The sequence below is a fragment of the Aeoliella mucimassa genome (genome assembly GCF_007748035.1).
GTDB lineage: Bacteria > Planctomycetota > Planctomycetia > Pirellulales > Lacipirellulaceae > Aeoliella > Aeoliella mucimassa.
Genome location: NZ_CP036278.1, coordinates 6,285,727 through 6,343,397, shown reverse-complemented (window position 1 = coordinate 6,343,397; position 57,671 = coordinate 6,285,727). Strand labels below are relative to the sequence as shown.

General features: G+C 58.2%; 30 protein-coding genes (1 of these 30 running past the window's edge). 12 read left to right on the top strand and 18 right to left on the bottom strand.

Annotated features, from left to right (window positions below):
- Positions 1-324, bottom strand: the 5' portion of a protein-coding gene (locus Pan181_RS24835) for a cupin domain-containing protein (protein WP_197528691.1). Its footprint begins 108 nt before the window's first position; the window shows 324 of its 432 coding nt (coding positions 1-324); the start codon lies at positions 322-324; the stop codon falls past the left edge of the window.
- A 94-nt stretch (positions 325-418) separates the two neighbouring features.
- Between Pan181_RS24835 and Pan181_RS24830 the strand changes: the two genes are divergently transcribed.
- Positions 419-784 (top strand): winged helix-turn-helix transcriptional regulator, encoded by a 366-nt coding sequence (locus tag Pan181_RS24830; protein ID WP_145251533.1) that lies wholly within the window; start codon positions 419-421, stop codon positions 782-784.
- A 70-nt stretch (positions 785-854) separates the two neighbouring features.
- Here the strand turns inward: Pan181_RS24830 and Pan181_RS24825 are convergent, their stop codons facing one another.
- Positions 855-4,058 carry a hypothetical protein gene (locus Pan181_RS24825; RefSeq protein ID WP_231943697.1) on the bottom strand — a complete coding sequence of 1,068 codons (3,204 nt, stop codon included), beginning with the start codon at positions 4,056-4,058 and terminating at the stop codon, positions 855-857.
- Between the two features lie 1,529 nt (positions 4,059-5,587).
- Between Pan181_RS24825 and Pan181_RS24820 the strand changes: the two genes are divergently transcribed.
- The gene (locus Pan181_RS24820) at positions 5,588-8,173 is read left to right on the top strand and encodes a PSD1 and planctomycete cytochrome C domain-containing protein (RefSeq protein WP_145251529.1); all 2,586 of its coding nucleotides are present in this window, start codon (positions 5,588-5,590) and stop codon (positions 8,171-8,173) included.
- Positions 8,174-8,228: 55 nt separating this feature from the next.
- The gene (locus Pan181_RS24815; protein ID WP_145251527.1) at positions 8,229-9,647 is read left to right on the top strand and encodes a DUF1501 domain-containing protein; all 1,419 of its coding nucleotides are present in this window, start codon (positions 8,229-8,231) and stop codon (positions 9,645-9,647) included.
- Between the two features lie 111 nt (positions 9,648-9,758).
- On the opposite strand, the gene Pan181_RS24810 is transcribed toward Pan181_RS24815, so the two are convergent.
- Positions 9,759-11,519 (bottom strand): SulP family inorganic anion transporter, encoded by a 1,761-nt coding sequence (locus Pan181_RS24810; RefSeq protein ID WP_145251525.1) that lies wholly within the window; start codon positions 11,517-11,519, stop codon positions 9,759-9,761.
- Positions 11,520-11,868: 349 nt separating this feature from the next.
- Positions 11,869-12,666 (bottom strand): hypothetical protein, encoded by a 798-nt coding sequence (locus tag Pan181_RS26405; protein WP_197528689.1) that lies wholly within the window; start codon positions 12,664-12,666, stop codon positions 11,869-11,871.
- 252 nt (positions 12,667-12,918) lie between these two features.
- On the opposite strand from Pan181_RS26405, the gene Pan181_RS26400 reads away from it, so the two are divergent.
- Both Pan181_RS26400 and Pan181_RS24800 read left to right on the top strand, forming a co-directional pair.
- Positions 12,919-14,028, top strand: a complete 1,110-nt coding sequence (locus tag Pan181_RS26400) for a putative glycoside hydrolase (protein WP_197528688.1) — start codon at positions 12,919-12,921, stop codon at positions 14,026-14,028.
- A 40-nt stretch (positions 14,029-14,068) separates the two neighbouring features.
- The gene (locus tag Pan181_RS24800) at positions 14,069-14,389 is read left to right on the top strand and encodes a peptidyl-tRNA hydrolase (RefSeq protein ID WP_145251522.1); all 321 of its coding nucleotides are present in this window, start codon (positions 14,069-14,071) and stop codon (positions 14,387-14,389) included.
- A 14-nt stretch (positions 14,390-14,403) separates the two neighbouring features.
- Here Pan181_RS24800 and Pan181_RS24795 read toward each other — a convergent pair whose 3' ends face one another.
- The 14 genes from Pan181_RS24795 to Pan181_RS24730 all read right to left on the bottom strand — a co-directional run bounded on the left by Pan181_RS24795 (position 14,404) and on the right by Pan181_RS24730 (position 40,735).
- The gene (locus Pan181_RS24795) at positions 14,404-16,482 is read right to left on the bottom strand and encodes a hypothetical protein (protein ID WP_145251520.1); all 2,079 of its coding nucleotides are present in this window, start codon (positions 16,480-16,482) and stop codon (positions 14,404-14,406) included.
- A gap of 970 nt (positions 16,483-17,452) precedes the next feature.
- Positions 17,453-18,514, bottom strand: coding sequence for a TolB family protein (locus Pan181_RS24790; RefSeq protein ID WP_197528686.1), 1,062 nt, complete (start codon positions 18,512-18,514; stop codon positions 17,453-17,455).
- A 163-nt stretch (positions 18,515-18,677) separates the two neighbouring features.
- Positions 18,678-20,507: an alkaline phosphatase family protein gene (locus Pan181_RS24785; RefSeq protein ID WP_145251516.1), complete on the bottom strand. Its 1,830-nt coding sequence runs from the start codon at positions 20,505-20,507 to the stop codon at positions 18,678-18,680.
- 15 nt (positions 20,508-20,522) lie between these two features.
- Positions 20,523-21,218, bottom strand: coding sequence for a PEP-CTERM sorting domain-containing protein (locus tag Pan181_RS24780; protein WP_145251514.1), 696 nt, complete (start codon positions 21,216-21,218; stop codon positions 20,523-20,525).
- A gap of 201 nt (positions 21,219-21,419) precedes the next feature.
- Positions 21,420-23,009 (bottom strand): GDSL-type esterase/lipase family protein, encoded by a 1,590-nt coding sequence (locus Pan181_RS24775; RefSeq protein ID WP_197528685.1) that lies wholly within the window; start codon positions 23,007-23,009, stop codon positions 21,420-21,422.
- 189 nt (positions 23,010-23,198) lie between these two features.
- Positions 23,199-24,482 carry a PEP-CTERM sorting domain-containing protein gene (locus Pan181_RS24770; RefSeq protein WP_145251510.1) on the bottom strand — a complete coding sequence of 428 codons (1,284 nt, stop codon included), beginning with the start codon at positions 24,480-24,482 and terminating at the stop codon, positions 23,199-23,201.
- A 64-nt stretch (positions 24,483-24,546) separates the two neighbouring features.
- Positions 24,547-26,109, bottom strand: a complete 1,563-nt coding sequence (locus tag Pan181_RS24765) for a LamG-like jellyroll fold domain-containing protein (RefSeq protein WP_145251508.1) — start codon at positions 26,107-26,109, stop codon at positions 24,547-24,549.
- Positions 26,110-26,517: 408 nt separating this feature from the next.
- Complete coding sequence (locus Pan181_RS24760; RefSeq protein WP_145251507.1) at positions 26,518-27,402, bottom strand: hypothetical protein; 885 nt, start codon at positions 27,400-27,402, stop codon at positions 26,518-26,520.
- Between the two features lie 30 nt (positions 27,403-27,432).
- Positions 27,433-29,769 (bottom strand): GH92 family glycosyl hydrolase, encoded by a 2,337-nt coding sequence (locus Pan181_RS24755; RefSeq protein WP_145251505.1) that lies wholly within the window; start codon positions 29,767-29,769, stop codon positions 27,433-27,435.
- Between the two features lie 324 nt (positions 29,770-30,093).
- Positions 30,094-32,667 carry a glycoside hydrolase family 38 C-terminal domain-containing protein gene (locus Pan181_RS24750; RefSeq protein ID WP_145251503.1) on the bottom strand — a complete coding sequence of 858 codons (2,574 nt, stop codon included), beginning with the start codon at positions 32,665-32,667 and terminating at the stop codon, positions 30,094-30,096.
- Between the two features lie 99 nt (positions 32,668-32,766).
- Complete coding sequence (locus Pan181_RS24745) at positions 32,767-35,007, bottom strand: GH92 family glycosyl hydrolase (RefSeq protein WP_145251501.1); 2,241 nt, start codon at positions 35,005-35,007, stop codon at positions 32,767-32,769.
- Between the two features lie 17 nt (positions 35,008-35,024).
- Positions 35,025-36,935: a sialate O-acetylesterase gene (locus Pan181_RS24740; RefSeq protein WP_145251499.1), complete on the bottom strand. Its 1,911-nt coding sequence runs from the start codon at positions 36,933-36,935 to the stop codon at positions 35,025-35,027.
- Complete coding sequence (locus Pan181_RS24735) at positions 36,904-39,402, bottom strand: beta-mannosidase (RefSeq protein WP_145251497.1); 2,499 nt, start codon at positions 39,400-39,402, stop codon at positions 36,904-36,906. The genes Pan181_RS24740 and Pan181_RS24735 overlap by 32 nt, the downstream gene beginning before the upstream one ends.
- Before the next feature lie 292 nt (positions 39,403-39,694).
- Positions 39,695-40,735, bottom strand: coding sequence for a DUF1559 family PulG-like putative transporter (locus Pan181_RS24730; RefSeq protein ID WP_145252461.1), 1,041 nt, complete (start codon positions 40,733-40,735; stop codon positions 39,695-39,697).
- 536 nt (positions 40,736-41,271) lie between these two features.
- On the opposite strand from Pan181_RS24730, the gene Pan181_RS24725 reads away from it, so the two are divergent.
- The 7 genes from Pan181_RS24725 (at position 41,272) to Pan181_RS24695 (ending at position 56,311) form a co-directional block, all read left to right on the top strand.
- Positions 41,272-41,814, top strand: a complete 543-nt coding sequence (locus Pan181_RS24725; protein WP_197528684.1) for a sigma-70 family RNA polymerase sigma factor — start codon at positions 41,272-41,274, stop codon at positions 41,812-41,814.
- Positions 41,815-41,895: 81 nt separating this feature from the next.
- Positions 41,896-43,446, top strand: coding sequence for a hypothetical protein (locus tag Pan181_RS24720; RefSeq protein ID WP_145251493.1), 1,551 nt, complete (start codon positions 41,896-41,898; stop codon positions 43,444-43,446).
- 165 nt (positions 43,447-43,611) lie between these two features.
- A complete protein-coding gene (locus Pan181_RS24715) occupies positions 43,612-47,553 on the top strand; it encodes a DUF4185 domain-containing protein (protein ID WP_145251491.1) in 3,942 nt (1,313 codons plus the stop codon).
- A 752-nt stretch (positions 47,554-48,305) separates the two neighbouring features.
- Positions 48,306-54,011, top strand: coding sequence for a lamin tail domain-containing protein (locus Pan181_RS24710; protein ID WP_197528683.1), 5,706 nt, complete (start codon positions 48,306-48,308; stop codon positions 54,009-54,011).
- A gap of 140 nt (positions 54,012-54,151) precedes the next feature.
- Complete coding sequence (locus tag Pan181_RS24705) at positions 54,152-54,964, top strand: type VI secretion system tube protein Hcp (protein WP_145252459.1); 813 nt, start codon at positions 54,152-54,154, stop codon at positions 54,962-54,964.
- Positions 54,965-55,519, top strand: a complete 555-nt coding sequence (locus tag Pan181_RS24700) for a VOC family protein (protein WP_197528682.1) — start codon at positions 54,965-54,967, stop codon at positions 55,517-55,519.
- Between the two features lie 330 nt (positions 55,520-55,849).
- Positions 55,850-56,311 (top strand): SEL1-like repeat protein, encoded by a 462-nt coding sequence (locus tag Pan181_RS24695; protein WP_197528681.1) that lies wholly within the window; start codon positions 55,850-55,852, stop codon positions 56,309-56,311.
- The last annotated feature ends 1,360 nt before the right edge of the window (positions 56,312-57,671 follow it).

Genomic DNA, 57,671 nt, shown 5'->3' with positions numbered 1-57,671 from the left:
GTCGCCGGTATTGCGGAACGAGCGCGGCGTTTCGGGCGAGCAGCGGATGCAGAACCCTGGAGTCACCGGCAGCAGATCGTCGCCGGCCTGGAATTCCCCCTCGCCAGTCAGGAATAGGAACACCTCCTCGTTCTTGCGGTGCTTATGCAAAAACGGCATCGCCGCCCCGGCTGGCATCGAGTTCACCGAGATCTCCATGGCCGAGAGCGAAAGCTCGTTTTTCAGGAAACGCTTTGGCGCAGGGGGCAAATCGCGGAGCTGAAACCGAAATCGCATCCAATCGGTCATTGGCCCCACGGTCACATGTTCGTAGGATTGTCGCATACAAGGTACCTCCATCGGCTGGAAAGTCGCTTGCGAAATGCAAGTGATGTGATCCAGCTTATCTAGATAGCTTGCGATATGCAAGTGAAGTTTTATGTCGTCTTCCGCCCGTCGTTCCGATTGCCCGATTGCCTGCACGCTCGATCTACTCGGCGACAAGTGGACCTTGCTGGTGGTCCGTGATCTGGTGCTCGGCAAGCAGCGGTTCGACGAGTTCCTGAACTCGCCCGAAGGGATCGCGTCGAACATTCTCTCCAACCGCTTGAAGATGCTCACCGAGCTAGGCTATTTGACGCGTGAGCAAGACCCAAGCGACCGCCGTCAGGCGATCTATACGCTCACCGAGCAAGGGCAGGCGCTGCGCAAAATAGTCGCCAGCGTTGCTCGTTGGGGAGAGCAGCACTTTCCCAACACCACCCGCGATCCCGATGAAGTGATGGCCCGCAAGCGCAAGGGGTGACGATTGTCCCCCGCCATGGTGGAGAGCGAACGCTGAACTTGGTTGCAGGCGAAAGGACACCTTCGATCGATTACAACACGCCGGGCAGCAAGCCAGGCAACAACTCTTCGGTGGCGAGCACTGAATCATCGCGCTCGGCGAAAGCAAGCTCGCGAGCTTCGCTCAGCGAAGCGAGGCTTTGTTGCATCTGCCGCCGAGTCGAAGGAGCTAACAGCAGCGGCCAGGTGTCTTCGTCGGAGAACACTGTGGGGCGTTTTTCTATGCTCGACTGATTGTCCGAGGTGCTCTTTTCCCAGCGTGCATGAGCAAGATCCAATGGCCCCGGCAGAGCACTACCGACAGGTGCATCGACCGCGTCCAGCGTTGTGTCCACCACAAACGACTCTCCCACCGCAGTCTCCACAGCGGAGGTATCGGCCACCGAAGTCTCCGCTGCCGAGGTCTCGGGAACGCCAGCATCCATGATGGATGGTTCCATGTTCGACGTATCTGAGCCAGAGGTGTTAGTTGCCGTTGTGTCAGCAATGGACGTGGCGGCAACGGATGTGTCGGCCACTGAAGTATCTTCCGCAGACGTGTCGGCCACCGTCGTTCCCCCCACCACGGCGGCAACCGCTGCCGAGGCTTCGGGATCGGTGTCCGTCGATTCGCTGCTGGAGAGGGAAGTCAAGAATCTTGCCGTTTCCAGTTTGCCATAATTTGTCTTCCAGATCGCGTAGTCGCCGGAATCGATGACTCCGTTCAGGTTGCAATCCGACATGGAGCAAGGAGTGACCGTCATGCCAAACGTGTCGCGCCACGAGGTGTAGTCGCCCAGGTTGACGACCCCATCCAGGTTGAAGTCACCAGCGAGCCAAGGTGTGACCGAGTAGATGGCATCGTCCACCACAAACAGCTCACGCATTTCCTGCGAGAGGGCGTCGTCGGGTTCTACTTTTACCGAGAACCACTCCAAGGGCGAAACCACATCGCCAGTGGCATTGCGACTCAGCATTACCTGATTGGGATTGATATGAGGAAGGCTCGCGTTGCTCGCACTTTGTACCCCGTACGTATAGCGGGGCAGAAACAGCGTGGCCTCTACGCCTGAGTCGCTCGACGCGATCGCCAGTTGAGCGTGATCGAGTAGGTCCATGTAGATGGGGTCGAACTCCACGCTGCCGGCCAGTGTGCCATCAGAGTAAACATCGAGAGTCAGTACGCACTCCGACTTCGAGTAGCGTACAAAGTTCACCTCGATGTAGTTGAACTCGTCCTGGTACAGAGTTGCGATGGGGCGATACGTACCAGCCACTGCCGACTCGGTGTATAGCGAGAACGAAGCAACTTGCGGCAGCCCAAACACCATGCCGATGGTCCAAGCGTCGCTTGTAGTGAATCCGGTGACGGTGGCAATCTCGTCCGAACCAGTCGACTCGGGAGCCAGCGGGTAGGTCGGCGAGATGTCTTCGACCAGGCCTTCGCCCGCAACGAGCCAACGCGACGCGCCGGCTGCCATGAACTGCATGGTTTGTTCACTCTCGCCTGTGGACGACGAGTTGGGCACGCCCCACGTGTAGGCGGGATACCAATCGTCGTTGGCTACCCACCGAACGCCACGTTCGGAACCCGAGTTACTTGGGAAATAAGCCGACTGCAGGACGCCGCTGTTGTCGAGCGGATAAACCCAACTCGTAAACCAATGGTTCTCATCATTGTCGCTGACCAATCCCGCGATATCGAATCGTCCGAGCGAGGAGCGTACCGAAGTGTTCGTAACCGTGATCTCATACATCGGCGACGACGACATGACCGGCGGCAGCGTGTCGGGTTGGGGAGACAGTGCCTGACCATTGTCGGCATATACGTACAATCCATCCACGTAGTTCACCTGCCGCACCGTGTTGCCACTGCTGGGCTGCGACAAGGCTTCCCAGGTCGAATCCATCAGGTTGGTGCCCCCTGGATTGATGAGCAACGGCGAAAACACTTCGGCCCGCGACTCGAGCCTCATGGCCACGACTTCTCCCACAGCACCTTGGATCACGTAGTCGCCGTACAGGAACGACTTGGCAAGGTTGTAGTTCAGCAGAGTAGTCCAATTCACTCCATCGGAAGAGTAATAGGTGGCACCACCCCCTTCCAGTAATCCACCTCGCTCTGTTTCCCGGACCACGTAGCCCCGTCCGGGGAGATAATGGATCCAGATTGCTTCGCGCCCTGTGAACTGATTGCCTGATTTTCGCCCGGGGTAAGACGCCAGCAGGCCTTCGATAGTAACATTCTCGCCCTCTTGGGTGGGAGCGTTAATGCTCATGACGATCTCGGGCTGCACGTCTCCAGCGACCAGCACCTCTCCGTAAACCGGTCCTGGCGCGGTAGAAGCCCCCTGATTGCCAGCCACGTATTCTTTGTCGTCGCTGGCGCTCCACCCCCCGTGGAACTCGGTATCGGTGGTCCAGGTGGTTGTCGTATAGTTTTCGAGATCTTCCGCCACATGACGCGTCATGTTGTTTCGGTAGTCCACATCGCCCCAGAACGAAACCATGCCATCGGTGAACATGCCAGCGCTGTGGGCATGGAACCCGCCAGAGTCTGCCACTTCCCAGCGTTCGTATACGGTAACATTCGGTTCGACTACCCATAGTTCGCCGACCGCTTCGCGTCGGGCGCGAAACAACCCGATTTGTCCCCCGTGTGGATTGCCTTCTTTGTACAGATAGTCGGCCCAGGGGAACCAAGCACCTAGTTGATCGTCGGCCGACTTTTCGGGAAAAGCATTGGAAAACGACCAGTCATTCACTCGGTCGAGGCCATCCGTCACCCCTCCTTCAATGGCCGGTACATCGTATCCGCCACCTACTTGAGCCACCCGATGGTAGGTTTGCCCATAGTCTTGGGTGTAGATAAATGAAATGCCTTCTTCGATGTAACTGCCCGCTTCTTCGCGAAACCGGGTTGCGCAAAACACAACGAGACCTTCGTGGACGATGCAGACTAGTGGCTCGTACGAATAACCGGAGACGCTTCCTTTCAGAATATCCGACCCGAAACTCGTCCTACTCACGACCTGAAAGTCATCGCCTTTTACAAAGTAAATCTGTTTCGAGGTATGATCGATGAGTACCGCCAAAGGGGTTGTTCCATCGTGGTCCCATCCCGATCCAGTAAGCTGAGCACTGCCGAGATTCGAGAGCACGACCGTGTAGCCCTCTGATCCTACCACCAGGCGGTCGTCCCCATAGCGAGGCTCATTCGCCTCGACCAAAGTGGAGTCCGGGGTCACCGTTGCCACGTCCCGGGAAAACTCAAACGTGAGATCACCGGAATAGCCGTCGTCGAAGACGGCGGAGTGCCAGCCATCGAAAATGGACGAATTGCTGAGTAGACACTTAGCCTCAAGCTGCTGGAAGTGCAGCTTTCGTTGCCGATTTGGGGTCCCCACCTGATGCTCTCTGTTCTAGCGTAAAATTAGGGTAGTAATAAAGCGCTAGATCTATAGTAGGTACGGGTGTGAGGGTAGTGCAATAGAGCGAGTGCAGGAAATTCACGGGACGGCTGCTAATTGAATGGATTGGGTGGGGTGTGAGACTGCGAGTGGTTTGTGGTGAGTGTTGGGAGTGGTGCTAAACTACTGGATTTGTGGGAAGAGTGTGGTAGTCCGAAATTGGATGAAAACGTCTAGTATGAAGTTGTGGTTAAGACGGCGTTCTGTGTTGTGGTTTGCCGAGGTGATGCGCAGTGAAAAAGAACTAGAGTGTACCGCTGGTGGGGGGGGCTATCTTACGCGTGCAGAATCGTGGGCGCCAAAGATGGTGTTTTCTACGGAGCACTTAGAGATATGACTCTCTAGTGAATTGAAGACCGCGGACTCTTGTTTGTTCTCGGTCGACTTATATTAGTTGCACCGATGTTGAGGAGAGATTCTGAGCGGTTTTCGCTAGGAATTGGCCACCTGAAGTGTTCCAATGGACAGGTGTTAAAGGCTGTCGGCTTTTAGTGATTGGAGGTGATGGAGATGTAACGCTGGTTTTTACGTCCGACTTCTAGCGACGCGCAGGCGAATGGTTGCCGGCGTGGGCGTTCGCCGCTGCGCGGATGGCAATGCGGTGGTGGGGCTGCGTCGCTGGAAGCTTTATTGGCTCTAGGCTTTAGGCTGCAAGCGGTAGGCTAGATCTTTCAGTCGCTGGAAGCTCCCTCAAGATGACATTCCCCATTCCCCAATCCGAACTTCCCTGAGCCCTGATCCCCGAATCCTGAATCCTCCCCAAAATACTTTCCCACCCATGGGAATCTATTTTGGGCACTTTCCGCGGAGGTGTAGATGCAACTCATTGCTAACAAACAACTTGCGATTGATTCCCACCGAGAAAATAGATTCCCACTCGATGCGTTTTGGGAAATGGGAATCTATTCGGGCGCGAAAACCACTGGTTTTGTAGAGTGGGTGCAGATTCAATTTTCCCATCGGTGGGTAAATTGGGAATCTATTCCCTGCTATCCAGCCACCGTTCCACCCAAAGTGGGGGAGTAAGATACTAGGAAGGGGGGCCTATCGATCGAAAATTGCCTAGTTTGCCAGGGGTAACCCGCTTGAAGATCTGCCTGGCGAATTTTGCATTCCCGTTCACCAATCGTTAAGATGTTGCGACCATGGCGGCCGCTTGGGTGAGTTGCGCGAAGGTGTTCACGCGCAGCAGCCTGGGGTTCTGGGGATTCGTAGTAATGCCTCCTCAAAACCAATTGGCGAAACGTGCTCGTTGAGTTCGCCATGGGCCCCTGCCCTCCCCTTCCTGGCTTCCCTCCTGCCAAACATAAAGTGCGATGAATCGTCTACCGAAGCTTGCGGCTGCGGCGATGGCTTTTGTTCCGCTGCTGGCACGTCCAGCACTGGCGGACGAAGGCGTCGACTTTTTCGAACAACACATACGGCCGGTGCTGGTCGAGCGGTGCTACAGTTGCCATTCGCAGGCCGACGGAGCGACCGAAGGAGAGCTGGCGCTCGACAATCGGGCGAGTGTGCTGCAGGGTGGCCGCGGCGGGGCGATCCTCGTGCCCGGCAACCCCGAGGCGAGTCGCTTGCTGCAGGCGCTGGAGTATCACGACGAATCGCTGCAGATGCCGCCCGACGAGAAACTCTCGGACGAGGTGATTGCCGCGTTCCGGCAATGGATCGCCCTCGGCGCGCCCGACCCACGCGACGGAGCAGCCGCCCAGGTGGATACGATCGCCAGTCGGGCAGCAACGCACTGGGCGTTCCAGCCACCCACGCGGCCGACTCCGGTCAAGGACCCAACCGGCTGGAGTCGCACCGACATCGATCGACTGATCGTCGCCAAGCTGGGTGCGGCGGGGCTCAAACCCTCTCCGCAGGCGGGCAAGCGAACCTTGATCGAACGCTTGTACTTCGACCTGGTCGGTCTGGCGCCGACGCAGGAAGAGATTGAGCAGTTCGTCGCCGACGACGATCCACAAGCCTACGAGAAGTTGGTCGATCGCTTGCTCGACTCGCCCGCGTTTGGCGAGCGGTGGGCGCGGCATTGGCTCGACCTGGCGCGATTCGCCGATACGAAAGGCTACGTGTTTACCGAGGATCGTACCTTTCCGAATGCGTACAAGTATCGCGACTGGGTCATCGAATCGCTAAACAGCGACATGCCGATCGACCGGTTCATGATGTATCAACTCGCAGCGGATCGCATGATTGAGACGCCCGAAGACAAGCGGCACCTGGCCGCCGAGGGGTACGTGACCCTCGGCCGGCGGTTCGTGAACAGCCAGCCCGACATCGTGGCCGACCGCATCGACGTGGTATTCCGCGGCATGATGGGCTTGTCGGTCGCCTGCGCTCGGTGTCACGATCACAAGTACGATCCGGTGAGCGACGAAGACTACTACGCGTTGTATGGAATCCTGCAAAGCTCGCGCGAGGAACAAGACGACAAATACCCACTGCGACTCGTCGATAAAGAGACTCCTGAGAATGTTGGGGTGTTTATCCGCGGTGCTACGCACAATCGAGGGCCGATTGTCGAGCGGGGCTTCCCCACGTTCTTCACCAGTTTCGCGGCCGACGTAGAAGCGGGCAGCGGGCGACTCGAGCTCGCCGAGGCGATTGTGCATCCGCAGAATCCACTCACCTCGCGAGTGTTCGTGAATCGCGTGTGGGGCCACCTGCTCGGCGAGCAACTGGTCGGCACCCCGAGCGATTTCGGGCTGCGGTGCGACGCTCCCGTGCAGCGGGAACTGCTCGACCTGCTGGCGGTCGACTTCCAGCAGAACGGTTGGTCGCTCAAACAACTGGTGCGGCAGATCGTCGGCTCGAGCACTTACCAGCAAACCAGCCTTGCGAGCGACGAGTTGCTGGCTGCCGATGCGGAGAACGCCTTGTGGGGCCGGGCGAATCGTCGCCGGCTCGACTTCGAGTCGCTTCGCGATCGGTTGCTCGAGGTCGCCGGTCAGCTCGATACTCGCGTCGGTGGCGAGTCGGAAGAGATTGCTGCTGGCAACGGTGGTTCGCGGCGTACGCTCTACGCTCACATCGACCGCCAGAATTTACCCAACCTATTCCGCACGTTCGACTTCGCCAGCCCCGACGCCCACTCTCCCGAGCGGGCTCACACGCTGGTGCCGCAGCAGGCGTTGTTCCTGATGAATGGTCAGCTGGCCGAACGCGTCGCGATGCTGTTGAGTGCTGCGACCGCGGATGCTCCGTCGGAAGCGGATCGCATCGAGCAGTTGTACGAGCGCATCCTGGCTCGCAAACCAACATCCGGCGAGCTGGAACTCGCCCAGCAGTTCATCGCCCGCCAGATGCCCGAGACCTTGCCCCCCGATGAGTGGAGTTATGGGTTCGGTCGCATCGACGCGGGCTACGTGCAGTTCGAGCCGCTGCCGCACTTCCAGGAGAATCGCTGGCAGGCGCAGCAGGCGTTTCCCGCGCCGCAGAGCTTTGGCTACCTGTCGATCAGCCCGACCGGCGGGCATCCTGGGCAAAGTCCCGAGACGAGTTCCATCCGTCGCTGGACTGCTCCACGGGAGGGAACGCTGGTGATCGAAGGTCAACTGCACCGGCCCGAACAGCAAGGCGATGGGGTGGATGGGCTGATCGTCTCATCGCGTCAAGGCATCGTTGGTCGTTGGAGCGTCGCGCACGGAACGCAGAACACCCCGGTGCGGCTCGAGCAGGTGATGCCTGGCGAGCACGTCGACTTCGTCGTGGCTTGCCGCGAGAACGATGCGTTCGACAGCTATCAATGGCGAGCGACCGTGACCCTCGAAACCCCCGGCGACCGCCAGACCTGGAACACCGAGCAAGGTTTCCATGGTCCGGCCGCGGAGCCGCTCGACCTGTGGTCGCAGTTAGCTCAGGTGCTGTTGATGTCGAACGAGTTTTTGTACGTGGATTGATCGACCGTTTGCGGCTTTTAAAACTTTCGCTGCCTTCAATAAAAGTGTGACTTCTATGCCTCACCAACCGACAAGCCCTACCGTTTCGCGGCGCGAGTTCTTTGCCAGAGCCGGCATGGGCATGGGAGGGATCATGGCCAGCAGCCTGCTGGCTGGCACCGCCCAAGGCAGTACCGACCCGTTCGCCGCCCGGGCGCCGCACTTCCCGGGCAAGGCGAAGCACGTCATCCACTTGTTCATGAACGGTGGTCCGTCGCACGTCGATACGTTCGATCCCAAGCCGATTCTCGATCGCTACGCGGGTAAGCCGCTGCCGTATTCGAACCTTGGGACCGAGCGGCCGACCGGCGGAGCGCTCCCCTCCCCTTTCAAGTTCCAGAAACATGGCGAAAGCGGCATTGAAGTGAGCGAGCTGTTTCCGCACGTGGCCAAGTGCATCGACGACATCTGCGTCGTGCGGTCGATGCATGCCGACGTGCCGAACCACGAGCCGTCGCTGCTGCTCATGAACTGTGGCGACGGGCGACTCATCCGCCCGAGTGTCGGTTCGTGGGTCACCTATGGCCTGGGAAGCATGAACAAGAACCTGCCGGCGTTTGTCTCGCTGTGCCCGGGCTTTCCGATTCAGGAATCGCAAAACTGGCAATCGGGGTTCCTGCCGGGCGTGTATCAGGCGACCTACGTCAACACTCGGCATCAGCAGGTCGAGCAGTTGATCGACAACATCAAGAACAATCGCGTCGCCCGCCGCGACCAGCGGAGCCAACTCGATTTGCTCAGCGCGCTGAACGATCAGCACGCCCACCAACGCGGCAACGATCCTCAGCTCGAGCAGCAGATGCAATCGTTCGAGTTGGCGTATCGTATGCAAATCGAAGCGACCGATGCGTTCGACGTGTCGCGCGAGCCGCAGCACATTCTCGACATGTACGGCGACGGGCTGCAGGCGCGGCAGATGCTCGTCGCCCGGCGCCTCGTGGAACGCGGAGTGCGGTTCGTGCAGGTCTGGCACGGCGACGGTCAGCCATGGGATCACCACGACGACATCGCGGTGGGGCACGCCCGACTGGCCAAGGAGAGCGACCAGGCGATCGGCGCGCTGCTCACCGATCTCAAGCAGCGCGGGCTGCTCGACGAAACACTCATTCTCTGGGGCGGCGAGTTTGGCCGCACTCCGGTGGTCGAGCTACCGAAGGAAGGCTCGAACCAAGGCAAGATGAACGGCCGCGATCACAACCATCACGGGTTCACCGTGTGGATGGCTGGCGGCGGCATCCAAGGCGGGCAGGTCTACGGCTCGACCGACGAGTTTGGCTTCCGCGCCGAGCAAAACCCGTTGCACGTGCACGACCTGCACGCAACGATGCTCCACTGCCTGGGCTTCGACCACACGCGACTGACGTATCGCTACGCAGGACGCGACTTCCGCCTGACCGACGTGCATGGCAACGTGGTCCACGACCTGCTGGCGTAATACTGAAAGTTGGCATTTTCCATTGGGAAATGGCCACCCAGCACGTTCTAATAAACCAATCGCCGTAGCGACATGCCGAGCCAATTAGTCGCCACGCGAGAGCAAGTTGCCCTAACCCTCGACGGCTTGCCCTTGGAGTCGCTCGGTGGAAACGTGGAACTGCGGTTCGTCCGACAGCGACACGTGCACCAGGTCCTTCGCCTTGGCCAGCATCTCCCGGCACGCAGGGCTCAGGTGCGTAAGGTGCACGGTCTTGCCGAGCTGCTCGTACCGTGCGGCGATCGCGTGAATCGCCTCCATGCCCGAGTGGTCGTACACACGGGTGTAGTAGAAGTCGATGACGACTGTTTCGGGGTCGTTGCGCGGGTCGAACAGCTCTTTGAACTGCGCGACCGAGGCGAAAAACAGCGGCCCATGCAGCTGATAGATCTTGGCACCGAACTCGTTGAACTGCACATCGGCATCCACGTTCTTCGCGTGCTTAAAGGCAAACGCCAGCGACGAGACGATCACGCCGATGATCACGGCCGACGCCAGGTCGTGCACAATCGCGGTGTAGAGCGTCACGATCACCATCACCAGGAAGTCGGTGAGCGGTACCTTGCGATACAACTTGAGCGACGCCCACTCGAAGGTGCCGATCACGACCATGAACATCACGCCGACGAGCGCGGCCATGGGAATCATCTCAATCCACTGCGAGAAGAACAGGACAAACGTCAACAAACAGCAAGCGGCAAACGCCCCGGAGGTTCGCCCTCGCCCGCCCGACTCAACATTAATGAGCGACTGCCCGACCATCGCACAACCCCCCATGCCGCCGAACAGCCCGCACACGATGTTCGCGATGCCTTGGCCCAGGCATTCGCGGTTGCTGTTGCCTTGGGTTTCGGTCATTTCGTCGATCACGGTCAGCGTCATCAGCGACTCGATCAAACCGACTGCCGCCAGGACGACCGCGAAGGGAAAAATGATGCGAAGCGTTTCGAGTGTCATCGGCGGCAGGCTGAACGTTTGGAAAAACAGTGTCGGCAGCCCTGCGCGAATGCTGGTGGTGCTGGGGTCGATGTGCTCGATCGCCGCGGTGATCGCGGCGGTTTGCTCGGTGCTGAGCGATTCGGCATCGATGGCAGCGGCTCCGTGCGAGTCGGCCGCCGCTGGCTGCTCGTCAGCGAGTACCGCGTTGGCTGCCGATACCTTGGCATTGGTCGCCAGCATGTCGCCAACGGTCATCACCACGTGCTTTTGGTTCTCGGCCGCCATGTGGTCGGGAAGCATCTGGTTGGCGCTGATACCAATGGCCGACACCAGCAGGATGGCCGCCAGCGACGCCGGCACCGCCTTGGTGAGTTTCGGCAGCACCCAGATGATGATCATGGTAAGCAGCACCAGACCGAGCATGATCCACAGGGCCGGGCCTTGCATGTACTCGAGGTTGCCGACGTTGCTCACGGTTTTGAAGCTACCGAACTGGGCCATGCAAATGACGATGGCCAGGCCGTTGACGAAGCCGAGCATCACCGAGTGTGGCACCATGCGAATCAATACGCCGAGTCGAGCGACGCCGACTAGCAGTTGCAGCAGACCGCAGAGAATGACCGTGGGAAACAAGTACTCGATGCCATGGATCGCGACGAGTCCGACCACCACCACGGCCATCGCTCCGGTCGCGCCCGAGATCATCCCCGGGCGACCACCCAGCACTGCGCAGATGAGTCCGATAAAAAACGCGGAGTACAAACCAATGATCGGCGACACACCCGCGACAAACGCAAACGCAATGGCTTCGGGCATCAGGGCAATGGCGACCGTCAGGCCCGAGAGCAATTCATTCTTCAGGTTCTTCGGCTGCGAGCGAAATAAATCAAGCATAGAGAAACGGAGCTTCCGGGGGAGGGACAGCGACGGCAAACTTCCACTACCGAGAACGGTACCGGAAGCCAGGCGCGGGAGGGCACAAACAGAGACACACGAGAAATCAACGCCCTGTGCGTTAGGGCGGGGAAACCGACGATCGGGCAGGCTGCGATAGGTGTGTCATGGAGTGGTAGGGTTTATAGGGTTATCGCCTGGGAGTATGAAGGCTACCTTGCGATCCGACGATCGGCAAGGCCTGCGCACCATTCGACCGGGAAACACGGCAGAAAATCGGCCATCCCGCCCCCAGGCACCGCTGCTAGCGTGCGGGGTTTCTCACCACGAGCCTTCGATCGGGCAAGACCTACTCGAATTCTTCCTCGAAAAAGAACTCAGCGTCGATCGCGTCGGACGGGAGGTTCAGCGACGGTACTTCGGCATCGGTGAACTCGAGCGTCAGCTCGGCGTCCTCCTCCAGCGCAACGTTCTCAAGCTCAGAATTATAGTCCATCACGAAACCTTCGACCTCTTTGGTTTCGCCAGGTTCGAGCCCACCGGGGAACGAGAAGTACACCGCTCCCTCGGCCCAGGGGATCTCTCGCGACTCCGATTGATAGGTGCACTCCGCCGTGATCGTCTGGATGGCCACGTCCGAGTCGTTCTGGAACGTAGCGAACAGACGATTCGGCGACGCCCCGTCGTCGACCGCATCGATACGCGGGTTGGTAACCGTTATTTGCCGGAATACCGGTTGCAGCTTCGCCATGCGAGCCTTGTGCTGGGCCTGCGCTTGTTGCTCCATTCTCTCCACCGATTCTACCATGTTCTCCAAAAAGCGATTGCTAACCCAGCCAATCACCACGCACCCACCTACGCACATCAGCGAGAACGCAATCAGACAACCGACGAGGATGTTGGTGCCAGTGTTGGAAGACTTCGTCGCTTGCGGACGTGGATACGACGCTTGCGTCGGGTTCGCTCGCCCAGTCGTGGAAGCCTGGCCGGGCATCGGCAGCTCGGCGACCGTTTCGCCTGCTGCGGCCGCGCCGGCTTCGGGCAACGTGAACGGTTGCCGGCAGTGCGGGCAGTTGGCCTCTTTCCCCGCGTAGTCGTCAGGAGCCTCGATGGCATTTCCGCAGTTCGGACAATTAACACGAAACATGGCTCGCCCCACAACAGAAAGAAAACAGTCTCCACCAACCAATGCTTCCAGTGTACTTCAATCACCCGAACATGGGGAGCACTCCAGCAGAAAGGCTTTGGAATCGAACCGGGGCGGTTCCCTGCAAACGAATTCTTTGGTCGTACTACGGGTTTTCCTTCGCCCAAGCGTGCGATTGCAATCCCGCTGCGACCGGCAATACTGACAAGGGTACTGTTCGCTACTTTCTTACTTGCGACCCCAGGTGCTGCGATGCGATACCTTTTCCGCGGCTTGCTTTTCCCGCTGTGCTTGTTGCTCGTTACCGTTCTGCTGCCGGCGACCGCCAAGCCGAGCCATGCCGACGAGGGGTACCCTGAGTTCGACTGGAATCACGTACCGCTCTACGCCCACCTCGGCATCGGCAAAGGGCTCGAGCCGAAGCAATACGAGTTTCTGGCCGATCACTTTTCGCTGATTACGTTTACCGGCGGCAACTTGCGTAACGCCCCGGTCGAGCCGAACATCGCCGCGGCCGCCAAGGCAATCAAGCTGCGCAACCCAAAGGCCAAGGTGCTGTTCTATTGGGCGTCGGACATGCCGAAGCATCAATGGCAGTTGTCGAACGCCACGTTCCCCTCGGGTGGTTACCTGCACGCGAAAAAGGGAGGACGCGACACCCGGCAGTTCGATGTCCGTCGGCAAGACGTGCAAGACTGGTGGTCCGATATCGCCGGCAAAGCGGTACACGACTACGAGTGCGACGGCATCTTTGTCGATGGTCTCACCGCCGGATCGCCGCGGGGGCCGTGGAGTCGGTTGTTTGGTGCCGAGCAAGCCGCCGCGATGGACCAAGGCGTCTTTGCCATGCTCGACCAGGCACGCGATAAAATGGGGCCCGGCAAACTCATTCTTTTCAACCCACTGCACGGGTACGACCAAAAACACCCAGGCCTCGGCGAGCAGTACTTGCCGGTTACCGACGGGGCGATGGTCGACGACTTCGACCGCGGGGCCAACGTTCGTCAACAAAGCCCCGAGTACCTGGCCAACACGATCGAAACCATGCGCAAGGCGGCCAACGATGGCAACATCGTCGTCTTCAAAGCCTGGCCTGGCTTTACCTGGTGGAGCGATAAAGAGCTGATGCAGAAGCCTCACGCAGAGCAGTACCAGGTCGCCTGTGACAATATCACGTTTCCGCTCGCCTGTTTCCTGGTCGGCGCCGAGCAGCATTGCTACTTCTGCTATACCTGGGGTTGGCTCGGCGAGTACGGCACGTTCGACTGGTACCCGGAATTCGACCACCCGCTCGGTGCCCCCAGGGCCCGGCCACACGCCAAGGCTGGACCTTCCACCGCGAGTTCGAACACGCAGCGGTGAGGGTCGACGTCGAAACGAAACAAGCAACCATCGACTGGAAATGAGCAGTCAGCGCATAAAGATGTACATTCTCGTGAAGGATTCCGTTCCGCTAGGCCAGGCCATGGTCGCAGTGGCCCACGCCTCGCTGGCGGCCTACCTGCAGTTTCGCGACACCCCCGAAGTCGAGCAGTGGCTGTCGGGCCCGTTTCACAAAGTGGTCTGCAAGGTCACGGACCAAGAGTTCGAACACGCGAAAGCCGTCGCCGACCAAGTGGTGCTGACCGAATCGTCGCTCGACGACCAAGAAGTAGCCATCGCCTTCAAACCACGCGACGAATGGCCCAAGAGCTTTCGCTACCTGCGGTTGTATCGTGAGTGAATCGGCAGAGAAGCTTAAAACAGATCCATGGCATCCGTGTCCCCATCACCCGACTCACCTGGGACGTGGGTTGGCTTGTCGGTGATCCTTGGGTCCTCGATCGGTGGCAGCCCTTTGCGGTAGATCACCACTGGGTGTCGGCCGACGGGCGTGAACAACTCGAAGCCCAGCGAAGCATTGTCTTCCAGTTGCGCGACGAGTGATCGCAAAGCGGGTATTCGCGTTCGTTCGTCCTGAGATACCAATGGTGCTAGTTGCTGAATGGCTCTGATTCTGGCTTCGTTCTGGTTCACCGCTGCTTGTGCAGTGTTGATGGCTGCGTTCTTCCTTGCGCGGAGCGGAGGAGTGGTTCCTCCACCGGGGAGTTGGATATTCATGTTTCGGGCGGCCGCCAGGTTGCCATTGAGTTTCGGGCGGTCGCGAAGTCGGCGGTTCAACTCTCTAGTGGCCGACGATTTGTCTTTCGTCATGCGCTTTTCGGCTCGATCGAGCCGGCTGCTCGACAGCACTTGCAGTTCGTTGGGATAGGAGAGCAGCCGAAATCCAGGGGCGACATTCACCGAAATTACTTTGCCCTTCTGTTCCCAGTAGAGTCCCAGGCCTGCGTAGTCGGAGGAAGTAAACTGCAGGAGCAGTCGCTCTTCGTGACGCAGTCGCTCGGTCTCGCCATTCACGGAGTTCGTACGGGGGAAGCCGTTGAGTAAATGGAGGTTCAGATAGAGTTCGGAAGTGGGAGGGAGATTCGGAATCGAATCGATTGGTAACTGATGCTCATACGCTTCGACCCAGTTGCCAATGACGATTGGTTCAGGGTCTTCGGTCGGGGCTTGCAGTTGCACGAAGTGCGAGTCGCTATCGTAAGATAACTGTAGCAAGCATTGTTTGAGTTTTTCTAACAGCCGGGGATTATCTGCTTCTTCCACCAGCGCAAGGGTAAACTCTTCTTTTGTTAAGCAGAACTCGGCGACCGGGAGCGGTGCCGAGGAATTCTCCGCTTCAATAGCAAAACCCGTTTCCAGTGGTGGTGCCTGCTCGTAAACCAGCCACTTTGCATTCGAGCCGCTTGCTGATTCGGCGTGCAGCACGATGCCGCTCCCTCGTTGAAGATACTCAGGCACTAACAGCGCAACTTGGAACTCGTCATAACCTTCTACTGGCCTCGGCAATGTGCCAATGAGGTAGGGCTGGCTTGAGACTTCCTCCAGCGGCACCACTCTTGTGAAGCCCGCGAACGGACGAGTACCAAGAGGAGCTGGTGGACGTTGATTCGGCGAAGGTCGGAGGGATCGGGTGGGAGAGTTGTTCACGATTGGAGCCGAACTGCCAAACCCACCCGGTTGAATTGTGAATCCACCATTCATCGCATTTGCGTTGGAACCCATATTCGGGCGCGTCGAACTCGTAGGAATGGAGACTCCCCCGCTTGTGATCGGTCGCGGTTTGGTCTCCGCTATCGGAGCTGTTTCTTGAGGAAACAGCTGCTCCTGAGTTGGTTGGGGGGGCGTATCACGACTCGGTTCGGGGCTGGCGACCACTACCGGAGTGGCCGGCGCTCGATGAATAGCGTACCAAACCAGTGCGGCGAGTACCGAACTGCTGGCCAACAGGAGGCTGAGTTGGAAGAGAAGCGAATTACCTTTCTTGCGTCGGCGACGAACCGCAGGACTGCTGGCGCGTACGGCAATCTGCTCCAGCCCCGGCATCGGGGCCGGCATTGCAATTGCCGGCGCGGGGGCGGCAACCGGTACCAAGGCTGGCTGTGGCGGATTGGGAGTACCTTGTTGTTCGATCGTCGACTTCAGTCGCATCGACCGCTCTTTGGCAAGTTGCTCGTCGTAGATCGGTTTAAGCTTCGGATTCAGCAGGCAGACCCGAGCTTTCGAGAGTTCGTTGAGCAACAATTGCGAATGAGCTGCGTAGGGCCCTGTGACAAACGACTTAACGTGGCCCATTTGACGGTCTGCCGCAGCGGCAATGACGTCGGGGTCTTCCTCGAACAGTTCGACTCCCAGCAGTCGATAGTGATTCGGTGGTTGTTCGTGGGCAGGTATGCCAAGCCATTTGTAGTAGGCATCAAAGCCAGTAGTATCCAATTGTCTTCCCCCTCAGAGAAGCGAGTGCTTCACCAGCAAGTCGTGCTATCTAGCGTTGCACGAATGACCACTATTCTACTTGGGGGATGTTGTCACTGCATTCCTTGTTTAGTACTAGTAGTTTACTGCTGGACTAGACGTCGAGGTGTGGTACTTGGGCCCCAGTCAGATGACAGCTTTGCAGGTTGAATATGCGACCAGGGCAGGGATTTGCTGGGCGAAGAGTCCCTTTCAGGGAATGCTGAAGAGAGAGGGCGTATAGGCTGTCGATGCCGACTGGACGTCGGTTGTGCTTCTGTACTCTGCGGCTCTTCGCGAGAAATTAGGAGTCGCACTTGTTCCACATCGCCAGCCATCGCCTTCGGATGCGGGCTAAACGATTTTTCTGATCATTCCACTTTTCGCTGGGAATTGGCCACTTGTGGTGTTCTAATGGACAGGTATCAAAGGCTATCGGCTTTCAGCTATCGGCTGTTGGCTTTTTATGAAAGGAAGTGAATCAGATGTGAAGCTTGCTGTGAACTTGAACGACTGGCGACACGCAGGTGAATGGTCGTGTGTGTGGGCGTTCGCTGCTGCGCGTGTTGGTAATGCGGTGGTGGGGCTGCGTCGCTGGAAGCTCCTGGACCTACCCTACTGCCCTTTCTAACTTCCAACTCCCAACATCCAACTCCCAACTCAAAATACTTTCCCATGGGTGGGAATCTATTTTGGGCAACTATCGCGGAGGTGTTGATGCAACTCACTGCTAACAAACGACTTGCGGTTGATTCCCACCGCGAAAATAGATTCCCACTCGACGCGTTTTTGGGAATGGGAATCTATTCCAGTGCGAAAACCACTGGTTTTATAGCGTGGGCGAAGATTCAATTTTCCCATCGTTGGGTAAATTGGGAATCTATTTGCCCAGCAGTGGGAATCTATTGTCCAGCGCAGGTTTGCAGGCTTGGTCGAGCGTCGGCTGCGAGGGTTAGCCGGCGTAGTCGCTGGTGCTGGAGTCGGTTGCAAGAGTGCCGGCGCCGACTTGCACGCCGGTCCAGTCGGGGTTGCGTTCGAGTCCAAAGTAACCAGCTGGGTAGCACGACTTCATCCAGCTATCCGGAAGCAAGCTGGTGAGGAACGTGGCGTGCCGGGTGGCGTTGACTTCGGCCTTGAGGGGATCGCGGTCGAGCTGCACTGCTTCGGTCCGCAAGCGACTGGCCGCCTGCTCGACGGTCGCCTGATCGCCCGACTGGTACGCTTCGACCAACTGCGAGACATCGAGCACACGCAGGTGACAATCGCTGCGGTGATCGTCGGCAGTGTAGAGCAGATAGTTGCCACACGGCGACCAGGCCGGCGAGTAGTCGGCGCCCTGGTTCTCGGTGAGCTTCACGAGCAGTTCACCCTGGCTGGTCATCATCCACAGGTCTTTATCGCGATCCTTGTAAGGTTGGCTGGGATCGGGCGTTTCCTGGCGATTCGAAACAAACACGATGACCGACCCATCGGGACTCGGCTTTGGCGAATAGTCGCCGCCGCGGTCTTCGTTGAGCTGGGTCTTGGTATCGGAAAGGAGATCGTAGTGCCAAATATCGGCGTCGTCGCCGCGGTCGCTCGACCAGAGCAGCCCGTGGCCGTCGGGAGTCCACGACACGGTGTCGTCGGAGCCTTCGTGCACGGTTACTTGCTTGCGCTCGTTACCCTCGGCATCCATTACCCAGAGTTCGTTGTTACCGGTTTCGTTCGACACGTAGGCAATGGCTTTGCCGTCGGGGCTGAACGACGGCGAGTCGGCCCAGCGATTGCCGAGGTTGGTGAGTTGAATCGGGTCGCCGCCGGTCGTGGGAACCTTGAACAGTTCGCGGTTGCCGGTTTGGTCGCTCACGTAAACCACCCACTGACCGTCGGGCGAGAAGTTTGGCTTGTCGTTCCAGCCGGTGCCGAAAGTGAGTTGGGTCATTGTGCCCGACTCGAGGTCGCAAGTCCAAATGTCGTAGTCGCCTGTTTTGCCACTGGCAAACACGATAGTTCCGCTGAGTTGCTGACCCATGATTCGTATTACTCGCTGACAGCTGGTGAGGTTGCCTGTTTCCGCCACGCACGTGTGCGTAGCGCCCGGTATCTCACAAGCGTAGCTCATGATTCGCAGAACGGAGGAAAGGGTTATGCCGACTGTGTCGACTGGAGGTCCGCTTTGCTGCAATGCAACCCGATTACTCCACCAGAGCACCGCCGATGCGTCGCCGATAAGCTTGGGCGCGGTGGTTGTGCGGGTCGATCTGCAGCAAGCGGTCGAGCGCCTGCGTGGCCGCGAGAATGCGACCTTGCGCGACCAGCGCGCGGGCGAGTGCCAGGTGGGCGTCGGGCAGGTAGAACTGCAACGAGATCGCCCGCTGAGCGGCTTGCTCGGCTGTTTGGGCATCGCCTCGGCGAAGCGTGGCCTCAGCCAGCCCGAGCCAGGCGATCTCTTCGTCCTCCGATTGAGCGAGCACCGCGCGGGCGCACGACTCGAGCTTGGTCCATTCCCGAAGTGCCATCAACAACAAGCCAACGCGGTACCACACCAGCGAACTCTCTGGCGGGTGCTGCAGTAACAGGTCGACCTGTTGCCGAGCTAGCTGCCGATCGCCGGCAGCGTAGGCCAGCTCGGCTCGCAGCAGCGGTGCCATGCTCGGCGGTACCGCATCGAGCAGCACTTCTAGCGTTTCCTCGGCCTCGGCGACGAGTCCCAACGACAACTGCGTTTGGAAAAGGGTTTGACTGAATAGAGCATGCTCTGGAAATTCACGAAACAACGACTCGAGCAACGGCAACGCCTGCTGCTGGCGATCGGCGTCAAGCAACGACTGAGCGCGATACCAGTCGTAGTTCCACGCGTCGGCTGTCGACAACGTCGATCGCAGTTCGGCGGTGCGCTGCTCGGCGGTGCACTCATCGGAAGCAGCAGTGTCGACTTCGTACGAGTCACGGGGAGTATTCGTATTAGCGGTGATGAGACATTCGCTGCGGATGCGGCCCTCCATGTCGCCGGCCGTGGGGAGTCCGAACCACGAGAGCAGAGTCGGTACGACGTCGAGGGCATTGATGCCATGCACCAGTTGATCGGTGGTGAATCCTGGACCCGCTGCGACAAAGACACCGCCGGATTGCTTCCAAGAGTCCGGCTGTCCGAGCATCGCCCCCGATACGCCCGAAGGCGAGGTGAGCACCACCGCGGTGTCGGGACCGACGAGTTCCATCAGGCGAGCCAGCATGGCATCGAGCATGCGAAAAGCGGCCGGCACCACCTGGCGGTAGAGCGGCTCTGGCTTGGCGGCCGGCGTGTCGGCGAGCAAGTGGTGCCGCACAAACATGCGGCAGAGTTCGCCGATGCCTGGCAAGCGAACCGCGGCAAGCTTCCACGACACGCTGGCAATCAGCTTGGTCGCAGCTGCATGGTACGAAGCATCGGTCGCGAGGGAGATGCAGAGACGCGACAAACGCGGGTCGCGCGTTTGGTCGACTTGTTGCCAGTCGGGCACAAACTGCTCGAGCGTGGCCGCATCGATTTGTTCGGGCTGCACACGGAGCGGGTCGAACTGCTTGGCCAGCTCACTCGGGTGATAAGTGCCGCGCTCGGCGGGGGGCCAGGCGTGGCCGGGTGGTCCGGTGGGAAACGCGTAGCGATCCGAAACCACGCGGGACGTGGTGATCGAGCCATGCGTGGCGGGCCAGCCGACAGCGATCGTCGGCAGGCCTTGGTCGCTGAGGATTTCCCACAGCGTGCCGGCCGCGCGGTACTTGGCTTCCACCGGTTTAACGTTGGGCACGGTGGCTTGATGCGACAAGCAGATGCGGTGCTGCCAGGGGCGTTTGCCGGTGGCCATCGTGGTGCAAATAGCAGCATTCACAGGGGGCGGCGGTGCATAGAGCGTACCGCTACCCCCTGTGTCGATCAGCTTCTCCAGCGTTGGCATCTCGCCGGCATCGATCAGCGGATGAAGCAGTTGCCAATCGGCAAGCTCCCAACTGACCCACAGCAGGCGAGTTTGACTCTCGCACATCCGTCGCGCCTAGCTTTAGGAGTTCCAGCGTCGCAAGGCAGCCACGCCGGCGGCGCCGGATACCAACAGCATCCAGGTAGATGGCTCGGGCACCACGGTGATGTCGCCGACGAGGTGGGCTTTGGCCACTGTTTCGTAGGCACTATCCAACAGCGTGATGGTGGCCTCGCCGGTTCCGTCGCCGCTTTCCCGCATGTCGGCTGCGACGTGCAGGTAGCCATAGTTGTATCCGCCGGTGTCGGCCGGCATGGCCAGGGCGACGTAACCCTCTACGGGGCCTACGATGGGATCCGGTTCCTCGGTTCCACCAGGTCCACCCCAGTCGCCATACGCGGTTTGATTCCAGTTTTGGAAGAAGTACGACTCGTCGAGCAAATCGTAGTTCGACAGTACCACGGTGTCGCCAGCGGCAATCACTGGCAGCACGCGAACGTCCTCTTGCGAGTCGGGCATGGCCACCAGATTGGTGCCGCCGGCGTCGAAATTGGTTGTGGTGATTTGAGGTTTGCGCGAGCTATTGTTGGCGAACAGAAAACGATAGTCGTCGACGCCATCGCCGGTGATATCGAACGCGAGCTCGCCTCCCGAACTGAAAGTCAAGGTTTCGTTATGGGTGGTTTCGATCACGGCCGCATTGGCTGCTCCAGCGGTCAAGCCGCTGGCGGCTAAGGCCACGGAAGCCTTGAAGTAATTCAAATGATGCTTATTCACTAGACTTTACCTTTACGAAAAGAGGGTTCTTGATTGCGAGTATCAAAGAACGAAACAGTTGCTTGGCCCCAGGTGGTAGGGAACACGACCAAGAGGCAACGGATGGGGTCTCTCGATGTAGTGCCTTGCGAAAACAGGTTACAGGAAGGAAGGAGGAAACAAACAATAGAGAGGTATCGTCGCCAGTGGCGACTGCCTCGCTTACGACACGCGACAAATCAGCCGGCTGGTACTGGCTTGCCGTTTCACGATGGCTCCGAACAACAGCAATGCCATGCCGAGAGCCAAAGGCATGGCCGTTGGTTCTGGCACCGCTACCATGGCAGCGAAAGCTGCATCGCCATGCTCGGCGATGTAGGCGTTTTTAAACAATCGGAAGTCCTCGTAGTCGTTCGAGCCGTCGCCATTCAGATCGCCTTGGCGGTACGCTTGCACTTTGAGCAGCGCCGAAAGGTCGGTCTCGCCCGATGCGGTGAGCAGGTTGTAGTCGGTACGGTCGATGGTGCCGTTTCCGTCGAGGTCGCCGACCACGATCGGTGTGCCGGTGTAAACCACGTTGGTGTAAGCGGAGCTTCCATCGCCGAGTTGAATGTTGACCTGCAACTCTTCGTAGGGGGTAGCGGTCCAGCCGCCGGCGAGCGAAAGCTGCACCGAACCGCCGACCGCAATCGAACCGGCGTCGCCGGTGCTGGCTTCGCGAAAGTTGGTGGCCGATTGTTCGGTGATAACCCACGGCTGGTCGTCGACCTGTTGGTTGCCGTTGCTGTCGTAGTTGCCGGTGATCGGAGTCAGATCGGCAACGGAGATGGCTCCAGCGGTCGAGATGAGCGAGAGCGACTGAATCGCAATTGGTGCGTCGGAGGTGTTGGTCAGCGTGATCGAGCCATCCGCACGATTGATGGTCGCTTCGCAAACGGTCTGGGCAATCAGATGCTGATTAATCGCAGCGGCCCAGGTAGCGCCCATCAGATCGTATCCAAATTGATTGGGATGCAACCCATAGTCGGCATAGCCGTTCGGTTCGTCGGGACCCCAACCACGAACGGACCCGTCGGGCATGAGGAAGTTTTGGTACTGGTCGACCAGCTCGATATTCACACCAGCGGCTTGCTGGGCGGGAACAAACTCGTTGGCGAGCCATTTGTTATAGAGGATCACGTAATGGTTCACGCCATGCTCCTGCTCGGCGCTAACTCCGTCTTCGGCTGCCCAAATCTGTCGCTGGGCGGTGGTGGCTCCGGTGACTTGGTCGTTCAGCAGACCATTGGCATAAGGAATCACGTTGCTGAGCATAATGCGGGTGTCGGGTCGCAAGGTCGACAGGTTATCGACCAGCGAAGTGACACGACCTTGCAGAATTGGCAGCAGCTCGTCGGCATCCATCTGCTGTCCGGCATCGGACTTCTGCCCGAAGTACTGGTTCACGTCGTTGATGCCGGCCAGGACCAATGCGTAGTTGGGGTAGATGGGGTCGCGGCCGGTGCCATTGCCGCCGGTGATATAGTAACCGCCGTTGGTGCTGGCATCGGCATTGGTATTGCCATTGAGATTGGCATCCAGCTGATCGATGCGCCATCCGCCGTGCCCTTCGTGATGCAGCCCATCGTAAGGAGCACGCAACGCAGCGGATGTTTCGCCGCCATCCTGCATGACCTGACTGCCGAGCAAATGAAAGGTATGTCCCTGGCTAGTGAGGTCGGTGCCGAGCTGAGCCCGATAGCCGCCAAAGCCGTTGCCGGCAGTGATCGAATCGCCGAGCGGCAACACACTGAACTCAGCGGCTGTTGCCATGCCCCCCCAGGCAAAGGACGCGACCCCCAACATCCCTATGGCAAGCCATTGGCAACTAACCTTTCGCCATCCCCTCGTTTCCTCAAGCATCTTCATCTTCCAACAGATCCCTTCATGCACACACGATCGGCGACGAGTGCGCTATCGACTCTAAGAACTTGCAAAAATGTGTTTACGAATAGCGTTTGTCTAACGTCGCATCCGGCAGGTGCCAGCGAGGGTAAGTCCCGCGGCAACGAGCAGCGTGAGTGTGCCTGGTTCAGGAACTTGCGAGGCCCCGACCGAGCTGGCCGAGGAAGTGTAGACAACGCTGCCGATCAGCAGCTTGCCATCCTGGGCGTAACGGAACACCAGGTCTTGGGCGCCGCCGGTCGCGAAGGCATTGCCCAACGAGTAGGAGCTGCCCGCGGTGAGTGTCGACCCCGCTTCGTCGAGGAAGGTCTCGGCGAGAATGGTGGAATCGGAGCCACCTTGTTCAATCCAGCCGAGCGGTCCACCTTCGCCAGCGGTGGTGCCAAAATTGTCTTTCCAAAGCTGGTAGTAGTCGTGGTCGACCACTCCGTCGAGTGTATCGTCGTTGGGCAAACCGCCGGTGCTGCCGAGGTTGTCGCGCCACACCGTGTAGTCGGCGAGATTCACGGTGCCATCGTCGTTGAAGTCGCCAGCGGCGTTGCCACCTGCACCGATGTTTTGATCGTCGAGGCTAAGCCAGAAGCCATCCTGCTCGCGGAGCGCTCCGCCGGAGCTGGTGATGCGATAGTAGTCGAACGTCACGTCGTTGGTGTCGACGTTCTGCATCGATACTTCGCCGGTGGTGGTGTTGACTTCGATGGTCAAGCGTGGAGGTGGCTCGGCAATGGTGATCGCCGTATTCACTTCGGTTTCGTAGCCGGTTTCATACAAGCTAATCGAAGCTCCTGCCAGCGCGGCCATGGCATTGCGAACGTCGATACCGACATGGGCGTAGCCATAGTTGAAATTGCCGTCGCCTGCTGCCACGGCCAGGCCCACGTAGCCTTCCACGGGTCCTTGAATCGGATCGGGAGCCGTGGCGCCGCCAGGGCCTCCCCAGTTGCCGTAGTGGTTATTGTTCCAGTTGAGATAGAAGAACGCTTCGTTGAGCATCGTACCGCTGTACATCGAGCTATCGATGGTGGCTCCGGTGGAGAGCACTTCGAGCGTACGCACGTTTTCGTCGGCATTCGGAAGAAAGATTTGATTCTGCCCGTCACCATTGAAGCCCAAGGTGGTGATCTGTGGTTTCTGGGCATTGTTGCCAGCGAACAGAAGTTGATAGTCGTCGACCCCGTCGGCGGTGATGTCGAAGTCGATCTCGGGGGAATCAGCCGCGTTCCATGGCGAGGTCGAGTCGTGCACGGTGGTGACCACCACAGCGTGGGCGGAGCCCATCGTCAAACCAGATGCCGCCGCGGCGAGAGAGACTTTGAAGTATCGAGAACGTGAAGTATTCATGAGTGGATCGCGCCTAAAGAGTAGAGTGAGTCAGGGGATGGGGATTTCGTGGAGCCAAGCCGGGTTAGCGAGCCGAAGGCCGACGGGTCCACAGCACCACACCAGCCAAGCCGATTAGCCAGAGAGTCGAAGGTTCGGGCACCGCCGTGTAGTTGGCGATCGCTTGTTCCAAAGCTCCTGGACCATTTGCGGCGTTGTAAAGACTCTTGAACAACACCCAATCGTCGTAGTCGTTGTCGTAATCACCATCCAAGTCGCCTTTGAGAGCGGCGGCGACCAAAGTTTCGCTGCTGAGATCGCTTTCGCCGTTGGGAGCGAAGACGTCCAAGTAGTCTTCCACCGAAATGACCCCATCGGTGTTCAGGTCGATCGGCGAGTAGGAGGTACCGGAATAAGTGACGAAGGCACCCGTGTGCGTTCCATCGGACAGTTCAACCACCACCTGCAGGTCTTCGATGCTGGAACGAATCCAGGTATTGCCGAGGTTCGCAGCATTGGTTGTCGAACCAGGAATCGAGGTAGAACCCGACTCGGTGATTTCGGTAGCGGTCAACGCCTGGTTGCCCCAGGTGCCATCAATCGACTGGAACTCAGCGGTATCGAGCGCCCCGGCTGAGGAAAGCAAGGAGAGCGAAACCAGATTTACGCTGCTCGCATTGTTGTTGGAAATGGTGATCTCTCCGGTAGCACGATCGATGTTGACCGTCGGCAAAGCGGAACCGTCATCGGGGCCCGCGTTGTAGTTCGCCATGACTTCGGTAGGAGTGAGTTCATGACTGTAAATGCGAATCTCGTTGTACAGTCCGTCGAACAGGTAATCGCTTCCCCATTGCGAACGGCCGAACCAGCTATTGAGTTCCTGCAAGAAGGTGATATCGATTGCGTCGACTCCGGAGTTGCCATTGTCGATAGCTCCGCTGGCGACCTGGCTACCATCGAGGTAGAGCTTGACGGTACCGTTGGGACCTGCCGAGGTGTCGTTCGCGTCCAAGGTGAATGCGATGTGGTACTCGACGCCGGGCGACAGCACCGCTGGCGACGCAGGGGAGATGTTGGTTTCGGTTTGGGCGGTGGAGTGGGTGCCGGCCATGATGGAGTAGCCTTGAAGTGCCCCTGCTTGGGCGACGCCGTAAACGTACTCGCCGTTGAACGCGAGACCCGATTGCCCCTGGCCAGCCGCGCTACGACCCATATCCCAGATGCGGGCGAAGTCGCGTTGTTCGTCGACAGTCACCCACATTTCGATGGAGGCCTCGCCGTCAGGCGAGTTGTACGCAGCGTCGGAGAAGGGGAGCTGATAGTCGTTGTTGACTTCGTCGTAAATGCTGGGGATTTCGATGTAGCTACCGATTCCGTTGCCGTTGACGAAGTCTTGGCCTGAAATCAATCCGTTGTTGTTCGACAGGTCGGCATAGCCGCCGGCGATCTGTCCCAGGTTTCCTTGATTCACGAACGTGGCATTGATCTCGACGCCGGAGCCGGAAACGTCGGCCACCGGATCGGCCGCGGTGCCGTCGTTGAACGTGTACTTGTGACGCAGCACCGCCTCACTAGGTGACGCCAACCAGACGAACAGCAGCGCGGTGGTGACCGCAGTAGAAAACGACCAAAAAGTTAGGTGTCTCATCTAAGCTCTCCTAGAAGACAAGCTGAGCCATACCAGCACCCGCAACGCGCAAGCCCAAGTCGCTAGCCGCCTATCGACTACGAGAGAAGGGGGAACGCTAATGCTGTTGCTGAGATAGAACTTCGAAGAGGTTTGTTTTTGGAATAGCCGCCAGAATGCTAGGAAACCGTCTGCAACGCGGAGAGCGCAAGATACCAAGCCTTCGCATCGCCCCCTGCAACCAAGTTTTCCGCCCTGGTTGTAGAGCGCGAGGAGCAGACGGTGCCGTGGCATCTGGGGACTAAATACCACTGGCCGCTCAGATGGTTACATTCTGGAGAGACCGAGTTGCGAATGATTTGGGGAAACTTGTTTCGCCAGAGATTCGCCCCCCCAACCGTGAGGGGGGAGTGCCCAAACAGGGGAAGCCTAAGCAGAGAACTCGCGAGTGTAGATGTGGCGAGCCGCAACCTCGCGACCCCCCATTCGCTTCGCCAGGTTGGCCGTTTCGCGGTGCTCGCGCTCATCGGCGCGAAAAGCCAGAGTGCGGATGCCGGTACTCTCTGGCGAGGCCACGCGACTGATGTGGGCGAACAATGCCAGGTTCGCCAGCGACCGCAAGCGAGGAGCGATATCGATCACCACCCGGATGTCGACCGCCAGGCAAACATGATTATTGCGTAGCAGCAGCGTGCCTAAGGGCTGGTCGCCGTCGAACAGGATGTTGGAGAAATCGGGATCGTATCCTTGCTCGCCGGGAGTGTTCCAGAAGCGACGCAGCGCTTCGGGGTGGATCAACCGGTAAGGCTCGATGAGTGGCCACACGGTCTCGGGCGAGTGATCGCGAATCGACTCGCTGTGCCATGTTTCGGGGATATCGTTGTGATGGCGGGTGAGGAACTTTTGCACGCGTTCGTACACGGTGGTGCTCGGTGCTTCGAACGCTCGCTCCGCATGGCGAGGCTCGTAGCCATGGGCGGCCAGCCAGGGTGCTGGAGGTTGGTCTTGTTGGAGCAAGAACGCGTACTTCAGGTCGAGCGGCGGCAAGTCGGGTAGCGACTGGAGTCGGGGGACCAATGCCTCGGCAGCGGCTTCGATGGTGATGCCTGGCTGGTGAGCCAACAGGAAGCGAATGGCATCGGGTTCTTGCCACCAGGCTAGGGCTGCTACGATTCGCTCGACAGGCCGCGACTTGATGGCAATCAGGTACTGGGCATTCGCTGCAGGCTGTTCAAACTGCGAGGCAAATAAAGGCCACGCCCGCAATTGTTGTTGGGGACTCGCAACTTGTACTGTCAGCGGTTGCGACGTCATCGCCTACTGCCTTTGCCAATAACTGGGTTACTAGTTCTGTGCGGGCACCGCCCAACGCTTGTTCGGAACCGGGCCGAGCGTGAGTTCGAGCGTCGCGCCCGACATGATGTGCGGATAGTCGATCCAAGTCTTGTTGTACGGCTTGCCGTTCAGGGTTGCCGATTGAATGTAGAGATTCTTCGGAGACTGATTGCGAACGTTGATCGTAAACACCTTGCCTTCGCCCACATTCATTTCGACGCGTTGCCACATGGGGCTGGTGATCTCGTAGCGGGTTGTGCCAGGAGTGACAGGGTGGATTCCGCAAGAGGCCAGCACGTACCAGGCCGACATCTGTCCAACGTCTTCGTTACCGACCAAACCTTCCACGTCGTTGCGGTACGCGTTCGCACAGATCGTGCGAGTCCACTTCTGGGTAAGCCACGGACTGCCGAGTTGATTGAACAAGAAAGCAACGTGATGCACTGGTTCGTTGGCGTGGTTGTAATAGTCGTTCCAGCGGAAGTCTTCCGGCGTGTTGTTAAAGAAGTGCTCCAAGTCGAGCAGCGTTTTTTCGCGCCCACCTAGCAGGTCGACCAGTCCGTCGAGGTCATGGGGAACGAACCAGCCTTGCTGGTAAGGATTGCTCTCGACCGATCCATACCCTTGTTGCAAACGTCCCTGGGCGGGCCATTTTTGCCAGGAGCCGTCGCCGTTCTTCGGGCGGAACCAGCCTTTGTCGCGATCGAAAATATTGCGATAGCTCTTCGCTCGCGTAGCGTAAAGTCTCGCATCGCGATCATGGTGCAAGGCGGTGGCAAGTTGCGAAACACACCATTCGTTGTACGCATATTCGAGCGTCCGCGAGATGTCGCCAGCATGGCCGCGGGTGCCGTTGCCGAACCGCTCGACCGAGCTTTTCGATAACGCGTATGCACGCTCGACGTCGAAATCTCGCAAGCCCTTCACGTAGGCATCAGTGATGATCACCACGGCTGGATTCCCCAGCATGCACCCACTATAAGCGTTGAACATCTCCCAACGTTCGAGGTAGTCGCTATCAGTATCGTCGGCCAGTTCGATAAGCGAGTTAATGGTGTCGGTCACCAGGGTGGGATTGATAATGCTCTGCAAGGGGAACTGGCTACGGAAAACGTCCCAACCGCTGAAAATCGTCCGCTTGGTAAAGCCTTTCGGCTCGTGAATCTTGCCGTTGCCGCCTGGGTAGCGACCATCCACATCGGAAATCGCTCGAGGATCGATCATCGTGTGATACATCGCGGTGTAGAAGATCGCGAGCTGATCTTCGTCGCTAGACTTAATCGTGATGCGCGATAAGGCATCGTTCCATTGCTGTTTGGTTGCTTCGCGAATCGCGTCGAAGTGCCACCCGGTGTTTTCGGCCTCGAGGTTCGCGCGGGCACCTTCCAAGCTGGTGAACGAGATGCCGACTTTCATCTGTACCTGCTCGCCTTGGCTGGTGGCAAACTCGGTGAAGAAGCCAAGGTGCTCGCCTTCGACCTCGGTCGGTTGGTCGATGATCTTGGCCGCGGCAATCAGTTTGTCGTATTCCTCGCTTTCGATCGCTTCGCGATTGCGGCGCTGGCCATCGGGAATGTCGGCGCTCCAGACTCCGTATTTCTCGAGCGGCTTATCGAACTGCGCGTAGAAATAAACCGTGTAGCGGGCCTGCCCTGCCCCGTTGCCCCAACCGCCGCCTTCGGGCGTGCACTCCATCCATCCTTCGATGGTTTGCTTGTCGCAAACTCGCACCATTTGCTTGGTCGAGGTGCCGCCGACGCGACGCGCGAGGTCAATCTGCACTCGCGATTGTTCGTTTTGGGGAAAGGTCATGCGTAGCATGCCAGTGCGCGGCGTGGCCGTTGCTTCGACACGTACGTCGTAGTCGGTCAACGTGGCCGAATAGTAACCGGCCTTCGCCTGTTCGGTGTCTTTGTCGTAGCGCGATCGATACCCGCGGGCGACCTCGGGATGGCGTCCCGCGACCACCTGTAGCGGCCCGGTGGTCGGCGTGACCAGAAAATTACCCAGGTCGCCAAACCAGCCGATACCACTCATCTGGGTGAAGGCGAAACCTTCGATGTAAGGCATCTCGTAGCTGTAACCCGGTCCGTTGTCGCCGCCGGTGATAGTGTTGGGACTGAGTTGAACCATGCCGTACGGGGTGATTGCCCCGGGGAAGGTCTTGCCAAGTCCATGATAGATGCCCGCCTGATCGGCGCTGGTGCTGGCCCCGATGAAGGGATTTACGTAGTCGGCCGGCGACTTGGGGGGTGGCTCCTGCGACCACGCCGGAGCTACTACCAGGCTACACCAAGTTGCGAAACCAAAAACTAGAAGCCGAGCAGCCGCTGGGGGGAGAATCATCGGTGGATAGGGGGTAAAGATTGGGCTTGGATAATTAGGTGGTATGCAAGTGCAGCGGGCTGGCATCGAGCAGGCGACGCAGAAGACCGCTCCTCATGCTGCCTGCCAGTCGCACAGCGACTGGATGTTCGTTCGATAAGTCTTCGCTTCCCGATCGGGGCAAGGTACCGCCACACACACTGGTATACCATATGCTACCACTTGGGTTACACGTGTGCCGATTTTCCTAGCTTTCTCATCGCCATCGCTCAGCGAGTCGCAATTGCCGGAACCGATGATCCGAATAATCAGACTTCTAGCTGGGTGGTATCAGTCGTCTATCCGTCAGTCTCGCTTGAGTCGTCGAAAACGCAGGGTTCGGATACCGTACTTGGGTATACTCAAATCCACTACCGATTGTCCTTCCTGGAGCGAAGGTTCCAGCACTTGCTGCACGTTACCAGAAAGATCGACAAGTTCGGTCGTCTCGGCAGTGAACGACATACGGAGCGACTGTGGTTGATCGGTGCCGGTTGCATTGAATAAGCGAACGTACAAATCGCCGTGATGTTCGACCATCGAACAAACCTGCCAGCCCGACTCGCCGACATCAACGAGCGAGCGAGTCTCAGGGCGGCCGCTTCTGGCGAAGGCCCCCACTGGTGGCTCTTGCCAACTGGCAGCCAGGTGGGGAATGCCGGCCGATTGCCAATCGCCGGAGTGCGGTACCAACGCATAGCGGACCCTGGTCGGGCCATCGACGCGATAGTCGCGAGCCCACAAACCTTTGCCAGCGTACTGCAGCGTCAGACCCAGCGGATCTTGCGGTCCATAAGCGTACGAAGTGGTATGGTCGCTAAACATCGCCAGTCCGTAGCCGGCTTGCTGGTCTTCGAGATCGACCCAATCGAGAATCACGTTGTGTTTGATCTGTTCCCATGAGTTATAAAAGGAATCGTCGAGTTGGCTTTCGCATACGTCGAACGGGGCGTTCTTCACTAGCTTTGGACTGGAGAGAGTGCTCGGGAACTGAACTAGCAGCTTGTAACGATCGTCGTAAGCCGCGCGGCGGTGATTGCCCCATCCATCGCGTTCTTCAAACTCACCGATCCGAGGCTGCGATTGCCAGTCGATCCGCACCTGGCATTCAATCATCGGCGAGCCCTGCACCAGCGAAATGCGCTGCACGAACGGATGTTCGGCAATGGTGCCTACTACTTCTACGGTAGCACGCAGCGGCCCCTGTTCTACGATGCGAACCTCGGCGGGCTGGTCGGCGCTTGAGCGGAATCCCCCCAGGTTGTAGAAGTGCCCACGCAATTCGTTGAAACGCCACTCGCCGTTGGAATCCACAAACTCGTGGTTATCGAGCGACTTCGCTACCAGACTCGCGATGGTTCCACCAGCAGTGGGGTTCAGTACTATTCGATAGAGATCGCTTTCGAGTACCACCTGATCGCCTTCGGTCGCCGCAGTGACCACCGAGGTGGATTGGCCGCGATTGCTAAGAGACACGGTCGTGTAACCGAGCGACGGCAGATGGGCGCGGACCAATAGTTCGCGCTCGCCGGTCGCTTGGTTGTGGACGACTTGCGTGGGATAGGTTCCTCCTGATGCGTCGCGCGATTGCCAGTCGGAGTCGCGTGGTCCTTCATCAGACAGCGGCACAGCGACCACCGCGTCGATGGCCGTGGCCGTGGGATTAAAGATCCGCACCCCTTGCTGGCGGGAGCGGCCCTGGCGAACGAGTGCTTCCAGGGCGTTGGCCGCAATGAGATCGCTAATCGAGTTGGCCATGCTGGTCCAGCGCTGCACCTGATCGGCCCAGGTGTTGCCCGGGCGGCCGTTGTAGGGAACGATCCAGCAATCGTGGTGTTGCGAGAGGAGCACATTGTGCCAGGCATCGTCGAGTGCGCCGGTCATCCGCGGGTGCCCCGTTTCGATGTAGGCCATAGCGGCCAGTTTCTCCGCGACCAACAATCGATGCTCGGCTTCGCGACTTTGCTGGGCGATGCGCTGCAGCACCTGAGCACCCCACATCAGTCCGGGCTTTACGTCTTCCTGCGAAAAACGCCAGTCCTTGGGCGTTGCGGTTGCGACCTCGCGAAAGTACTCGCGCCAGGTCACGTAACGGGAAGGTGTGTAGTGTTTGCCCGCTGAATAACCGAGCCAGGGACCTCCGCGCCATCCGGCGTCTTGCAAGCACATGCCGACCGGGTTGGCGATGCCTTGCTCAAGGCACCTCGCGATGTACTCCGGCGAGTTGGTCGACGCGATCGTTTGCCAGCAATCTCGCGAGTGAAGCGATTCACATTCGTAGCGAGGCACTGTGAGCAGCTTGGTGCCGTTGGGGCCGACCCAGTGGACGAGTTCGCCGCCGTGGGCCGAAGTGTACCCACCCCAGCAGGTGTTCGGGTTTTTGAGCACCGCGTACTCGTAGCCCAACTGAGATAGTACGGTTGGCAAACAACTGGTGAAGCAAGGTTCTTCCGACGAGTAGGTTGTGAGTTCAACGTCTGGAAAGTGTTGCCGTAGGTGACGAATGCCGTACTGGAATTGACGCACAACGCTTTCGCCGGAGCTTTGGAAAAAGTAGCTCTGGGCAAAGGTGGGATTCACCATTTCGATCCGCCCCGCAGAAGACTGATCGCGCAGCAACTCCTTCAACCGCTCGTAGGCGGCCGGTTCGGAATGCTGGGCGACGTCCCACGTCGAGGGTTCGATCTCGAGATTGATCTTCCACTCGGGATGGGCTTCGAGCCGATCGACGAGAAACTGCGTGTAGCCAGGGGGGTAATGCCCGTAGACACCGCCGTGATAGCCATCGACGAAATACGCTTGGGTGGGCTCCTCGGCACTCGACAAGCAGGGCGCGAAGCAGGCGCAGGCGACCAACAGCAAGGCGTAGTAACGTTTCATGTGATTCAGACTACCTGGAAAGCGTGAGGTGACTTCCGAGTCGTGGTTCGCACTGGTTTGCGAAACAACGAGGGTTCATTGTATCGCAAGCGGTTGCGCTCAGCGAAACGTATTCGGGGGAGCGTCGGCCTCGCCGGTTCCCCACTGGCGATTTGGCTCGGGGCCCATCTCGAATTCCAGGGTGCCGCCGGCTACGATCTCGTTGTGTGTGAGCCAGGTACGGGTGAGTGGTTTGCCGTTCAAGCGTGCCGATTGAATGTAGCAGTTCTCGGCGGAGTTGTTCGCTGCTCGCACGACGAACGACTTACCTTGGGGTAGCGCGATGGTCGTCTCTGCGAACAGCGGGCTGCCGATTAGGTAGTAGGGCGTGCCAGGGCAGAACGGGTAAAAGCCGGCCGCATTGAAAACGTACCAGGCCGACATCTGCCCGGTGTCCTCATCGCCGACCATGCCATCGGGGTCGTACAGTTCGTCCATCACCCGGCGGACCGCGTGTTGCGTTTTCCATGGCTCGCGGACGAAGTGATAGAAATAGAGCACGTGATGGTTCGGCTCGTTGATGTGGGCGTACTGCCCCATCTTGGCATGTTCCACTTCTCGCATTTCGTGAATCACATGCCCGTAGCTGCCGACCACGGTCGTCGATGGCATGCTGAGAAACTCATCGAGCTTGCGAGCCATGGCCTCGCGGCCGCCGAGCAGTTGCATCAAGCCATATGGATCGTGCTGAACCGACCACATCCATTGCCAGGCGTTGCCTTCCACGTAGGCTCCACCCCAGGCCAGGGGATCGAACGGTTCTTGCCATGCTCCATTGGACTGCTTACCGCGCATGAACTCGGTTTGTTCGTCCCACACGTTCCGGTAGTTCTTTGCACGTTGCATCAGCAGTTCGTAGTCTTCTTGCCGACCGATGGCCTTGGCCAACTGGGCGACGCAGTAGTCGTCGTAGGCATATTCCAAGGTGCACGAAGTCGCTGCGTCCTTACGAGCATCCACCGGCACGTAGCCCAGTTCGTGGTACTCGTTCAGATGGTCCCGCCCCGCCCACCCCCAGGCGTCGTCCTCCATGGCATTCTTCTTCACCGCCGCGTAGGCGTCCTTGAGATCGAACGTCCGCAGTCCTTTTACCCAGGCGTCGGCAAAAATCGAGTCGCTGTGCGAACCAATCATGCAGGGACGATTCCCCGGGCTCGGCCAGTTCGGCAAGCGACCTCCTTCGCGGTACGCGTTCAACCAACCTTCGAGAATCTGCGAGCTGTGTTCGGGATAGTACAGCACAAAGAACGGAAACGCGGTGCGATAGGTGTCCCACAGTCCGTTGTCGGTATAGAGTGGCCCGTCGAACACCTTGCCATTGGCAAACGGACTGTAGTGCCGCATGTTTCCATCAGTGTCGGGCTCGTGGAACATCCTTGGAAACTGCAACGATCGGTAGAGCGCGGTGTAGAACGTTGCCCGCTGTTGGTCGCTGGCTCCTTTGATCTCGACGCGAGCGAGTTGCTTCTCCCAGGCCTCGCGGGAGCTGGCCTTCGCTTGATCGAAGTCCCAGGTTGCGAGTTCACGCTTGAGGTTCAGTTCGGCTTGCTCGTAGCTGATGAACGAAGTGCCCACTTTGAATCGTACTGGCTGATCGCTTTGAACTTGCGGCAACTGAATGGTCGCGGTGGTTTGCTTGTCGTCTTTTGCTACTTCCAGCGACTGGTACGGTTGTTCGAATTCCAGCACGAAGTACTTGGCAAATCCTCCCGGCGCACCGAACGTAACGTGGGTGGCCTTGCCGCGAACGCGCGTGCGGGAAGCATCGCTGGTGGCTTCGACATCTCCCTCCAGCGAAAGTACAAGGCTCGCCTGGTCGGTCGTGGGGTACTGCACTTGGAACATCGCACAACGCTCGGTCGGCGTTAGTTCCAGCGTGGTGTCGTAACGGAACATCTCGACCGAATAGTAATACGGCCGGGCGATTTCTTGGTCGTGACTGAACGGGCTGGCCCGCTCGGCAACGCTTGGCGATACCTCGCCGACGATGGGGGTGATGAGGAAGTTGCCATAGTCACGCACCCAAATGCTCGGCTGATGCGTGGCGCGGATGCCCTCGAACTTGTCGTGCTTCATTTGGTAGAACGGCGACGCTTGCTCGTCGGTCTGCGGCGCCCAGGTGGTCATCCCAAACGGAGCAACGATGGCCGCTACGGTGTTGCCACGCGAGAATTCAGCGTCGCCATTGGTGCCGGATAATGGATTTACGCAGTCGACCGGATCTCCCACCAACGGGGCAGCCGACCAGCTTATGTTGGCACCGAGCGCCATTACCATCAATGCAGTTAGCAAGTTCTTCAAGGCAACACTCCAACAACTCAGGGTTTAGCGAAGGTAAGGCGAAGCGTGTTTGTATCGCGGGCTGGGATCTTGGCAACCAGTGTGTGCGAGCCATCGCACCGCTCGACCCCTTCGATCCGAATCTGGAAGCCATCGCGGGTGAGCACCGCGGTCGACCCTTGGAGTTCCACCTGCACCGCAGGCGAGAGAGCCATACGAAACTCCAGGTCTTCTTGTCCATGGTGGCCAACGTTCCATTCCATCGTCTGTTCGCGGGCGACTAGTTCGAGATGTACCGCGTCGTCTTCCGCCAGCAGGCGTCCTGGCCCCAGTTCCTTTACGTAGGCGAGATTGCGAGGACCGAACATATTGGGAATGCTGGTGCCGCCGCCCGGTTCGTTCGACATCCACTGATGCCCGCCAGCGATGAGACTCGTGATCGATCCTCCCCGCCCAAGTTCTAGTGCGTACGTCGAGGTCTCGATGCGATAACTGGTCGGAAGCGGCTGGAAGGCCAGCGAATCGGCCGCTCTCTGGTCGCTGCGATAGGGCACGACTGGCAATCTCGCCTCGTTATACAGATTGGTGGTCGGCATGCTTCCCCAGGCGATGCGTACCGCAGTCGGTTGGGAAACCTTCGTGGTTTGCAGTACCAACTGGCGGCCTTCGATCGACCCCTCGGCCGTGAAGTAATCTCCCGGATCGCTGGCGATCCAGCAACCTTCCACAGGTTCCCCTGCGGGCGTGGATATTTGCTGGTCGAACGTGACGACGACCTGATTCCCACGGTACTCCACCGATTCGACTTGAGGACTATGGGCGACCACCCTCTGACCGTAGACCTCGCGTCCGGCTAGCAAGGCGAGTCGGCGGCCGATTTCGGCTTTCTTGCGAGGATGCAAATCGAAACCCGGATTCGTGTCGTAAGTCACCGCCAGCCAGGCTCGGTCGGTCGCTAGGCAAGCTTGCTGCTCGGCTTCACGAAGCCAACTATAGTCGAGCCCTTCCATTCGTCCTTCGTAGGCAGGAAGCTGCACGACGAAGAAAGGCAGCTTGGCATCGTGGAACGACTTTCGCCATTGCTGCATCATGTTACTTAGAAGTGTCGCGTAAACGTCTGGTGCGCCGGCGTTCGATTCTCCTTGGTACCAGACGGCTCCCTTGAGACGGTAGGACTGCAACGGGGCTATCATGCCATTAAACAAATGAGAGGCTGGCATATCGAACATCGATACGCGAATCTTCTGCTCTGGGATGTCGGGCAGCTGGCCGGCGGGGGTCCATCCTTCGACGGTAGTTCCGCCGAAGCTGCTGTCGATCAATCCCAGTGGCACGTCGGGCGAGATCGCAGAACTACGCAGATGCTTCGCGAAGAACCAGCCGACGGCCGAAAACTGTCGAACCGCATCCGGAGTGCAATGCTGCCAGCTGGCGTTGAGTTCGTCGCGTGGCTGGTCGGCGCCCGATTTGGGGACCATCAGCAAGCGAATCGACAGGTTGGCATCCGCATTGGAGATTTCGTCGGCGCCCCCCTCAGCTTCACGCACCGGCATTTGCATATTCGACTGACCAGAGAATAGCCAGACGTCGCCGATGAGTACGTCGGAGAGCGTTTGTTGGTGGTCCCCTTGCTTGGCGGTTAGCTCGTAGGGGCCGCCGGCGGGCAAGGAGTCGAACACCACTTGCCAGTTGCCAGTACTATTGACTTTAGCCGTGCGATGCTGCTCGCCGAGCTGAAGTGCGACGTCGGCCCCAGCCGCCGCCCGACCAGCGACGGTGATCGGTTGGTCTCGCTGCAGCACCATGCCACTAGAGAATGGCGAAGCGAACTTCAGCCCCTCGTCGGCACTCGCCTGAGCGGAGAGACCCGTGGCCAGTAAGCAGGCCGCAGCAACCAGGGCAACTTGCACCTGGCGACTACTGCGATGGAGTGGTGGTATACGTGTCATGTAAGCTTCGTACTTTAAGCGATTGTTGGAACTCTTCGAGGGTCATCGTGCGGGACGGCTTAACGTCGATCGTGACAGGCCGCCCCGACTCGAGGTGCACGAAATTATCGGAATAGCGTGCGTCGGGATCGTCGCATTCCAGCCAGGTCCACAATGCTGGCTTGGCAGCGGTAAGCTCCACACGAAACGCTTCGCCTTGCTGAGATACCTGGGCTTGGATGTCGGGTTGCTGCAACTCAAGTTGCTTAGGACGTACCAAACATACCATGTTGCGATAAGTCTGCTGATCGACCTGGATTTCGAGCCACAGGATGGCTCGTTCGGGGCCAACTCGTTGGAGTGTTTGCTGCAATTCGAGCTTTGGTCCTTCGGCCGAGGTGGTGCCTGCCGATAATTGCAACTCGGTTTCGTCGGTGAGTAGCGTGTTGCCATCGACATCGGCCAGTCGCCAACTCAGGGTAGCGTTGGCTGGGGTCGTGAGGTCGCTGGCGACTTTCACTTGTACCGTGCCCGTTTTATAGTCCGCCATGCCTGCGACAAGCACCGGGGCGTAGACTCGGCGATAGGCGTAGTGCGCGGCCTTCCACCGCCCGTAGTAATCGACGCTCGACCAGGTTGGACCTGGCCAGCAATCGTTGTACTGCCACACGAGTGATCCACTTGATAGCGGCCATTCGGTGCGCCAGTGTTCGATGCCGACCGACATGCCATACGCTTGCAGGATTTGGCTGAGCCACAAAGTCGACTCGAAGTCCTTCGGCTCGCGGAAGTAGCCATGCATCTTATCGAGAATAATCTCGTTGCCTTTGCCGATGCCGTTTTTCTGATGGTACCGATTCACTGGACTGAGGACCGAGTCGCGATCGGCCGGATCGGTGTAGCTACGCACCGTGGCGGGATGCGGGAACGACTGGAAACCAAACTCTGTCATCCAGCCATGCGAATCGCGGTAGTTTTCGAAATCGGCCCCGACGTGCCATACCCACCAGTTGTGCTCGTCGCCTGCCTCGGGGCTGCCCCCTACGTAGTTGGCCTGAGGATGAAGTTCTTTTACTTTGGTGCCGATCACTTCGTGGAACAGGCGATCGTATTCTTCCTGGGTAATCATCTTGTAATTGGTGATGATCGCGGTTACTTCGTTGTTGCCGCACCAGACTGCCATGCAGGGATGATGCCGTAGGCGGCGAACCTGATCGGTCAGCTCTGCCCGCACGTTGGCGTGAAACTCGGGGTTGTTGCCGGGATACGGGGCGCACGCGAACATGAAGTCGGACCACACCAGGATTCCGAACTCGTCGCAGGCGTCGAAGAACGCATCCTCGGGGTAGTATCCTCCTCCCCACACTCGCAGCATGTTCATATTCACCGCGGCCGCGTCGGCGACACGCTGGCGAAGGTTTTCGTCGGTAACCGAAGCGGGGAATACATCGTCAGGAATCCAGTTGGCTCCCTTGGCGTAGATTTCCTGTCCATTGACGGCGAGTCGCAGCGGGCGATCTTTGGTTGGCTTAAGAAGCTGAATGTCGCGCAGGCCAATTCGGCGAGTTGTCTCGTCGACCACCTGGTTGTCGACATCAAGCACCCGCACCCGCACGGTATAGAGCGGCTGCCCGCCCATGCCGTTAGGCCACCAGAGCTGGGGATGGTCGACGGTCAGTTTCCCTTGGGCGGAGCCGGAATCGAGCTTGCACTCACAGCGATCGATCACGTTGCCGTCGTACTCGATTTCGATTTCGCTGTGCAATGCAGCCGGTTCGACCACATCGGCAACCACATCGACCGTGAGTTCGGCGTGTTCGGCTGCTTGGAGATCGGTGATGACGCGAACATAGCGAACCCGCGTTTCGTCGTAGGCCATCAGCGAGATTGGCTTGTAGATTCCGTAGGGTAGGAAGCGCGCACAGAAGTCCCATCCATTGCTGTAGGGAGATTTGCGGATATTGGCGATCTCTTTGCCGGTAGCATTTGGCACCTTCGGCGCCCGCTGTTGAAACGCTTCGATGTAAGGTTGGATGGGAGAGAACGTCACTCGAATCGTGTTGGTTCCCGACTTGAGAAGCGGCTTAACATCGAACTCCCAGGTGCGATACATGTTGTCGGTGTTCGCCAGTAGCTCGCCATTGATTTCGATGCGAGCGACTGTGTCGAGTCCTTCGCAACGCAGCAGCACGACCTTGCGTTGCAGCCAATCGGTGGGCAACTCGAACTCACGCTCGTAACACCACGACTCGCTATAGATCCATTCGTACTCGTCGGCATTCTCGCGATAGAACGGATCGGGCAGCTTGCCTTCGCGGAGCAGGTCGAGTTGCACATTGCCGGGAACCTGAGCTGGCAGAGTCAATGACTCACCAACCTGAGATAAGACCCACTGACCGCTTAGGTCGTAGGTATCAACCTTTGCGGTCAGTGGTACACAGGTGGAGGCGACCAGCAGTAGCACCGCTGCGACAATGGGGGTTCTCATCGGTTCGCTTTTGGTTCAGAAAGGAGGCGTTCAAGCAACTCCCTGAGGGGAGGTGTGGCGGACATGTTCGACCATGCCGTGGATGGTGGGGGGGTGCGCGGCAGGATAAAGGCGCCCAGCCGACACTGGGTCGGACTGAGCGCCGATGCCGCGTTTGCTGCCAGACACGGTAACGCACCGTACTGCCCATCCAGCAGCAATTCGGCGAGACCACATTGGATTGGTCGATGCCTTATCGCATGTCATTTGCCAGGGCACACGCGAATGTCGCGACCCCCCCTGTTCGTTTGTGTTAACGTCGCTCGATCACCTTGATCGTTCCCCCGTCGGCGCGATCGCCCATCTGACGGAACATCTCCGCATCGACGTCGAAGTTCACAACGGTTACCGAGCCATCGCACATCGCCATCAGGCATCCACCCGGGTGAGGGCTGCCGAACAGCTCGCGGGCAACGCTACCATCAATGGAACTCAGGTTCGTATCATCTTGAACCGGCGTATGCGAAGGTTCGCGGGCGTTATAAAACGTGCTGCGAACCATATCGTCTTGGAACCCGGCATACATGTTCCAATCGTCGGCGGCAAAGTAGTCGCCGTTTTCGTAAACGGTCGAAGGTACGAACTTCTCGCCGAGGGCAATCGTCTTGCTCAACCCGTCGGTGATTTGGCGCAGCTTAACCGCCGTACCGCAAAACGAAATACCCGAGTACTGGCTAGCCTTGGGAGGGAAGTTTGGCAGTACGGCGTCGTCGTATTGATCCGCCGTGATCGACAAGCAGCGGTCGTCGAACAAGGTCTCATCGCCGACGTTCACCGCGTAGTCGGCCCGGGCTGCCTGCGGACTGGTGTAGTAGGAGGCTTGGCCGGTGCCGTCGCCCGAAATCAAGCTGGCGCCCGACGGGTAAGGTCCTCCGTTACGGCGCGAGGGGCAATTGGCCACCGACAGGGTGGTGCCATCGCGGGCCGCTAGTTGGTCCTTGCGGAGCTGGCCAGTTTGTCCGTGTCCCATATCGTAGAGCTGCTGCTGCTCGATAAACGGGAGGATGCTATAGAGCCAGTTGCCAGGTTGGTTTTTGCCATGACCACGATCGGGGTCCCCCGACCAGTGACCACCCCAGCCCGACGAGGGAAGGGATCCGTAGGCCGATTCATGGTTAACCATCGCCAGTGCGAGGTTCTTCAAATTGTTGGTGCATGCCGATCTGCGAGCTGCTTCGCGAGCTGCTTGCACAGCGGGAAGCAAGAGTGCGACGAGAATGCCAATAATCGCAATTACTACGAGCAGTTCGACGAGGGTAAATCCCCTAGGCTTCTTGGGTGTGAAGCAAGTCATGTCATTGGTTCCTTTCTTGACTCCACCTAGCGCTCCTCTCGCACGCGTGCACGCTTTCGTATCGTAGAAGAGACATGCGTTTGGCAGATCGACTCGTGTCGAACGCCACGCATTTTCACTTAAACGTGCTACCGCCTGGAGCGCGTACTGAGGACAACCGGACAAGTATTGGAATTAGGTAGGCAAGTCCCGCAGAATTCGCCCGCATTCTGTGGGCCTCACATCGTCACTGAGGAGAGTTTCCCAGAAGGAAGCTTCCGCCTTTCGGTGATCAAATACCACTCGGGCGGAGAAGGGTTACATGCGGCCCCGCGCATTCCCGAAATCGGCTATTCCCATCTATCGCCGAACCGATGGTCGCTGAGCTGCGAGAATGTAACCCTTAGGGCTGCTCGTGGTATCTTATGCAGTCCATCCCCCCGTCTTTTCTGCAGGATTCAGCATTGTCGGCCGGTGGGTGGGCGAATGCTTGTGGAATCAGCTAGAAAACAAGCAGTTTTTGCAAAACTAGAATCAGACAATGCAGGATGGCAACGATGTCAACGGGCGGTACCGATGACAATGTAGTAGGCCGCAAAGACGAGGCCTTTGTCCAGTTGCTCGTAGGCGAGCAGCTGACGCTATTGAATTACATTACCGCGCTGTTGGCCGATCCCGATGCTGCTAGCAACGTGTTGCAAGAAACCAATTTGGTGCTTTGGCGAAAGGCCGATGAATTCGAGCCAGGTACCTGTTTTACCGCTTGGGCGAAAAAGGTAGCTTACTGGCAAGTGCAGGCATTCATCCGCGATCGGGCGCGGGACCGACATTGCTTTAGCAAGGAGCTAATTGACCAACTGGCGACTCAGCGGCGACAAGAACGCGACGAAACCGAAGCTCAGGTCGCCCTCAGGCATTGCCTGAAGGGGGTGAGTCAGCCCAATTTGGAAATGCTTCGTTTGCGGTACGAGTCGGGACTTACCCTGGCGGCGATTGCCCAACAACTTGGCAAGAAAGTATCGGCTGTTAAAGTGCGTTTCATGCGAATCCGTCAAGCACTACAAGAATGCATTCAGGACAACCTTACTGAACCCTCTTAATTTGCTCCGTTAAACCATCACTCCGATCGGAACAGGCGATCCTACAGCGAGTGCAGCTGGCAAACATAAACTCCTCCATTCATGGCCAAATCTGACAAAGAACGTTTGAACCAAGTGATCACCGAGGTCCTCGACGAAGGACTGTCGGCCGAGCGCATGGCGGAATTAGAGGACCTGTTACTCGACAATCCCGAACTGCAAGCCTATTACACCGATGCACTGAAGCTCAACACGCTCATGCGGTACGAACTGAGCGGCGGCCTGCATCATGCAACCCCGCTGGTTGCTTCGGAACCTGTCGATACAACAACGCTCATCCAGCAGTTAGTCGAAGCGGACGCCGCAACCCCGCAAGGTACCAGTCAGGCGACTTCCGGTGTGACAAATTGGAAGTCGATTGCCTTCTGGGTGGCGACGCTTGCCGCTTCGCTGCTGATAGCCGTGGGAGTGTATTCTGTTCTTTCGCCAGGTGGTTCGCAGCACGCCCCCAGTGATCGTTCGCTGGCTCACGCGGCTGGCGAGACGCCTGGCGCCCACGGTCAGTCTTCCGAAACGTTGCTGGTGAACGATCCCCAGCAGCTTGCAACGTTAAGCCGGATCACGAAGACTGAGATGATCACTCGCGTCATGCTGCCAGGCAGTACGACGAACTCTCGCCAAGCTTCCGTGCAACGACTGGTCGGTGGCAATGCCTGGATCGATCGCTCACCAGGAGGACGCGAGCGGGGATACGTGGTCGAACTGGCTTCAGGATATCGCATGGATGTTCGAGTGGATGCCGACGCGGGCAACCAGAATGCACTCGGCATCGTCGAACTCGACTCCCGCGGCCGGATGACAGGCGATACGTTCTCGTTCAACAATCTGCCGACCGAATCCGACACCTCCTGGCGACGCTACGGCAACATTGGGGCTATTACCCTGGAGAACAAGCGGGCCCAATCTCGCTACTTCCTCTTCGCTGGTTCGCATGTGAACCTTGGCAATCCCTCGGCTGGCTGGAAACAAAGCGATTACAAGCTGCTGCACGAATCCTCCGATTTTCTTGTGCTGGGTTGGGACGACAGCGGCTATCTCGGCGAGGAGGTCGACGAGACTAGACGCGACCAGGACTTTAACGACGTGTGCGCGGTGCTGCACTTCGCCCCGTTTTCAAGCACCCGGCAAACGATGGACTCCAGTGTCTTTTACTTGCCTGCGTTAACAGCGAACCTGCCAACCTTCACCGGCGCCGAGCCTGGGCATCCCTTCCATGTGAAGCCAGGTCAAGAAGTCATGCTGCTGGTGAGCGACTCGGCACGCATCCCCAGTTCGGCGTTGATCGTCGAACAGGATACGCAGTCCATTATCTGGCGCGACGACGCAGTCGGCAAAGAGTCGTTGCCGTTGGATTCGCCAAACGAGACCTCTATGCGAGGCATCTACGTCATCAAGAACAATACCTCGACCGTCAAACGCTACGCCATCCATGCGGGGCGGTACGATGAGACCGATACCTGGGTCGAAATGCCATATCGCTTAAACGGCGAAGACGACCATTGGGAGTGCATCGGGTTCGAAGATAGCCCTGAGGGACCGATGGGGGTCGACTGGAACGACATCCAAGTTCACGCCAGATGGTTCGAGAACTGAGTCGTCGGCCCCCTTCCTTCATAACCTAACACACCGCGCGTCGCGACGACTCGGATTGCCGCTGAGGCGTAGCGATTGTTCGTTGTGCTTGTCACCCGCTGTCTGCCTCGTACTCACGATGGCACCCATGTGCGCAGTGTCTGACTCTTTTCGGAACAGAATGGCATGTCGAGAGATACTACGTCTGCAAGGGCGAGAAAGCTGATATTCGAGTACCTCGAAGCCCGACAACTACTAGCAGGCGATACTAGCTTTGCGTTGCAGTTGAGCGACCTTGCGGCGTCGCCGGCACCCGAGTGGAGTGATCTCTATAACGTATCGGTCGACCTGCCAGCGAGCGGGGGTCTACTGTCGCAAGGGGCTGACGTGTTGGCCATCGACTTCGATGTGGTCACCGATAGCCGCTCGCCGGATGGCGAGCAAGTCGCAAATCTCGCCGATGAGAATCCCAGTACCAAGTACTTGAACTTTGGTGAAACGAACACCGGGTTCATCGCGACCCTCGCTTCGCCTACCGCGGTGAAGAGCTTCCGCCTGACCACGGCGAACGACAATGCCGGGCGCGATCCGGCGTCGTACGTGATCTATGGAACCAACGATCCGATTACCACCAGTCTGCACAGCAATGGACGAAGTGAACAGTGGATCGAGATCTCGTCGGGCGATCTGTCACTGCCGGATGCTCGCAATACGGACTCGGCGGTGGTCGCGATAGGAAACTCGACGAGCTACCATTCGTACAAAATGGTGTTTCCCACCATCAAGAATGGGATTTTGTACAACGAGATGCAACTGGCAGAAATGCAGCTCTTCAGTAGTAGTGACGGTTCCGGCGCGAATCTGTTGCCATCCGCGACAACGCTGCTGGCGATTCAGGATGTCACCGGCACCAGTACCAGTAGTTCTCCTTCGACCGACTCGGCCGCTAATGCAGTGGATGGTGACGCGGGCACTTCGTACTCGAATAGCGGAGCCGAATACGCGGGGCTGATTGTGACCCCTTCGGCAGGTCCATCTGTCGTAGCCGCGTTTCGCGTTACCACCAGCAGCGACTCACCTGGCAGCGATCCCTCGTCCTGGGTGCTCTACGGCACCCATCAAACCATCGTTTCGCAAGAACATAGCGCGGGCACCGACGAATCGTGGACCTACATCGATTCAGGAACGCTAAGTTTGCCGAGCGAGCGCTCGACGGAAGGTTCCCTCATCGAAGTCGACAACTCGCTGTCGTTTAGTACTTATCGCATCGTGTTCCCGACGCTCCGCGAAGCGGGCAGTGACTCGTTGCAGATAGGCGACTTAGAGTTCTATGCGTTGGATCGGGATACCAGCACGAGCGCAAGCTTGCGGATCGAACAAGTGGCTACCGGTGAATTGCATATGCAGTTGGCTGGCAGTTCTTTGGTGGGCAATGTCGCGACCGACTACGTGGGACTCGAAGCGTTTGCCAACGTCCGAGTGGTGGTGGAATCGGGAGCCACCGACCTTGTGCTGCCAGAGACCGATCAGGTGATTTACGAGTCCGATGGACTCCGCCATGTTGTCTATCTGCCTGCAATGCAGCTGGCGGCCGGCGAGCGGCTCGATCTTTGGATTTCTGCAACTGGCAGCACCTACTATGGCTCGCCCGAGCAACTAACGCCCGACTTTACGTCGCTAGCGCGTGAAGCGTACGGGTTGGTCGGCGACTACGACTTTGATGGAGTGGTCGACAGCGACGACTACGCGGTGTGGAAAGCGACCTTTGGTTCGACGCAGCAGTTGGCCGCCGATAGCAACTGGGACGGGGTGGTCAATTTGGCCGACTATACCCCCTGGCGCGACAATTTGGGAGCGGTCGACGACCGCTATTTGCCCCCCAGTGATTTTTCGATCACCAGTCCATCGGGTGTAAGCTCCGATAACACACCGACTATCAGATGGGAGCAGTCGCTGAACGCTCTCTCCTACGAAATTGAGATCGCAGCAGATCCGGAATTCATAAATCTGGTCGAGAGCAGTACGACCACCGCACTTTCTTACGGACTGTCGACCATTCTTTCCAATGGCGAATATTATCTTCGCGTGACCGCCATCGGTGCTTATGGTACGGCGACCATGGCCACGAATGCGGGGCTGTCATTCTCGGTTTCCTCGGCCGACTTGCATCCAAACGATGGCTTCGAATCTGGATTTACAGGATGGGGCACTTCGCAAGGTTCTGGATCAGCCGCGTTTGCAACGCCGACCACTTCGACGAACTTGCCAACTAGCGATGCATACGTCGGCGCCCGCTACGCGCGCATCTCCGTCGCCTCGGCCGGCAGGACCACGTCGCCGAACCTGAGTACCACGTTTTATGCCGATGCAAAGGAAACGTACGTGCTGCGGTGGTTTGCCCAGACTGATGTCAACAGAGCTGGCATGACCATTCAGGTAACCAGCGAAGGGATTCAGTACGAACCGGCCTCGTTCGACCCTTCGTCGAATGGATGGGAGGGGTACCACTTTGCGTTCAAGGCCGAGGGGCTGACGACGGTCACCATCTCGTTCGACGAGAAGGCCGTCTACGCGCTGGACGAACTGCAGATCTACGATACGCATAGCGGTCCCGACCATACTGGTACTCGCATCGACCCCGAACGCTATTATCTCTGGCGCTGGGGCCAGACGGCCGGGGCGTCGGGGCAGCTGATGAACACCGACAATAACATTTCGGTCCCCCTGCCCGATGGTCGCGTTGTCTGGCTCTACAACGACACCTACACCGGCCACTACAATCCGTATGACAATAGCGGTGGCACCGAAGGCTTTGTGCGTAACTTCCTGATCATCCAGGACGGCGACACCCTCACTCCCTGGACACCGGGGCAAACGTCGCTTGTGCCTCCTTCTGGCGGCAACTTCTACTGGCCCAACGATGCGTTCGTCGAAGGCGATCGTCTCCAGGTCGTGCTGCATGAAGTCAGCGGGCTGACGTTCGTCCGCAGTGTGATCGCGACTTTGTCGCTGCCCGACCTTACCGTGCAAAGCTACACAGCGAACACGGTGTGGAACATGAACAAAGTGCTCGACGCAGGGGATGGGTACCTGTATGTGTTTGGCGGTACCAGCGGTTCAGGCGATCACAAGCTTGCCCGGGTGCCGAAAGGGAGCTTCAGCAACTTCGCCCTCTGGCGGTACTGGACCGGTTCCACTTGGAGCACGAACCGCAACGCGGCCGTCGAGCTTGCCAACCTCGATGGCATGTGGTCGGTCGCCCGAATTGGTCCCGAGAACTATGTGGCCATTTCCTCAGGCTTTGTCGGCAGCAGTTGGCGAGCGTCGTTCGCGTCGTCGCCGACCGGACCTTGGACCAAACCAGAAGCCAATGTGATTGGCTATCCTCCGATCGACTTTGAAGCCGAAACCGCCTACTACTATATGCCGTACTTGCACAAAGACACAGTGCAAAATGGTGTTTACAGCGTCGGCTTCTCCGACATTGGTCCCTCGGGCGCCGACGGCGATGGCATGTATCTGTCGAATCGTCCAGGCAAAGACCAAACCTTCTACAACATTCAGTACATCCTCACGCCCAATCTCCTCGACCTCTCTCCCTACACGACGCACGAGTACGTCGATTCGTTTACCGATGGCGACCCGGTGGAGTGGATAACGTACGATGGCGATTGGTCATCGGACAATGGTGCTTGGAGCGTGGAAGCAGCATTTGGAAGCTCGGCCAAAGCGGTGGCTCTCGGTGTGGTGAACGAGACGACCTGCGTCGAAGTCGACGTGACCGCCAGCGGGGGAGACGCAGGGTTGTTATTCCGGGGCAGCGAATACCACACTGGAACCGATCAGTTCGCGGGCTACTATGCTGGCATCCAGCCTGGCACCGGCGTGGTGCTTGGGAGGATGGATCAAGGGAGCTGGGCCTTGCTGGCATCGGCAACTATGCCGATTGTCGCCGGGCAAAATTACCATCTTAAAGTAATTGCCGAGGGCGACTTGATTGAAGTCTATCTCGACGACATGACCACTCCTTGCTTCGCGGTGGTCGATGCGACGTACGGCAGTGGTACGACAGGACTTCGAGCATTCTCATCCGTAGCGACCTGGGACAACTTCTCGATATCCGATTAGCCACCTGCTTCGCTTGCCAGTTTGCTTGCCAGTGAGTCGGTTCAACAAGTGAATGATGAAGCGAGTAGACTGGCTGCCAGTTTCAACATCGCGGCCTTTGACAGCATCAAAAGTACGACTTCTTCCAAAGACTCGACTGCTGTTTCACTGTCGACCCATGCGGTCGGAACGCCATTGGTTGGCACACCCCTCTCCCCACCCGTCGTACCGATAGTACCTGAAATGCGTCACAGCGTTTCGAGTCCACTTGTGCTGGCTCGCGACGAAGCTTTCGAGGGGCTTGCCGACGAAGCGTCAAAGCTAAACGACTGTGAACCAACCGATCTGGCGAATTTCCGCTACTCATGCTTTCGTTGATCTGCAAAGTATTGCAGCTGGTCTTCTTTGATTTAGCAGCTATGGCGATGTTGTACGTGCTTACCGCCAGCAGAGTCAGCGATACGGTTAGTTACCACTTTTTTCTGAGGGTATTGAGCTTGCTGTAAGCATGCTAAGAGAGTGGAGAAACGCGACTTCGCGGGCGCTGCCAAATTGAGACTGCCTATCATCTTTGCGGCGAAAGGCAGCTTGTCTCCGATAGCCAGCATTGCGAGCGCCGACGAATTGCACCGATTTCACCCCGTCGGCATAATGGGAAGTTGCGACACGTGCGTCGAAGAAACTGCCCTTCTCTTCTCTGTACGCCACGGCAGCTCATCCTACGCATGGACGTGCACTCATTGCACCTAAGATCGAACCTACTGGTAACCGGAATGGAACTTCGAAAAGGCAACCAACGTCGTCGGACGCTGCGCCATGAAACACTTGAACAACGTTGCGTGCTCTCGACGCAGCCGCTGATTACTGAGTTCATGGCTTCGAACTCCTCGACGATTCTCGATGGTTTGGGAGCTAGCTCCGACTGGATTGAGATTCACAATCCAACGAACGACACCATCGATCTTGGTGGCTGGCACCTGACCGACAGCAATTCGAATCCCACCAAGTGGACCTTCCCCGATACCGAGCTAGCTCCGCAGGCTTACCTGTTGGTATTTGCTTCGAACCAAACGGCCACGGGTTTCATCGATCCGCTGGGCTATCGCCATACCACGTTCGCCCTTTCGGCCGGTGGCGAGTACCTGGCGCTTACTGATGCCGCGGGCAAAGTGGTTTCGGAGTTCGCTCCCAGCTATCCCCAGCAGTCGGCTGACGTGTCGTACGGACTCGACGGTGGTGGAGGAACCGCTTACTTTACGAACCCCACGCCAGGCAGCGCGAACGATTACACTTCGGTGGTCCCAGCTACGATTCTCATCAGCGAAATTATGTACCATCCGTCGTCGGAGTTGACCGACCACGAGTACATCGAGCTGGTGAATACCAGTGCGTCGTCCATGAACCTCGCTAACTGGGCCATCGATAGCGGGGTAAAGTACACGTTGCCTGACATCACGCTCACAGCGGGCGACTACCTGGTGGTGGCCGCCAATCCCACGGCGTTTGCCGAATTGTATCCCACGGTCACCAACGTCGTCGGTGGCTGGCAGGGACATCTCTCGAACCGGGGCGAAACGATTTCGGTCGCTAATGCTGCCGGTATAGTCGTTGATAGCGTGAGCTATACCGACCAGGGCGATTGGGCGGCTCGCGAAGAGGGACCGCTCGACTACAATCACACCGGCTGGGTCTGGAGCGATGCCCACGATGGCAATGGCAGCTCGCTTGAGTTAGTGAGTTTTGCTCTGGGGAACGACTCGGGGCAAAACTGGCAAGCTAGCCTGGATGTCGGCGGCACGCCTGGCAGTGTGAACTCCGTGAACGATACCGATAATAACACAGCCCCGCTGGTGCTCGACGTCGCCCACTACCCAGTGATACCTAGTTCGACACAGGACGTAAGCATCACCGCCCGATTGGTGGATGAACTCAATACGGGACTTTCGGCCAACCTTTACTGGCGCGTCGATGGCGACACGAGTTTCCAGGTGCTGGCCATGGCCGACAACGGACTCGGGCCCGACGTTGCCGCCAGCGATCTTGTGTTTACCGCCCAAATCCCCGCGATGAGCGATGGCACGATCATCGAGTTCTACGTTGCAGCGACCGACCAGGCGGGCAACACGCGGATGTATCCCGCCGCGACGCAGCCGAGTGGCGAGCAACTAACCAATTTGCTCTATCAAGTAGACGATAGCTTCGACCCGAGCAATCTGCCAAGCGAAGGAGATCGCTCGACCTATCGATTGATCATGACCGAGGCCGAGCGGGCCGAGCTCGCCCAGATTGGTTCGACCTCGAGCGACCGTCGCAGCCACGCCAGGATGAATGGCACACTGATCTCCGTTACTCCGAGTGGAGTGGAGTATCGCTATCAGGTCGGTATTCGCAATCGAGGCGAGTCGAGCGCGCTGGCCCAACCCAACAGTTACCATGTCGACATTCCCCGCGATAACCTTTGGTATGGTCTCGAAGCGTTTAACCTGAACACCCAATACACCCATTCGCAACTGGCGGGACTCAAGCTATTCCAAGCCACCGGCGGAGTGGCCGAAGACTCGCAGGCGGTCGAAGTGCGCGTGAATGGTACTGACCTGTCGTACGCAGGCTCCCCTTCGTATGGAGTCTACGTTCAGCTCGAAGCGACCGACTCGGTACTGGTGGCCAATCATTATCCCGACGACGATGGGGGCAACCTTTATAAAGCAGTGCGCGACAGTAGCGGATCAGCCCACGCTGATTTTCGCGATCTCGGCGACGACCCCCTCGACTACGCGGCGTTCTATCAGAAGGAAACCAACGCTTCGGAGGCCGACTACAGCGACATCATTGAATTGATCAAGGTGCTTAACTACGAGCCTGACGAAACCTACTACGCCCGCGTTTCGCAGCTCGTGGATATCGACTCCTGGCTCAATTACTTCGCCACGGTCGCTATTCTCAGTTCCGAAGAAACCTCGCTCGCTACCGGCGTCGGCGACGACTTCATCATGTACCGCGGCGAAAGCGATCCGCGGTTTCGGTTGATTCCTCACGACTTCGATACCATCCTCGGGCAAGGCGACACCTCGGGCTCGCCGACCAGCAGCATCTATCGGGCGGCCAACTTGCCGGTGGTCAGCCGTTTTCTGCACGATCCTCAGATCTTGCCGGCCTATCACGCGAAGCTAGAGCAGTTGCTGACCACCACGTTTGCCAAGCATAACTTCGACCCGCTGCTCGACGACATCCTCACCGGCTTTGCTCCATCCAATCGCATTGCGGAGATGAAGTCGTTCATGGCTACTCGCCGCGAGTACATTCTCGACCTCATCACACAGCCGCTCACCGCCCAAGCACCGCTGGTTACTCAGGGAGGCCTGGCTCACACCACGTTCGACAACGTCGCCATCTATGGCACCGCGCCGCTGTCTGCCACCCAGTCGGTAACCGCTAATGGTGTGGTTGCCCAGTACAACGCAACCACTGGCAGCTGGACCGTCGGTAACTCGACCGGCTCCATCGATCAGTTCATCGCCAGCGGCGATATCTGGCACTATCTCAATCCAGGACAGGTCGCTCCCACCTCGCCGGGCAACGACTGGCGCACCGACAACCTCCACTGGCCGAACTCCGGCCCTTCGCAGCTTGGCTACGGCGACACCCAAACCACGGTGGTTCCGTATGTCGACATCGACCCCAATACCTCCGGCACGCAGAAGAACACGACCACCTATTTTCAAACCACGTTCGATGTCGCGGAAGCGACCTCTTACTCTTCGCTCACGCTGCAACTGCTCCGCGACGACGGTGCCGTGGTCTACTTGAATGGAGTGGAGGTCATTCGATCGAACATGCCGGCCGGCGAGATCACCTCAACCACGTTCGCGAATAGCAACGTGAATGGTGGGGAAGAAGAGACCTTCTTTGAGTACAGCATCGATCCCTCGCTGCTCGTCGAAGGACAGAACGTGCTGGCGGTGGAGATCCATCAGGACGATCTGAATAGCAGCGATATCGGAATGGATGTCGAACTGACCGGCGTCAAAGGCTCGCCGACCTCCACCGACGGAGTGCCGCTAGTCGTGGGGGTGAACCGCATCGAGGTACAAGCTTTCGATGGCCCCAATGGCACCGGCAATTTGCTTGACACCACGTGGGTCGATGTTTGGTACGACAACGCGAGCGGGCAGACCGTCGGCGGCGATATCACCACCCCGCAACATTGGACCGCGGCGAATAGTCCCTATTTCGTCACGAGCGATCTGGTGATTCGGGATGGTGGAGTACTGACCATCGATCCCGGCGTGAGCGTGTTTCTCGGCGATAATACCGGGCTCACCGTAGCCGCAGATGGGCAGCTGATTGCCGAAGGAACTGCCGACGCCCACATTACTTTTGCAACGAATCCTAACCAAAATGGAAGCAATTGGAACGGCCTGACGTTCGAAGACACTCAGCTCGACAATCGCCTTACCTACGTCGACCAGCACGCCGGCGGCGGCACCGGTCAGGCAATCGATATCGATCATGGCCGGTTGACGATCGACCACATGAATTGGCTCAACATCAATGAGCAAATTCTCGACTTGGTACACCCCACGCTGGTGGTCACCAACTCGAACCTGCCAGGCATCGGTGGCAACGAAACCGTCCATCTACTCGGGCTCGATCAAGGTGAGCAACTCGTATTCGAGAATAACACGTTCGGCTTTAATAGCAGCGGCGACGACGTGCTCGACCTTGGCCATAGTACCCTCACCCCAGCGACTATCATCTTCCGTGGCAACACCTTCCTCGGCGGCTACGACGATGGGGTCGATACCGATGGCTTCCCGGTATTACTCGAAAACAACACGTTCATGAACTTCCACTTGAACACCAGTCGCAATACCACTTCGAACGCGGTCTCGACCGGGTACATGTCGGTCTCAGGGCAAGCGGTGTCGAGTAACCTGACGTTGATTGGCAACGTGTTCATTAACAACGATCACCACCTGCTGATCAAGGATCTCTCGTACGCTACGCTGATCAACAACACGCTCTATCAATCGACCTACAGCGGCATTCATCTGGAAGAACCCGGTGGAACCAGCGTGCTCGGCCCAGGGCGGGGAGCAGCGCTCGACGGAGTCCTCTTCTGGGACAATCCCATCGCTATCGAGGGAATCGTCGCGAGTACCGAGCTGACGATCGACCATTCGATCGTGCCGGCCGAACTCACTGGCTACGGCACCGGCAATCTGACGACAGACGACCCGCGGTTCAGCAACGTTGCGATCGACGACCTGTCGCTGCTGCCTGGCTCCCCAGCCATCGGCACCGGCCCCAATGGTTCGGAGATCGGCGGGGTGCAACTCTCCGACTACACGCCTGCCTCGGCAGCAACGCTTCGCATTACCGAGTTGCATTTCGACCCCACCGGCGGCGACACCACCGTTGGCGAAGTCGGCGGCACCGGCAAGTCGTTCGAGTTCATCGAGCTTACCAATTTTGGCAACGAGACCATCGACCTCAGCGGGCTGGTGTTCGACGACGGCATCGACTTCGCCTTCCCGTGGCAAAGTTCGCTGGCGGCGGGGCAAACGATCGTGGTCGCGAGCAATGCCGACTTGTTCCGGTCTCGCTATGGCGACTCCGCTGCTTTGGCTGGCGAGTTCACCGGCAACCTCTCCGGCGATGGCGAACAAGTGCGGCTGCTGGCTGCCGATGGAAGCGTGATCGCCGACTTCGCCTACGAGGTCATGAGTCCCTGGCCCAACGCTGCAGGTGGCTATTCGCTCGAGGTCATCGACCCCTTGGCGAGTCTCGACGATCCCGCGAACTGGCGGGCGAGCACCGAGGTCAATGGCACCCCCGGCGCACTCTCCGTCACGACCATCGTCGGCGATTTCGATCGCAACGGATTGGTCGACATGGACGACTATGCAATGTGGAAGTCGCAATTCGGCCGCCAGGTGGCTCCCGGGTTCGGCGCCGATGGCAACGCCGATGGAACGGTGAGCCTGGCCGACTACACCCTCTGGCGCGACAACCTGGGGGCGGCAGTCGCACCGGTGGTGCAACCGATCGCGTCCCCCAGCACCGACGCTACCGAGGCAGCAATTGCTAGCATCGCAGCGACCCCTAGCACCGAAGCGCCGGACTCCTCAACCACTGCAGCACCCACTATCGCTACCAACAGCACCGCTGCGGAGGATGTTGCGTCGATAGAAACAACTCCGATCGCCAAACCGCTGATGTATCTGAATGCGAAGCAAAGCGTTGCTTCGCATCGTTCGAGCAATGCTTCGACCGAGAACTCGCTCGATCAGGCGTTTGCCGACTACGAGCAACAGAACCTGCTACTACTCCGTCGGCACCAATTCGACACTCGCCCAGCAGCGACCTCAACTCAATTGCAGCAGGCAACGCATCAGCACCAACCAACTGAGTCAACCACCGCACGCGCTCGCCGCGGGGCGTTGGCGGTTAATTTCGACTGGCTCGACCAGGCTTAGTGTTTGCGGGCGAAGTTTCGCCGCCACGAAAATTTGTGCTTAACGCCCATCACCAGGGCGCTTATACTCTTAGGCCCGTCTCACTATCTGGCAGCGTGCCTGGTTGTTCTCTCGGAATCACGAGTAAAAGGATAAGCATTATGCGCAGTTACGGTCCGACGCTGCTGATCGCTTTGTTGCTTACAGTCGTATGGTCGCCAGTCGTTCAGGCAGTAGGTTACATCAAGTTCGACGGAATCGACGGAGAGTGCACCGATGCCGAGCACCAGGGCTGGTCGGACCTCGCGAGTTTTCAGATTGATATCTCGCGCAACTTCGATGGAGGAGCACTAGGGCGAGTCGAGGCCTCGATGAAATTCAGCATGGTGGCCGATAGCGCGTATCCCTACGTATTCGAAAACCTGCTGCGCGGCATGACGTACGACACCCTCACCATCGAGCAATTCGATGGCCGGCAGCTTGTCGATCGCTACGAGTTTGAGCAAGCGATCACCCCCTCGCTATCCACGCTCTACTCCGGTGGTGCCCCCGCCCGGATCAATGGCACGATTGCCACGCGTGAACTTACATTGAATCACTTTGTGTACGACGATCGCACGGGTGCTTTGGTGGAGACCATCGAGGTGAACTACGACTTCACGAATGTCTCCGCGCTCACCGCAGGAACCCTGCCCGGCGACTACAACTTCGACGGAGTGGTCGACTTCGATGACTACGATAAGTGGAAAGATCAGTTCGGCGGAATCACCGTGCCGATTGGTTCGGGCGCGGATGGCAACGCCGACGGGCAAGTGGACCTCGGCGACTACACTCTCTGGCGCGACAACCTGGGCCGCTCGCTAGCGACGTCGATCGCTTCGCAATCGGTGCCCGAACCCGCGTCGCTGGCAATCGGTGCGCTGGGCCTCGCAGTGGTGCTCGGCATCCGTCGTTCACGAGCAGGAGTCGTTTGAATGAAGACTCTCCATATTCTTGTTTGCGTTGGAATGGTAGTGATCGCTGGCTACGTGCTCGCCCAAACCACTGCAGCGCCGCCGACCGATTCCGACACGCCGAATTCTGCACCAACCGCTCCCAACGATCAGGTTTCTGCGATGCAACCCAGCAAGACCCGCGTTACTCCGTTCCTGATGTTCGAAGGTCAGGCGGAAGAGGCCATGAAACTCTATCTGTCGCTCTTTCCCGATGCGGCCATCGAGTCGGTCGAGAAGTACGGGCCCGACGAGATGGGCAAGCCAGGCACGGTGAAGCTCGCCAGCTTTACGCTCGCCGGCCAGCGGGTGATGTGCATCGACAGCCCCGCCGATCACGACTTCACGTTCACTCCGTCGATGTCGCTGTTCGTTGATTGCGAAGACGAGCCGCAGCTCGAAAAGCTCTTCGCCGAACTCTCGAAAGAGGGCAAGGTGATGATGCCGCTCGGCGACTACGGGTTCAGCCAAAAGTTCGGCTGGGTCTCCGACCGCTTCGGCGTCTCCTGGCAACTGAACCTGCCGAAAAGCGAATAGCCCGCGAGTCGTGATCGTTGACTCCACCGAGTGCGCGTCAGCGAGGTTGGTGCAGAGTGCGGTCCTTCGGCTGCTCACGGTTTGGAGATACCAAAAAGGTGGTTGTGTCGATAAAGTACGTGTAGTTCCAGGATGGACGACAATCGAGGACTGTGTTTGGGCCGATGATGACACCCCCCCCACCGACCAACTATACCGGTGATGTTATTAAGTAAGCAATTGCATTGAGTTTTTTCTCTTACTATTGTAACACATTTTGGGTCAGACTATTCAGGTTCGCCAAGGATCACGCAAATGAGCGCTTGTCATCCATCGCTGAGCATAGACGTTATGAGTCTTGCTACGCCCGAAGCGATTCTGATGCATATCAACATACTCAAAGAGCTAGTCGAAGCTGGAAATGGCCGAGCGGCGATGCAGCTTGCTGAAGTTCACTTTGCAATTCTACTATCTGAGGAAGAAGACAAGATGGCACTGTTAACTTCGATCAAGAGTCCAAGTGAGTATCATCAAATAGCATTCAAACATTTGACTCAAGAGGCTATGAGCGGTGACGGCGAGGCCATGCATGACCTTGCTGTTTATTTTCAAGTTGGACGGGGAGGGGCACCAACCGATATGGAAAAATGCATCGAGTGGAATGAGAATGCGTTGGCAGCCGGTTACTATTTCGCTGCCAACGATCTGTATACGACATATACGACGAGTCCGTCTCATCTCAACCCGGAACGGGCAAAAGAAATGGCGGAAATACTGCGGAGTCACAATTGCGCAGTTGTCGAACTTCCGTAGGGTGCAAAAAGCTCGTCCGAGCCACAAACTGCTGCAAAAACTGAAGTTCCGAAACACGCCAAGGCGAGGTCATCAGAAGCGAAGAACCGCTGAACGATAAAGACCGAATCGCCAGGTAAAAAAGTGGCCCTCCGTGGCCAGGATCGTTTGCTCAGTTGCCCAACAGTCAATTAGCCGTACCAGTGCGGTGCCCACAGCAGGCCGGCACTGTTAGCCATTCATTTTTCGGTGCCACTGCTGGCATGTCGCGGACTGCCTTTCGAGATCGCATGGCAGTAGCAATGGCTTGATCATGAGTCGCCACGTTACCCAATGACCAGCAGTGGGCTGGATGCTTGGTGTGGGGTGTCGCGACCTCGAAGAACTGAGCAGCCAACGAACCCCGTCTACGGATCGGCGTTAGCGCGAAGTCTGGGACGTGAGAAACGGTTTCCTTCTAGCCACGGATACACACGGATCGTCACGGATGGGATAGCCTCTTGGGCTTCGCCCACCTTTCGTCATGGAGGCCTGTCAGATGCTGGCGGGAGCCATCGTAGCACGATTCTCCGAATCGTAAGAACTGGATAACGCCATTGCACCGAATGCCCGTCAGAATGGCGGGCCGCTGCGTCCTGCATACCACTCGGAGAGTGGTGCTACATTCTTCTGCGACCCGTCTATTCTCTCCACTTTTCGCTGGGAATTGGCCACCTGTGGTGTTCTAATGGACAGTTGGTGTGCTATCCGTTGTTTGTGGTCAGTAGTCCGTTGTTGGAGGATGGAGAGATGTAACCGAGTGAACATGAAATTCACTGAAACCATCTACCACGCAAGCGTGCTGTAGGAGCGGTCTCTGACCGCGATGGCACTTGTGTTGCGTTCGCTGCTGCGCGGGTGGGTAATGCAGGGGATGGGGCTGCGTCGCTGTCGCTCCTGGTCCCATCCTACGAGTCCCTCGTTGGTGACGCGTTCGAAATGGCGGGCTGAGATCTTTCAGTCGCCGGAAGCTCCTTCAAGATGACATTCCCTGCCCCCTGTCCCCCGAATCCTGAATCCTCCCCACAAATAGTTACCCACCCATGGGAATCTATTTTGGGCACTTTCGATGGAGGTATTGATGCAACTTGTTACCTATCAAAGACTTGCGATAGATTCCCAGCGAAAAAATAGATTCCCACTCGATGCGTTTTGGGAAATGGGAATCTATTCGGGTGCGAAAACCACTGGTTTTGTAGAGTACGCGCAGATTCAATTTTCCCATCGGTGGGTAAATTGGGAATCTATTTGCCCAACAGTGGGAATCTATTCGGTGCGTTGGGAATCTATCCCTCCGAGCGTGGAAAGCTTGGCCCCCCTGTGCGGGGTAGCCTGGTCTCTC

Bases quoted from the DNA above. Each gene is read 5' to 3' on its own strand.
- Pan181_RS24830 (WP_145251533.1), top strand. From the start codon at position 419: ATGTCGTCTTCCGCCCGTCGTTCCGATTGCCCGATTGCCTGCACGCTC.
- Pan181_RS24820 (WP_145251529.1), top strand. From the start codon at position 5,588: ATGAATCGTCTACCGAAGCTTGCGGCTGCGGCGATGGCTTTTGTTCCG.
- Pan181_RS24815 (WP_145251527.1), top strand. From the start codon at position 8,229: ATGCCTCACCAACCGACAAGCCCTACCGTTTCGCGGCGCGAGTTCTTT.
- Pan181_RS24810 (WP_145251525.1), bottom strand. From the start codon at position 11,519: ATGCTTGATTTATTTCGCTCGCAGCCGAAGAACCTGAAGAATGAATTG.
- Pan181_RS26405 (WP_197528689.1), bottom strand. From the start codon at position 12,666: ATGTTTCGTGTTAATTGTCCGAACTGCGGAAATGCCATCGAGGCTCCT.
- Pan181_RS26400 (WP_197528688.1), top strand. From the start codon at position 12,919: ATGCGATACCTTTTCCGCGGCTTGCTTTTCCCGCTGTGCTTGTTGCTC.
- Pan181_RS24800 (WP_145251522.1), top strand. From the start codon at position 14,069: ATGAGCAGTCAGCGCATAAAGATGTACATTCTCGTGAAGGATTCCGTT.
- Pan181_RS24790 (WP_197528686.1), bottom strand. From the start codon at position 18,514: ATGGGTCAGCAACTCAGCGGAACTATCGTGTTTGCCAGTGGCAAAACA.
- Pan181_RS24785 (WP_145251516.1), bottom strand. From the start codon at position 20,507: ATGTGCGAGAGTCAAACTCGCCTGCTGTGGGTCAGTTGGGAGCTTGCC.
- Pan181_RS24775 (WP_197528685.1), bottom strand. From the start codon at position 23,009: ATGGCAACAGCCGCTGAGTTCAGTGTGTTGCCGCTCGGCGATTCGATC.
- Pan181_RS24770 (WP_145251510.1), bottom strand. From the start codon at position 24,482: ATGAATACTTCACGTTCTCGATACTTCAAAGTCTCTCTCGCCGCGGCG.
- Pan181_RS24765 (WP_145251508.1), bottom strand. From the start codon at position 26,109: ATGAGACACCTAACTTTTTGGTCGTTTTCTACTGCGGTCACCACCGCG.
- Pan181_RS24760 (WP_145251507.1), bottom strand. From the start codon at position 27,402: ATGACGTCGCAACCGCTGACAGTACAAGTTGCGAGTCCCCAACAACAA.
- Pan181_RS24755 (WP_145251505.1), bottom strand. From the start codon at position 29,769: ATGATTCTCCCCCCAGCGGCTGCTCGGCTTCTAGTTTTTGGTTTCGCA.
- Pan181_RS24750 (WP_145251503.1), bottom strand. From the start codon at position 32,667: ATGAAACGTTACTACGCCTTGCTGTTGGTCGCCTGCGCCTGCTTCGCG.
- Pan181_RS24740 (WP_145251499.1), bottom strand. From the start codon at position 36,935: ATGACACGTATACCACCACTCCATCGCAGTAGTCGCCAGGTGCAAGTT.
- Pan181_RS24735 (WP_145251497.1), bottom strand. From the start codon at position 39,402: ATGAGAACCCCCATTGTCGCAGCGGTGCTACTGCTGGTCGCCTCCACC.
- Pan181_RS24730 (WP_145252461.1), bottom strand. From the start codon at position 40,735: ATGACTTGCTTCACACCCAAGAAGCCTAGGGGATTTACCCTCGTCGAA.
- Pan181_RS24725 (WP_197528684.1), top strand. From the start codon at position 41,272: ATGTCAACGGGCGGTACCGATGACAATGTAGTAGGCCGCAAAGACGAG.
- Pan181_RS24720 (WP_145251493.1), top strand. From the start codon at position 41,896: ATGGCCAAATCTGACAAAGAACGTTTGAACCAAGTGATCACCGAGGTC.
- Pan181_RS24715 (WP_145251491.1), top strand. From the start codon at position 43,612: ATGTCGAGAGATACTACGTCTGCAAGGGCGAGAAAGCTGATATTCGAG.
- Pan181_RS24710 (WP_197528683.1), top strand. From the start codon at position 48,306: ATGGAACTTCGAAAAGGCAACCAACGTCGTCGGACGCTGCGCCATGAA.
- Pan181_RS24705 (WP_145252459.1), top strand. From the start codon at position 54,152: ATGCGCAGTTACGGTCCGACGCTGCTGATCGCTTTGTTGCTTACAGTC.
- Pan181_RS24700 (WP_197528682.1), top strand. From the start codon at position 54,965: ATGAAGACTCTCCATATTCTTGTTTGCGTTGGAATGGTAGTGATCGCT.
- Pan181_RS24695 (WP_197528681.1), top strand. From the start codon at position 55,850: ATGAGTCTTGCTACGCCCGAAGCGATTCTGATGCATATCAACATACTC.